The sequence below is a fragment of the uncultured Rothia sp. genome (assembly GCF_916715725.1).
In the GTDB taxonomy this organism is placed as follows: Bacteria; Actinomycetota; Actinomycetes; order Actinomycetales; family Micrococcaceae; genus Rothia.
Genome location: NZ_CAKAPD010000013.1, coordinates 1 through 57,671, shown reverse-complemented (window position 1 = coordinate 57,671; position 57,671 = coordinate 1). Strand labels below are relative to the sequence as shown.

Annotated in this window: 53 protein-coding genes, 3 tRNA genes and 3 rRNA genes (1 of these 59 running past the window's edge); 30 read left to right on the top strand and 29 right to left on the bottom strand. The window is 57.2% G+C overall.

Going from position 1 to position 57,671, the window contains the following annotated elements:
* Positions 1–176: the beginning of a response regulator transcription factor gene (locus QZ822_RS07710; RefSeq protein WP_005504149.1), read on the bottom strand. The gene continues 568 nt to the left of window position 1, outside the view; only the first 176 of its 744 coding nucleotides appear in the window; the start codon lies at positions 174–176; the stop codon falls past the left edge of the window.
* 259 nt (positions 177–435) lie between these two features.
* Between QZ822_RS07710 and QZ822_RS07705 the strand changes: the two genes are divergently transcribed.
* From QZ822_RS07705 to QZ822_RS07680, 6 genes are all read left to right on the top strand, one after another.
* Positions 436–1,305: a PRD domain-containing protein gene (locus QZ822_RS07705; RefSeq protein WP_294643751.1), complete on the top strand. Its 870-nt coding sequence runs from the start codon at positions 436–438 to the stop codon at positions 1,303–1,305.
* Between the two features lie 735 nt (positions 1,306–2,040).
* Positions 2,041–3,021 carry a mannose/fructose/sorbose PTS transporter subunit IIA gene (locus QZ822_RS07700; RefSeq protein WP_294643750.1) on the top strand — a complete coding sequence of 327 codons (981 nt, stop codon included), beginning with the start codon at positions 2,041–2,043 and terminating at the stop codon, positions 3,019–3,021.
* Entirely contained in the window at positions 3,018–3,887 is an 870-nt protein-coding gene (locus QZ822_RS07695; protein ID WP_049326833.1) for a PTS mannose/fructose/sorbose transporter subunit IIC, read from the top strand. Before QZ822_RS07700 ends, QZ822_RS07695 begins: the two co-directional genes overlap by 4 nt.
* 11 nt (positions 3,888–3,898) lie before the next feature.
* Positions 3,899–4,753 carry a PTS system mannose/fructose/sorbose family transporter subunit IID gene (locus QZ822_RS07690; protein WP_070684746.1) on the top strand — a complete coding sequence of 285 codons (855 nt, stop codon included), beginning with the start codon at positions 3,899–3,901 and terminating at the stop codon, positions 4,751–4,753.
* Positions 4,754–4,938: 185 nt separating this feature from the next.
* Positions 4,939–5,712 (top strand): HAD hydrolase family protein, encoded by a 774-nt coding sequence (locus tag QZ822_RS07685; protein ID WP_294643747.1) that lies wholly within the window; start codon positions 4,939–4,941, stop codon positions 5,710–5,712.
* A 171-nt stretch (positions 5,713–5,883) separates the two neighbouring features.
* The gene (locus QZ822_RS07680; RefSeq protein WP_294643745.1) at positions 5,884–6,387 is read left to right on the top strand and encodes a hypothetical protein; all 504 of its coding nucleotides are present in this window, start codon (positions 5,884–5,886) and stop codon (positions 6,385–6,387) included.
* 182 nt (positions 6,388–6,569) lie between these two features.
* Here the strand turns inward: QZ822_RS07680 and QZ822_RS07675 are convergent, their stop codons facing one another.
* From QZ822_RS07675 to QZ822_RS07660, 4 genes are all read right to left on the bottom strand, one after another.
* Positions 6,570–6,917, bottom strand: a complete 348-nt coding sequence (locus tag QZ822_RS07675) for an ATPase (RefSeq protein WP_294643742.1) — start codon at positions 6,915–6,917, stop codon at positions 6,570–6,572.
* A gap of 11 nt (positions 6,918–6,928) precedes the next feature.
* The gene (locus QZ822_RS07670; protein ID WP_294643741.1) at positions 6,929–7,441 is read right to left on the bottom strand and encodes a hypothetical protein; all 513 of its coding nucleotides are present in this window, start codon (positions 7,439–7,441) and stop codon (positions 6,929–6,931) included.
* 198 nt (positions 7,442–7,639) lie between these two features.
* Positions 7,640–9,382 (bottom strand): sodium:proton antiporter, encoded by a 1,743-nt coding sequence (locus QZ822_RS07665; protein ID WP_294643739.1) that lies wholly within the window; start codon positions 9,380–9,382, stop codon positions 7,640–7,642.
* 248 nt (positions 9,383–9,630) lie between these two features.
* Entirely contained in the window at positions 9,631–10,581 is a 951-nt protein-coding gene (locus tag QZ822_RS07660; protein ID WP_294643737.1) for a biotin synthase, read from the bottom strand.
* 291 nt (positions 10,582–10,872) lie between these two features.
* Here QZ822_RS07660 and QZ822_RS07655 point away from each other — a divergent pair, with 291 nt between their 5' ends.
* From QZ822_RS07655 to QZ822_RS07635, 5 genes are all read left to right on the top strand, one after another.
* Positions 10,873–11,475: a TetR/AcrR family transcriptional regulator gene (locus QZ822_RS07655; RefSeq protein ID WP_012902649.1), complete on the top strand. Its 603-nt coding sequence runs from the start codon at positions 10,873–10,875 to the stop codon at positions 11,473–11,475.
* 279 nt (positions 11,476–11,754) lie between these two features.
* On the top strand, positions 11,755–13,152 hold the full coding sequence (locus QZ822_RS07650; protein ID WP_294643734.1) for a galactokinase family protein: 1,398 nt from the start codon (positions 11,755–11,757) through the stop codon (positions 13,150–13,152).
* 434 nt (positions 13,153–13,586) lie between these two features.
* Positions 13,587–13,751 (top strand): ribosome recycling factor, encoded by a 165-nt coding sequence (locus tag QZ822_RS07645; RefSeq protein WP_070542290.1) that lies wholly within the window; start codon positions 13,587–13,589, stop codon positions 13,749–13,751.
* A gap of 530 nt (positions 13,752–14,281) precedes the next feature.
* Positions 14,282–14,602, top strand: a complete 321-nt coding sequence (locus tag QZ822_RS07640; protein WP_005508005.1) for a glutaredoxin domain-containing protein — start codon at positions 14,282–14,284, stop codon at positions 14,600–14,602.
* A gap of 1 nt (position 14,603) precedes the next feature.
* Positions 14,604–15,422 (top strand): shikimate 5-dehydrogenase, encoded by an 819-nt coding sequence (locus tag QZ822_RS07635; protein WP_005504124.1) that lies wholly within the window; start codon positions 14,604–14,606, stop codon positions 15,420–15,422.
* Between the two features lie 337 nt (positions 15,423–15,759).
* Here QZ822_RS07635 and QZ822_RS07630 read toward each other — a convergent pair whose 3' ends face one another.
* The 3 genes from QZ822_RS07630 to QZ822_RS07620 form a co-directional block, all read right to left on the bottom strand.
* On the bottom strand, positions 15,760–16,572 hold the full coding sequence (locus QZ822_RS07630; RefSeq protein ID WP_294643732.1) for a rhomboid family intramembrane serine protease: 813 nt from the start codon (positions 16,570–16,572) through the stop codon (positions 15,760–15,762).
* Between the two features lie 57 nt (positions 16,573–16,629).
* Positions 16,630–17,460 carry a rhomboid family intramembrane serine protease gene (locus QZ822_RS07625; protein WP_294643730.1) on the bottom strand — a complete coding sequence of 277 codons (831 nt, stop codon included), beginning with the start codon at positions 17,458–17,460 and terminating at the stop codon, positions 16,630–16,632.
* Between the two features lie 155 nt (positions 17,461–17,615).
* Positions 17,616–18,143, bottom strand: coding sequence for a peptidylprolyl isomerase (locus QZ822_RS07620; protein ID WP_005508008.1), 528 nt, complete (start codon positions 18,141–18,143; stop codon positions 17,616–17,618).
* 107 nt (positions 18,144–18,250) lie between these two features.
* Between QZ822_RS07620 and QZ822_RS07615 the strand changes: the two genes are divergently transcribed.
* Positions 18,251–18,652 carry a hypothetical protein gene (locus tag QZ822_RS07615; RefSeq protein ID WP_239662462.1) on the top strand — a complete coding sequence of 134 codons (402 nt, stop codon included), beginning with the start codon at positions 18,251–18,253 and terminating at the stop codon, positions 18,650–18,652.
* Between the two features lie 283 nt (positions 18,653–18,935).
* Here the strand turns inward: QZ822_RS07615 and rrf (QZ822_RS07610) are convergent.
* The 16 genes from rrf (QZ822_RS07610) to dnaA all read right to left on the bottom strand — a co-directional run bounded on the left by rrf (QZ822_RS07610) (position 18,936) and on the right by dnaA (position 35,280).
* Positions 18,936–19,052 (bottom strand): 5S ribosomal RNA (rrf, locus tag QZ822_RS07610).
* A 3-nt stretch (positions 19,053–19,055) separates the two neighbouring features.
* Positions 19,056–19,128 (bottom strand) — tRNA-Ala (locus QZ822_RS07605).
* Between the two features lie 91 nt (positions 19,129–19,219).
* The gene (locus tag QZ822_RS07600; protein WP_294643727.1) at positions 19,220–20,413 is read right to left on the bottom strand and encodes an acetamidase; all 1,194 of its coding nucleotides are present in this window, start codon (positions 20,411–20,413) and stop codon (positions 19,220–19,222) included.
* 206 nt (positions 20,414–20,619) lie between these two features.
* Positions 20,620–21,072, bottom strand: coding sequence for a DUF3349 domain-containing protein (locus tag QZ822_RS07595; RefSeq protein ID WP_049337595.1), 453 nt, complete (start codon positions 21,070–21,072; stop codon positions 20,620–20,622).
* A 50-nt stretch (positions 21,073–21,122) separates the two neighbouring features.
* The gene (locus QZ822_RS07590; protein WP_044149971.1) at positions 21,123–21,416 is read right to left on the bottom strand and encodes a hypothetical protein; all 294 of its coding nucleotides are present in this window, start codon (positions 21,414–21,416) and stop codon (positions 21,123–21,125) included.
* Between the two features lie 14 nt (positions 21,417–21,430).
* Positions 21,431–22,660, bottom strand: coding sequence for an inorganic phosphate transporter (locus QZ822_RS07585; RefSeq protein WP_005504110.1), 1,230 nt, complete (start codon positions 22,658–22,660; stop codon positions 21,431–21,433).
* 590 nt (positions 22,661–23,250) lie between these two features.
* Positions 23,251–23,367, bottom strand: a 5S ribosomal RNA gene (rrf, locus tag QZ822_RS07580).
* Positions 23,368–23,370: 3 nt separating this feature from the next.
* Positions 23,371–23,443: transfer RNA gene (locus QZ822_RS07575), tRNA-Ala, on the bottom strand.
* A 144-nt stretch (positions 23,444–23,587) separates the two neighbouring features.
* A tRNA-Ile gene (locus QZ822_RS07570) sits at positions 23,588–23,661 on the bottom strand.
* Positions 23,662–23,862: 201 nt separating this feature from the next.
* Entirely contained in the window at positions 23,863–24,444 is a 582-nt protein-coding gene (locus tag QZ822_RS07565; RefSeq protein WP_294643725.1) for a DUF3566 domain-containing protein, read from the bottom strand.
* Positions 24,444–27,074: a DNA gyrase subunit A gene (gene gyrA, locus QZ822_RS07560; protein ID WP_294643723.1), complete on the bottom strand. Its 2,631-nt coding sequence runs from the start codon at positions 27,072–27,074 to the stop codon at positions 24,444–24,446. Before gyrA ends, QZ822_RS07565 begins: the two co-directional genes overlap by 1 nt.
* 79 nt (positions 27,075–27,153) lie before the next feature.
* The gene (gyrB, locus tag QZ822_RS07555) at positions 27,154–29,184 is read right to left on the bottom strand and encodes a DNA topoisomerase (ATP-hydrolyzing) subunit B (RefSeq protein ID WP_294643721.1); all 2,031 of its coding nucleotides are present in this window, start codon (positions 29,182–29,184) and stop codon (positions 27,154–27,156) included.
* Positions 29,185–29,627: 443 nt separating this feature from the next.
* Entirely contained in the window at positions 29,628–30,323 is a 696-nt protein-coding gene (locus QZ822_RS07550; RefSeq protein ID WP_294643719.1) for a DUF721 domain-containing protein, read from the bottom strand.
* Positions 30,316–31,545: a DNA replication/repair protein RecF gene (gene recF, locus QZ822_RS07545; protein ID WP_070832485.1), complete on the bottom strand. Its 1,230-nt coding sequence runs from the start codon at positions 31,543–31,545 to the stop codon at positions 30,316–30,318. Before recF ends, QZ822_RS07550 begins: the two co-directional genes overlap by 8 nt.
* Before the next feature lie 118 nt (positions 31,546–31,663).
* Positions 31,664–32,788 carry a DNA polymerase III subunit beta gene (gene dnaN / locus QZ822_RS07540; RefSeq protein ID WP_049327445.1) on the bottom strand — a complete coding sequence of 375 codons (1,125 nt, stop codon included), beginning with the start codon at positions 32,786–32,788 and terminating at the stop codon, positions 31,664–31,666.
* A 785-nt stretch (positions 32,789–33,573) separates the two neighbouring features.
* On the bottom strand, positions 33,574–35,280 hold the full coding sequence (gene dnaA / locus QZ822_RS07535; RefSeq protein WP_294643717.1) for a chromosomal replication initiator protein DnaA: 1,707 nt from the start codon (positions 35,278–35,280) through the stop codon (positions 33,574–33,576).
* 570 nt (positions 35,281–35,850) lie between these two features.
* Between dnaA and rpmH the strand changes: the two genes are divergently transcribed.
* From rpmH to QZ822_RS07495, 8 genes are all read left to right on the top strand, one after another.
* On the top strand, positions 35,851–35,988 hold the full coding sequence (gene rpmH, locus QZ822_RS07530) for a 50S ribosomal protein L34 (protein WP_049332235.1): 138 nt from the start codon (positions 35,851–35,853) through the stop codon (positions 35,986–35,988).
* A gap of 126 nt (positions 35,989–36,114) precedes the next feature.
* The gene (gene rnpA / locus QZ822_RS07525) at positions 36,115–36,492 is read left to right on the top strand and encodes a ribonuclease P protein component (RefSeq protein ID WP_294643715.1); all 378 of its coding nucleotides are present in this window, start codon (positions 36,115–36,117) and stop codon (positions 36,490–36,492) included.
* Complete coding sequence (yidD, locus tag QZ822_RS07520) at positions 36,489–36,947, top strand: membrane protein insertion efficiency factor YidD (protein WP_294643713.1); 459 nt, start codon at positions 36,489–36,491, stop codon at positions 36,945–36,947. The genes rnpA and yidD overlap by 4 nt, the downstream gene beginning before the upstream one ends.
* A gap of 67 nt (positions 36,948–37,014) precedes the next feature.
* Positions 37,015–38,004: a membrane protein insertase YidC gene (gene yidC, locus QZ822_RS07515; protein WP_294643711.1), complete on the top strand. Its 990-nt coding sequence runs from the start codon at positions 37,015–37,017 to the stop codon at positions 38,002–38,004.
* A 111-nt stretch (positions 38,005–38,115) separates the two neighbouring features.
* The gene (locus QZ822_RS07510; RefSeq protein ID WP_294629010.1) at positions 38,116–38,682 is read left to right on the top strand and encodes a R3H domain-containing nucleic acid-binding protein; all 567 of its coding nucleotides are present in this window, start codon (positions 38,116–38,118) and stop codon (positions 38,680–38,682) included.
* Positions 38,683–38,695: 13 nt separating this feature from the next.
* The gene (gene rsmG, locus QZ822_RS07505) at positions 38,696–39,325 is read left to right on the top strand and encodes a 16S rRNA (guanine(527)-N(7))-methyltransferase RsmG (RefSeq protein WP_180950409.1); all 630 of its coding nucleotides are present in this window, start codon (positions 38,696–38,698) and stop codon (positions 39,323–39,325) included.
* Positions 39,326–39,782: 457 nt separating this feature from the next.
* Positions 39,783–40,625, top strand: coding sequence for a ParA family protein (locus QZ822_RS07500; protein ID WP_005504078.1), 843 nt, complete (start codon positions 39,783–39,785; stop codon positions 40,623–40,625).
* Positions 40,626–40,861: 236 nt separating this feature from the next.
* Positions 40,862–42,160, top strand: coding sequence for a ParB/RepB/Spo0J family partition protein (locus tag QZ822_RS07495; RefSeq protein ID WP_294643709.1), 1,299 nt, complete (start codon positions 40,862–40,864; stop codon positions 42,158–42,160).
* A gap of 112 nt (positions 42,161–42,272) precedes the next feature.
* Here QZ822_RS07495 and trxA read toward each other — a convergent pair whose 3' ends face one another.
* The 5 genes from trxA to QZ822_RS07470 all read right to left on the bottom strand — a co-directional run bounded on the left by trxA (position 42,273) and on the right by QZ822_RS07470 (position 47,554).
* On the bottom strand, positions 42,273–42,599 hold the full coding sequence (gene trxA, locus QZ822_RS07490; RefSeq protein WP_294643707.1) for a thioredoxin: 327 nt from the start codon (positions 42,597–42,599) through the stop codon (positions 42,273–42,275).
* A gap of 54 nt (positions 42,600–42,653) precedes the next feature.
* On the bottom strand, positions 42,654–43,688 hold the full coding sequence (gene trxB / locus QZ822_RS07485; protein ID WP_049341938.1) for a thioredoxin-disulfide reductase: 1,035 nt from the start codon (positions 43,686–43,688) through the stop codon (positions 42,654–42,656).
* Positions 43,689–43,933: 245 nt separating this feature from the next.
* Positions 43,934–45,124: a serine/threonine protein kinase gene (locus tag QZ822_RS07480; protein ID WP_294643705.1), complete on the bottom strand. Its 1,191-nt coding sequence runs from the start codon at positions 45,122–45,124 to the stop codon at positions 43,934–43,936.
* Positions 45,125–45,319: 195 nt separating this feature from the next.
* On the bottom strand, positions 45,320–46,984 hold the full coding sequence (gene murJ / locus QZ822_RS07475; RefSeq protein ID WP_200963540.1) for a murein biosynthesis integral membrane protein MurJ: 1,665 nt from the start codon (positions 46,982–46,984) through the stop codon (positions 45,320–45,322).
* Between the two features lie 66 nt (positions 46,985–47,050).
* On the bottom strand, positions 47,051–47,554 hold the full coding sequence (locus QZ822_RS07470; protein WP_005504058.1) for an NUDIX hydrolase: 504 nt from the start codon (positions 47,552–47,554) through the stop codon (positions 47,051–47,053).
* 126 nt (positions 47,555–47,680) lie between these two features.
* On the opposite strand from QZ822_RS07470, the gene QZ822_RS07465 reads away from it, so the two are divergent.
* The 10 genes from QZ822_RS07465 to QZ822_RS07420 form a co-directional block, all read left to right on the top strand.
* Positions 47,681–49,105, top strand: a complete 1,425-nt coding sequence (locus QZ822_RS07465; RefSeq protein WP_294643701.1) for a CCA tRNA nucleotidyltransferase — start codon at positions 47,681–47,683, stop codon at positions 49,103–49,105.
* Positions 49,106–49,295: 190 nt separating this feature from the next.
* On the top strand, positions 49,296–49,601 hold the full coding sequence (gene rpsF / locus QZ822_RS07460) for a 30S ribosomal protein S6 (protein ID WP_005504056.1): 306 nt from the start codon (positions 49,296–49,298) through the stop codon (positions 49,599–49,601).
* A 95-nt stretch (positions 49,602–49,696) separates the two neighbouring features.
* Positions 49,697–50,329, top strand: coding sequence for a single-stranded DNA-binding protein (locus tag QZ822_RS07455; RefSeq protein WP_005504055.1), 633 nt, complete (start codon positions 49,697–49,699; stop codon positions 50,327–50,329).
* 83 nt (positions 50,330–50,412) lie between these two features.
* Complete coding sequence (rpsR, locus tag QZ822_RS07450) at positions 50,413–50,649, top strand: 30S ribosomal protein S18 (RefSeq protein WP_004005948.1); 237 nt, start codon at positions 50,413–50,415, stop codon at positions 50,647–50,649.
* Positions 50,650–50,669: 20 nt separating this feature from the next.
* A complete protein-coding gene (rplI, locus tag QZ822_RS07445) occupies positions 50,670–51,122 on the top strand; it encodes a 50S ribosomal protein L9 (RefSeq protein WP_005504050.1) in 453 nt (150 codons plus the stop codon).
* A 229-nt stretch (positions 51,123–51,351) separates the two neighbouring features.
* A complete protein-coding gene (locus QZ822_RS07440; RefSeq protein ID WP_044142258.1) occupies positions 51,352–51,657 on the top strand; it encodes a hypothetical protein in 306 nt (101 codons plus the stop codon).
* 644 nt (positions 51,658–52,301) lie between these two features.
* A complete protein-coding gene (locus QZ822_RS07435) occupies positions 52,302–53,108 on the top strand; it encodes a class I SAM-dependent methyltransferase (protein ID WP_294643699.1) in 807 nt (268 codons plus the stop codon).
* Positions 53,109–53,432: 324 nt separating this feature from the next.
* On the top strand, positions 53,433–54,449 hold the full coding sequence (locus QZ822_RS07430; RefSeq protein WP_294643697.1) for a glycosyltransferase: 1,017 nt from the start codon (positions 53,433–53,435) through the stop codon (positions 54,447–54,449).
* Positions 54,450–54,554: 105 nt separating this feature from the next.
* Positions 54,555–55,910, top strand: coding sequence for a replicative DNA helicase (gene dnaB / locus QZ822_RS07425; RefSeq protein WP_005504033.1), 1,356 nt, complete (start codon positions 54,555–54,557; stop codon positions 55,908–55,910).
* An 877-nt stretch (positions 55,911–56,787) separates the two neighbouring features.
* Positions 56,788–57,671 (top strand): 16S ribosomal RNA (locus QZ822_RS07420); the annotation flags it as partial.

Genomic DNA, 57,671 nt, shown 5'->3' with positions numbered 1-57,671 from the left:
AGTGCGGAGGGACCGTCACCTGCGGACTGCACATCCCAGCCGATCATTTTCAGACCCATGCTGACGAGTTCTTTGAGCATCTCCTCATCGTCAACGACGAGGGCGCGGATGGGACTACCGTCCGGGTGCTCTAGCGCGGGAAGGTTCTTTGCGATTTCGGTTGCTTTGCTGCTCATGTGATTAAGAGTATCGCGATTTAGGGTTCGCGGTGAGGCGGGAGCCGGTTTTCAGCCGCAAACTTATGGAATGCTTGCCCGCGTCACAGCTGGGGCACAGTTTCGTGCCGCCCATTATCCCAACCACGCGCGTTAACCCTTCAATACGGGTTCAATCTTTCGGTAAAATTTGTAGTAGCTTAGGTGATACTCAATCGCCTTTTATTGTTTCAGTGTGCCACCCCGACACAGGCGCCCCGACACCCGCAGAGGAGGACACATGCGCATTAGCCGTATTTATAACAATAATGTTGTCCTCACGGTGGATCATTTGGGCAAGGAGTCCGTGATGATTGGTCGCGGCATTGCTTTTGGTAAGCGTAAGGGTCAGCTGATTGACCCGTCTGCGGTGGAGCAGACGTTTGTGCCGGAGCAGGGCATGTCGGGTGAGCGTTTGAGCATGACTCTGTCTGAGATTCCGGCGGAGATTCTGTCGATTGCCACGCTTTTGGAGTCGAAGGTGCGCGCCGAGGGTGCGTTGGAGCTGTCGAACTCGTTTATTCTTCCGCTGGCTGATCACTTGCACTATGCGGTGGTTCGTGCGCGTGACGGGGTGCGGGTGCAGTATCCGCTCGCCCCGGAGGTGACTGTCCTCTACCCGCGCGAGGTGGAGTACGGCCGCGCAGTGTTGGCGATGGTTCGCGAGCGCCTGAATGTTGAGCTGGACCCGAACGAAGCTATTCCTTTGGCGTTGCACCTGGTCAACGCGCAATTTGCGACGGCGGATATGTCTCAGGCATTCCGCATGACCGAGGTTTTCGCGCAGGTTTTTGAAATTATTGAGGCAAGCTACGAGCGGAAGATCGACCCGGATTCGATGAGTGCGGCACGTTTTGTGACGCACCTGCGCTACCTGTTTGTGCGGGCGAGCCGCGCCTCCGCGAATCGTGCTGAGGATATTGATGAGGTGTCGCAGCCGAGTTTGTTGGCGGCTCTTCGTGCGGATGTACCGCGCGCCTACGCGTGTGCACAGAAGGTTTTGCTGGTGCTGCAGATGCAGTTGAAGCAGAGCCTGACTCGTGATGAGTTGACGTATTTGACGATTCATATTGCGCGTCTGGCGCGGGATATGTGGGGCATTAACGCGTAGCGCATGTTCGATAGAAAGCGACCGGGAGGGTTCCCGGTCGCGTTTTCTATACCTTAGCTTTTCTGTGCCCCGGAACCCCAGTGAGGGGCTCGGGTGGTGGAATTTGGGAGTGAAGAATCTGGGAGTGAGGATTCTTGAGGAGTGCTGCCGGGCGGAACGTGGCCGTTAAAGGTGGGTTGTTATTTATATATACAACCTGTCACTAAATTGTCATTTTCCCGGGTTTTCCTTCGCGCGTTAGCGCGTCGATTTAAATTTTGAAATGGCGGTTTATAACGGCGTATTCCAGAAATACCATTCTGTGGACAGACCTCAGGAAAATGTTGGTTTTTTATAAATCCCACATCTTTTGACTCGCGTACCCATTTTTTGTTCAATATTTTCTTTGTAAATCATTTTCTTGCACCATCGCAGTCCAAATATCCTGCAACAAGCACCTCGTCATCCCGCATACAAGATGCCGTCATTCCTGAAATTTCACAAAAATAACGCTTTACCCTCCACTTCGGCAACCTTTTTTCGGTGTTCTGTTTAAATTTTTTACACCCTGGCAATAAATACGTGTTTTGACATCAAAAACCCATATTCCAACACTTGAAAAAATGTCACAGGAACCTAAAGTATGCAAAGCCAGAAAAAACCCACAAAACACAAAAACAACGTGTTACTATCTGAGAATTATGAGGCTCCTCACGGGGCCACTACACACCATGTCACGAACACGAGAGGACCACTATGGTCACTATCATTGTGGCGGCACACGGCGAGTCGGCTCCGGCTCTGCTGAAGACCGCCGGCATGATCCTCGGTAACTTCGAAAACGTCCACCCGGTCACCTTCCTGCCGGGTCAGGGCCCCGAAGATCTCGTCGAAGAGTACACCCGCATCGTTGAGGCATCTGAAGCAGAAGAAACCCTGCTGCTGGTCGACCTCTTCGGCGGTAGCCCCTACAACGCCGGTGCGCAGTTCGCAGCCACCCGCGAGGGCGTCGACGTCGTCTCCGGTGTCAACGTACCGATGCTTATTGAGGTCATCTCCGGCGCAGGCCGTAAGAACGCAACCCTCAAGTCCCTGGTCGCTAAGGCGCACAAGGCAGGCACTAAGGGTATTCGCTCCTTCCAGGAGGCAAACCAGCCCGCAGCCGCCAAGCCCGCCGAGGCGAAGCCCGCAGAGACCAAGACGGTCGAGGTTCCGGCTGCTCAGCAGGTTCCCGGCGGCACCATGGACGCTATCTTCACCCGCATCGACTCCCGCCTGATTCACGGTCAAGTGGCAGGCACCTGGGTTCCGCATATCGCACCGCAGACCTTCATCGCGGCATCCGATAATGCGGCACACGATCAGCTGCGCAAATCCCTGCTACTGCAGGTCGCGCCGACTAGCGTGAAGACCAACGTCCTGGACATCGCTAAGGCTGGCCGCGTGTACAACAACCCCAAGTACACCGGCATGAAGACCATGTTCGTCGTGGAATCCCCCGTTGACGTGGTGCGACTGCTCGACGAAGGCGTCAAGATCAACGAAGTGAACGTTGGTGGCGTCACCTTCAAGACCGGCATGGTTCAGCTCTCGGACGCAGTGTACGCCTCCGAGGAGCACCTGGAAGCCTACCGCGAACTCATTAAGCGCGGTGTGAAGCTGACGGTGCAGCAGCTGCCCAACCACTCCCCGGTTGATTTGGAAAAGATTCTCAAGCAGAAAGGCCTGGACGCATGAGCGCCCTGACGTTTATTCTCGTTGTTCTCGTGGCGTTCATTGCGGGCGTCGCATCCGTGGTGGACGAGCGTCAGTTCCACCGCCCCCTGGTTGCTTGTACCCTGATGGGTTTTGCGCTGGGTGACCCGACTACCGGCATTATGCTCGGTGGCGCACTGGAGCTCATCGCCCTGGGCTGGATGAACGTCGGTGCCGCGATGGCTCCCGACTCGGCTCTGGCATCCACCATCTCCGCTGTTGTTGTGATTCAGGGTCACCAGGACATCACCACCGGTATTGCTATTGCTGTGCCGCTGGCTGCGGCAGGTCAGGTTCTGACCATTTTCGTCCGTACCATTACGGTGTTCTTCCAGCATCAGGCTGATAATTTCGCGAAAACCGCGAACTTCCGCGGTATTGAGTTGATGCACATTAGCGGTATGGCTCTGCAGGGTCTGCGTGTGGCTATCCCGACCGCTATTGTGGCGCTGATTAGCTCCGAAGAGCTGACCCGCCTGCTGAACATGATTCCCACCGAGGTAACCGTTGGCCTGCGTATCGCCGGTGGCATGATTACCGTGGTCGGTTTCGCAATGGTCATCAACATGATGCGTTCGAAGGCTCTCATGCCCTTCTTCTTCCTCGGCTTCATTGCCGCTGCCGCTATCCCGGCAACCCAGTCGATTTCGATTGCTGGCACCGAGGGCGCGAAGGACCTCGTCGCAACCCTGTCCGGTCAGGCACAGTTCAACCTGGTTGCTATCGGTATTGTGGGCGCCTGCCTGGGTCTGCTGTACACCCAGCTGAACCCGCTCTTCCATAAGAGCGAGGCACCCGCCGTAGCACCGGCAGCCGCAGCAAACGACCTCGATAACGAGCTCGAGTAAGGAGCATCATCATGACTGAGAACAAGAACGTCGAGCTCGTTGAAGTTCCCGAGCTCACCCAGCGCGATAAGGTCGAAACCTACATCCGCTCCACTTTCCTGCTTGGTTCGTTCAACTTTGAGCGTATGCAGTCCATCGGTTTCGCGGTTTCCATGATTCCGGCGATTAAGCGCTTCTACACCAAGAAGGAAGACCAGGCGGAGGCGCTAACCCGCCACCTGGAGTTCTTCAACACCCAGCCGTGGGTTGCATCCTCGATTATGGGTGTGACCGCTGCGATGGAGCGCGAGAAGGCAGCCGGTAAGGACATTGACGAGGCCGCTATCACCAACGTGAAGGTGGGTCTGATGGGCCCGCTGGCTGGTGTGGGCGACCCGATTTACTGGGGTACCGCACGTATTGTGCTGGCTGCTCTGGGTGCGTCCCTGGCGGTGACCGGTAATATTCTGGGCCCGCTGCTGTTCTTCTTCGGCCTGACCGCAATTCGCTGGGCGACCCGCTGGTACGGCTTCAAGTACGGTTACGAGAAGGGTACCCAGATTGTGACTGAGGCGGGCGGTAACACCCTGCAGAAGATCACTCAGGGCGCGTCCGTGATGGGTCTGTTCGTGATGGGTGCACTGGTGTACCGCTGGACGAGCGTGAACATTCCGTTGCCGCTAACCAGCTACAAGAACCAGGCTGGCGCGATGGTGGATGTGACCGTTCAGTCGGTGCTGAACGATCTGCTACCGGGCCTTGCGTCGCTGGGTCTGTGCTTCCTGTGCATGTGGCTGCTGAAGAAGAAGGTCAACGCTATCTGGTTGATTTTCGCTCTGTTTGCCGTGGGTATCCTCGGTTCGTACCTGGGCTTCCTGGCTCTCTAAAAATATGAGGGATGAGCCCTTTCACCCTTCAGTGAAGGCGTGAGATTCAGGGGCTATATCTCAAGTGGTGGGGGTGCGGTCGGTACACTTAAAAGTACCGGCGGCACCCCCGTTTTTCATGGGCGTTTTCTATCGGTTGCGGCGCACAATTCGCGGCAATGCAGCCCTCCCGCGAAGGAGTTTCTATGACCAAGTTGATGGCTTTCGACCTGGACGGCACGATCCTGTTTAACCGCGCCGTAGAGCCTGCCAATGAGCAGGCGATTGCCCGCTGGCAGGCGGAGGGTAACCTGGCGGTCTCGTGCACGGGCAAGAGCATTTTTGCTACTCAGCTGGCGTTGAACCCGACCGCCATCCGCTTTGACTACCACGTGCTGTACACGGGTGCGGTGATTACCGACCGGAAGTACCGGGTGATTTACCATCAGCCTCTTCCGGTGAGTGTTGTGCAGGCGTGCTACGAGCATTTCAGCACCGTGGACGGCGTGGCACTGTTCGCGACCACCCTGGATAACGATTACAGCCTCTGCGACCGGGTGGGTTCGTCGACGAATATTCTGCCGGAGTTCACTCCCCTGCCGGCTGATGACCTGCAGAACCACGAGTACGTGGGCGTACCCCTGTGGATTCCGGATGCGCAGGTCCGCGAGGCGGCGTACACCTGGATTCTAGAGCGTTTTGGTAATTCGGTGGACTGCCACAAGAACCAGGACTTCCTGGATATTGTGCCGCCCGCCTGCACGAAGGGCACCGGTCTGCAGCATCTGGTGGAGTACCTGCAGTCGGAGCATCCGGGTAGCTCCTATGAGGTGCATACGATTGGTGATTCGTGGAACGATATCGACATGCACCGCTACGCTGACCGTTCGGCGTCGTTCAGCTACTCCCCCGACGAGGTTAAGGCTGTCACCACCGATTGTGTGGATAAGGCGTACGAGTTTATTGAGGCTTCCCTGTAGAAGATTCCCTGTAGAAGCTGCCGAGGCGGCGTTCAGGCGCGGCGAGCGCTCAGCCTATCAGTCGCCTCCGCGGACTCGCCACGTCTCTCGCGCGTACTCGCTGCCTACTCCCCCGTTTCACGTGAAACACCCGCTTTCCCGTTACTCCCCGTGTATCCCCGTGAGGTTTCTATGTGCCCCGCTCAACCCCCAAAGAACCAGCCCGGCAAAAATCAGTCACAGAAGAGCCCGCAGGCCGATTCTGCCCAGTCGTACGACCCGTCCAGCTTCTCTGACACCTTCCGCGCTATGGCGCGTGAATCACTCGTGAAGAATCAGAAGAACCGCCCGGACTCCCCCATCGTCTCCATCTCCCCGGTGCTGATTGTTTTGGGCGCCATTGCGGCGGCACTGTACGGGCTGTGGCAGAGCTGGGCGTGCCTCATTCCGCTGGTGCTGATTCTGGTGCTCATGTGGGTCCGCTACACGATGCAGCGTCAGGCTCTCAACGATTTCGCGGAGCTGGAGGCGGCACGCACCGCGTGGAAGAAGACCCGCGACCGCCAGTACCTGGAGCTGATGGCGGCGCAGTCGGCGCGCATCCTGGAGGAGAATAAGGCGCTGACCAAGCAGGCTCGCGCGCATGTGCAGGAGTACGCGGATTTCGCGGCGCAGAAGCTGGGTACCCAACGCTAAAGACCCCGCTGCGCTCGCCCCTCCTCCCCAAAAGACAAAAGTATTCGACGAGTGTTAGTCGAGGTGAGCGTTCAGGCACCCAAAAGACCGTAACCACTCCCCTGTACGGGGGCGGTTACGGTCTTTTATTCACGTCAGATACCCTCTGCGGGGGGGGTCTTTTACGTCTTAGGGGTTACACCCTAGTTGGCCTTCTGTGCGAGTGCTTCAGCAGGCTCTTCTGCGGCTTCCTCGACGGACTCCGCAGATCCTTCGTCTGCACTGTCAGTAGCCGGAGCCTCGTCCAATCGCTGCACCACAGCGGGGCGGTCATCAAAGCCGCGGCGGGTACCTCGGGCAGCCTTCGCCTCCATGGTGTACAGCTGCTCACGATTCGTCAGCACCACCAGGGTCATGGCGTTCAAGCAGACACCCACAATGCACAGAATCCAGCCGATCAGCATGAACCGACCACCGGAAAGCACCGCACCGGAAAGCATCAGGGCAACAGAAACCAGGTACGCCGGGGAAAGCAAAAACTTCGTATTCACTACCGACCTACCTAGCGTGCGTTGGAGCGGGGCTTGGGGGCACGACCCGAACGGGGACGCGAGGGCAGAACGCTCATACGGCCGGGGGCACGATCAACAATCGGCTGAGATTCGGTGGGCTCTTCCTCGCGGACCTCTGCAGTTTCAGCAGGCTCGGTCGCCTCAACGGTTTCAGCAGCCTCAGCGGGAGCTACTTCCTGGTTAGCCTGCGCCGCAGCATCGTGCTCGACTGCCTCGTGTTCGGCGGCTTCACGCTCTTCACGGCGGTGCTCCGAGCGCTCGCGGATACGGTTCTCCACGGAGGACTCGATGCCGTCCAGGTTGGCAACCAGTGCGGGGGTCGGGTCGCCCTTCGCCTTGCCCACGGACAGCACAAAGGCAAGGACGTTCAGACCCAACGCAAGAATCAGAAGGATCCAGCCGAGCCACAGGAGCCAGGGGTTGGAGGTTCCGATCAAGAGCGCGCCGCAAAAAATCACGCCGAGGGAGGTCAGGTACGCAGGCGAGAGAGTCTTGAAATCCATGTCTACTTTCAATGTGTTCGTGAGTTTGAGAGAGCTAACGTACGGTCACTACGTTTCCTGTCTCATTTTAGGTGATAGTTGAGGCTTAATCTGCTTCTGCCCTTGTCTATCGCCTGTGAGCTAAAGACCAGCGGGCTTATCTCGGTGGCGTAGGCAGGGGCAGAAACGTAGCGTTCGTGCACGCGGTGCAAGTCCCGACTAGGACTTGGGGGTTACCTCGTTGGTGACCAGGGGCGAGGCGGGCGCGTTCTCAACCACAGGGATTGCGCGGGTGCTCAGGGTGCCCTGGTGTTTCTTCCAGAGGTTGTAGCGTTCCATAGCGACCGCGCCGGCTGTCATGGCGGGAAGAATGAACATGCCGGAGGAGCGGATGCTTTCTGCCTGCGCCAGGATGTCCAGCTTACGCACCACGCGGGTCACGTCGTGGGAGTCGTAGCGGTCCTGAGCAGAAATAACCTCGTTCTGCGCGGCGACGAGGGCGGCATCGCGCAGGCGCACGAAGTCGTTCCTCTTGCCCTTAAGCTTCTCCATGTGCTGCTTGTATTCTTCGGGCAGTGCCTCGCTGATTTCGTCGCGGCGGGTAATGGCGGAGCACATTTCCTTCACGCGGGCATAGGTCTCAGGGTCGGTGGTTGCCTTCGCTTCTGCCTGCAGCGCCTCGAGGGCTGCGACCTGCGCAATCTTGAGCAGTTCGGGTACGGCGGTTTCTTCTTCGTGGTTAGCCCGCACGCCAAGGACCTTCACGAGCATGGGCAGGGTCAGGCCGGGCAGCACGAGGGTGAAGAAGAGTACGGAGAGCATCATGACGATGGCGTCCTGGCGTACCTGTTCGGTGCCGTTGACCACGGGGATGGACAGGGCAAGAATCAGGGTCACGAGGCCGCGCATGCCGGACCAGGTCATGACGATAACTTCGGCGAAGCTTTCGGGGGCACCCTCGTGGATGGGGTTCTTGCGCCCTGCGAGCCAGACGATGGTGAACCAAATGAGGCGCACCAGGATGGCAACCAGTGCGACCATGGCGCCGTTGCCGAAGAGGCCGGCGATACGAGAGGGATCGGCGGTGGCGATGATGCTACTTGCCTGCAGGCCGATGAGGCCGAAGGCGACACCGGTCATGAGCAGCTCAATGATCTGCCAGAAGGAGGTGGAGGAGAGGCGTTCTTCCGCTTCGAGTGCCGCCATGTACTTGGTGCTGGTGAACTGGATAGCGCCGATGACCACGGCAATAACGCCGGAGGCGTGCACGCTTTCAGCAGCGAGGTATGCGCCGAAGGGAATCACGAGGGTCACGGCGTTGCTGGTGACCACGTCGTGGGCGCGCTGGCGTACGTAGCCGCCGAGCCAGCCGAAGATGTAACCAATAATGACCGCCAGGATCGAGCCGAGCACGAAGTCTTTGGCAACCGAGAGCGGCTCGATGTGGTGGCCGCTGGTCATGGAGTGGATTGCGGCGTGGAAGAGCACGATTGCGATAGCGTCGTTGAAGCTACCTTCGGTCTGCAGGGTGCCGATGAGTCGTCGGGGGATGCCGACGGGCTCAGCAACTGCCTCCACGGCGACGGGGTCGGGCGGGGAGACTGCGGCACCCACAGCGAGGGCGACGGCGATGGTCATGCCGGGCACCCACCACATGGCTGCGCCGGCAATCGCCAGGGCTGAGACGGTGGTGAGTAGGACCGAGTAGAGAAGTACGGATTTCCAGCGGCGACGCAGAGTACCCCAGGAGAATTTAACGCCGATGGCCCACAGTAGCGGCGGAAGGAAGATTGGCAGGATGATGTCGCTGTCGATGGTGATGTCCGGTCGGTTGGGGATGAAGAGCGCGGCAGCGCCGAGCAGGGTCATCATGACCGGCCAGGGCAGGTTGAGTCGATCACCGACGCTGACCATGAATACGGTCGCGAGCAGGATGATGACAATAACGGAGAGGTAAAGCATTGGTCCGGTGTTGTTCCTTTCGCGCGGCTAGGATTAGTCGGCTACGTCTTTCTACTCTACCGGAGGGGTTCATTCCGTTTTTCGGATATGGGGGTTCTGTAGCGTTTATTCTGGAATTGTTTACCTCTGAGCCTAATACCCTTTACGGAATATAGAGTTTCCCCTGAATATCCTTACTTTTCAGCAGGTTATTCAGGGGAAAATTCTATATTTGGAATATAAAGCTTGGGGCAAGAACCCCTAGCAGGTTACTTGGATCCGCAACCGCCAGCACCGCAGCCACAGCCACCAGCGGGGGCTTCTTCGACGACCGGCTCGGGCTCGTCGTGGCCACCGCAGCATCCACCCTTTTCTTCCTTCGGCTCATCGTGGCCACCGCAGCAGCCACCGCCGCCGTGAGAGTGACCGTGAGGCTCAGCGGGAGCTTCAGCGGAGGAACCGCATCCGCCCGAGCCGCAGCCACAACCACCAGCGGAAGGTGCCGGCTCCTCGTGGCTACCGCAGCCACCCGAACCGCAACCGCATCCGCCGCCGTCAACCGAGCCACAGGCGGAGCCGCGTGCATCGCGGTGACCCATGAGGTCCACGCCGAGGTCGGAGAGGTAGCGCAGGTAACCTGCGAGGGCGTCGCGTCCACCGGTACCGGAGATAACGATGCCACCGTGGCGCAGAGCCTTGAGCACCTCGTTGACCATGGGCCACTGCTCAATGTCGTCGGTGATGGTGATGGCGCTGACCACGTGCATTGCGAGGGAGGTCAGCGAGCGCAGGGACTGCTCGTAGCCTTCGGGCAGGTGAATGACCTTGGCGGGTGCCGCCAGGCGCAGGATGGACAGCACGCGCATCAGCATCATGGGTACTGCGTTTTCGGGTAGCAGTACGGTCACGCCGATGGCGGAGGATTCAGCAATACGTTCGATGGTTGCCGCGAGTTCTTCGGAGTCGATGTCGCGGGAGATGTCCAGCACGTCGTAGGAGTCTACTGCGATGGAGCGGGTGCCGAGTGCGTCGGCGAGTGCTTCATCTTCGGTGTGGATCGCAATCATGTTGCGGAATTCGTTGCGGCGCACGACGGAGGCTGCCTCGATGAGTGCGAAGTCCTGGCCTTCACCGTCTACGAGGAGGGTGTGGATTTCTTCGCGGTTGAGGCCTTCGCCTGCGGTGGCGCGCTCGATTAGTTCAGAAAATGCATTGCTCATACCGAATATTAAACACCCGTTTTTGGGGCGTGCGCCCGCGAGGTTTGCCTGTCTTGGCGGTTTTGAGCGGTTTATGACGTGATTTTATGCCGAGAGCGTGGGCGGCCGCCTATTTCTGCGTGTGCTGGAGTGTTTTGGTGGTAAATCTGCCCGTGAAACGCGAACCGTTCGCTCCGGGTGAGTGAGAATCAACATTGCTTTTTGGGCTTGTACCGCGTATTTGTGGGGTTTTTGTTTGCCGTGGGGTGCATCTTGCTCCCGCAACAGATTTGAACACCCTAAAATGAAAGGGTGGTACTTTCCCGTGAAAAGATTCTAGATACCGCCTACGAGGTCTTGGCGACCTACGGTTTGGCGGACCTTTCCATGCGCCGACTCGCTCAGGAGCTTCACGTGGCTCCCGGCGCCCTGTACTACCACGTGAAGAATAAGCAGCAGCTTCTGATTCTGTTGGCGGATTACATTCTGGCTCGTGCCCCGAAGTCGATGTCTGAGGAGGCTGAGCCGAATCCGGAGGCTATTCGTGCTTCGATGATTCGCCGCGGCGATACACTGTTCTCCCTGCTGTACCCGATTCGTGAGTGCCCTGAGGTGGTGCGTTTGAGTTTGACTCTGCACCCGCGTGAGTTGAAGCCTGTGGTGGCTATGGCTCATGAGTTCCAGGCTCTTGGTTTGGGTCATGCGGAGGCGCTACGTCGTGCTCGTTTGTTGACCCATATTGCATTGAGCCTGGTGGAGGAGTATCAGACTCTGCCGCTGATTTCGCCTCAGGAGGCTGTGGCGAGTGGCGATGTTCCTCTGATTGAGAATGCGTTTAACCGTTACCGTCAGGACCTGCTTTCTGCGATTGATTCGATGATGGTGGTGCAGGAGCCTTATACGCAGGATGCGTAAGTCACCTGTTCCTCTTTTGGTTTATTAGTTGTGTATGGTGCCCCGCGCCCCCTTGTGGGGGTGCGGGGCTTTTGCATGCGCCTCGACCCGTGCGCTTAGTGTGGTTCGCCCCTGCCGCGCTCTGATACTGGTGCGGTGTGGCGGTTGAGTCGATGTTCGCCGGTTGTCTGCTTTAGTCTAGAGGTGACACGTGCTTGCGCTGTTGCCCGTTGGGTATTTGGTGCGAGTGGGGTGTCGTTTATGTCTTAGTGCCCTGTTGGGCTTTATCAGAGGTGTTCCATGTCGATGACCGCTACCGCCCAGTGGGCGGCTCTTCCGGACCATAGCGCAGAGATTGCGCGTGTGCGTGAGGAGTTTATTACTGCGTATGGTTATGAGCCGGATGGTGTGTGGTCTGCGCCTGGGCGCCTGAATCTTTTGGGCGAGTACATTGATTTTTTGGGTGGCTCGTGTCTGCCGATGCCGTTGCCGTATCGCACGTATATTGCGGGTGCGTTGCGTCGTGATGGTGTGTTGCGTGCTTCGTCGTTGCAGATGCCGGGGGACGAGCGCACGGTTGTGATTCGCGATATTCAGCCGGGTCATTTGAAGGGCTGGTTCACTTATGTGGCGGGTGTTGCGTGGGCGATGAACCAGGAGGGCGGCAGGGATATTATGCTGCCCGATGAGTTTGGTGCTGATCTGCTGATTAATTCTCGTGTTCCGGTGGGTGGCGGTTTGTCGTCTTCGGCGGCTTTGGAGTGTTCGACGGCGTTGGCGTTGTTGGAACTCTCGTGTCCGGTGCGTGAGGAGTGCCCGCAGGCGGATGCTACCCCGGCTGATAGTGATGCGTTGCGTGCGCGTCTGGCTCAGGTGTGTATTACGGCTGAGAATAAGGTGGCTGGCGCGCATACGGGTGGCCTGGATCAGACGGCGTCGTTGCGTTCGTATCCGGAGCAGGCTCTGGTAGTTGATTTCCGTGATTTTTCGATTGAGCCGGTTGCGGTGGATATTGCTCAGCATGGCCTGAGTTTTTTAGTGATTGATACGAACACTCCGCATGAGCTGACGGATGGTGGTTTTGCGGCTCGTCGTGCAGCGTCTGAGGCGTGCGCTGATGCTTTGGGTCTGCGTTTTTTGCGTGATGCCCTACCGGAGGATTTGTCGTGTGCGGGTATGGATGCGCGTGCTGCGAAGGCGTGGCGTGCTGATTTGGTGGATTCTTCGGTGAATCGTGCCTTGGACGCGCTGGAGGACGCGGGTCGCCCGTGTTCGTTCCCGCGTGGTTGGGTGCGTCATGCGTTCCACGATATGACTCTGGTGGGTCGTGCGAGCTATTTGCTGCAGCATGCTGATGAGTTGGGTTGCGCGGCGTTTGAGGAGGCGGGCCGTATTTTCACGGAGTCGTTTGTGTCGATGCGTGATGAGTTGCGTGTTTCTCGCCCTGAAATTGATGATGCGGTGCAGGTGTGCCTGGATCGGGGCGCGTTGGGTGCCCGTATTGTGGGTGGCGGTTTTGGTGGCGCGGTGATGGCGCTGATTCCGACCTCTCAGCTGGAGGCTGCCGCGGATGCGGTGGCGACTGCGTATGCTGTGCGCGGCTATGCGGCACCTCGTTTTTTGCCAATGGTTGCTGGTTTTGCGGCGTCTCATGATTGGGCTGCGGGCGCTGCTCCTACGGATATTCCGGTGTTGTAGGGTTGGGTGCTGAGGTCTGTCATAAATCGGTGGGGTGTCATAGGGGTGTTTTTTCAGGGGTTTGAACAATATTCTTAGCTGGAAGTTTCCTGCGAGTTTCTGCAATTTCCCTCCGGTTATCCCCCGTAATAACGCGCTGATAAGCCATAATTTTTTGGTCATTGGTCAAAAGTGGCGCCACGTTTTCTGAGGGTGGTTTTTCTTGCCTTCGCGGGTATGTACACTTATCGACGGACGCAATCCGTGAGCTGTAAAGTTTCGATGCGCATAGTCCGGCATATGGATAGCATCTACACTGGGTTCGACCGTCACATACAAGCCCAGCTTGCAGGTTTCGTCCACCAAAGCATCACACTCCAGTTTTCTGCCCGCCCCGGGCAGGCCCCTCACCCAGGGTGAGGTTTTAGAGCGCGAAAGCGCAGAAAGGAGGCCCCGTGGGCTTCGATATCAAGGGCGCCGTTGAGCAGGGCCTCGACAAGGCTCAGGAAGTCATCAACGAGAAGGCTGGCAAGGAGGTCGTCACCGACGAGCACGTTGCCAAGGTTGAAGAGGTCGTGACCGACAACGTCTCCAAGCTGACCGAGAAGTTCGGCAAGTAAGGCGACAGCCTCCTTTGGATTGGCGCCCTGCCTCGCCTCCTCGTGGGGTAGGGCGCCTTTCCCTGGGTTTGCATTACAGGCTTTCACTCAACGGCTTTCACTCAACATCTCTCTCGAATAATGGGGCGTTCTGCCCCGCCTGGGTTCTTTCATTCACCGACTCACTCGGCATATTGCTCAGCTTCGGTTACCGCCTGGTAGCCTGTTTTCACTCTTCTTTTACTCTTACTCAGCACAAGTGCTCGCGCTTTCTCGCGAACTGTATACGCCCCGCATCATTGGTCCGGCAACCTTGGTGTGGGGCGTATGCCGTTAATGCGCAGGGGGAAGGCTTCTGGGGCGGGGTGGAGGCTTCTGCGGGAGTGCTGCACGGGTTGTGGGAGTGCGGCGCGGGCGTTCGCCCTATGAGGACCTCTCCCCCGCCCCTGCACGCTCAGCTATGCTTGATATGTCAACTTATTGAGCTGCGGCCCTCAGGCAGGTTTCAGTGCCTCCTGAAGACCGCGGAGCACCCCGTCTATGGAGGAACTATGTTTGAACGTCAGCAGTCCGATCAGCAGAAGGCACGCGAGGTCATGAAGGATGGCGGTGTCGTCATTTACTGGCGCCCCGGCTGCCCCTACTGCGAGGCTCTGGATTCTAAGCTGGGCGAGCTCGGCGACCACGCTACCTGGGTGAACATTTGGGAGGATCCGCAGGCTGAGGCGCACGTGAAGTCCCTGAACGACGGCAACGCGACCGTCCCCACCGTGGACACCGGCGACACCCACTTTGTGGTGGCTGACCTGGTGAGCCGTAACAAGGTGAAGAAGCTGATTGAGAACACCCTCAACGCCGGCGGCGAGGCTTAAGATGGCTCGCCCAGCGCTGAACCGCGATACGACGGTCTGCATTTCTCTGTCTGGTCGCCCGTCGAATCACGGTATTAAGTTCCACAATTACCTGTACGAGAAGCACGGTCTGGATTACCTGTACAAGGCGATGACCACCACCGATATTGAGGGTGCTATCGCCGGCGTGCGTGCTCTGGGTATTCGTGGCTGCTCGGTGTCTATGCCGTTTAAGCAGGCTGTTATCCCGCTGATGGACGATATGGACCACTCGGCTGCGGTTATTGGTGCGGTGAACACGATTGTGAACACTGACGGCTTCTTGAAGGCGTACAACACGGATGTGATTGCGGTGGCTTCCCTGCTGCGTTCGCATAATGTGGATCCGTCTCTGCCGTTCCTGCTGCGCGGTTCGGGCGGTATGGCTGCGGCTGTGGCTGGCGCGTTCTTTGATGCGGGCTTCTCGCAGGGCATGATTATTGCCCGTAACGAGGAGACCGGTCGCGCGCTGGCTGAGCGTTACGAGTACGCCTGGGCGCCGGAAGTGGGTAACCTGCGAGCGCCGATTCTGGTGAACGTGACCCCGATTGGCATGGCTGGCGGTGAGGAGAGCGAGGAGCTGTCCTACCCGCAGGAGGCTATTGCTGAGGCGCAGGTGGTCTTTGACGTGGTGGCGATGCCCGTTGAGACTCCGCTGGTTCGTGCGGCTCGTGCGGCGGGTAAGGAAGTTATTCACGGTGGCGAGGTGATTGCTCTGCAGGCCGCTGAGCAGTTCCGCCTGTACACCGGTGTGGAGCTCACCCCCGAGGAGGTTGAGGAGGCGGAGGCTCAGGCGAACTAGGTTCGCGCCCGCTGCTTCTTCGCCCCGTGAGGGGCTCGATACGTGAAAGTGCCCGGAAGGTTGATCCTTCCGGGCACTTTTTGTCGGTGCGTAGCACCGGAATTTTTTGTAATTACACACACCCTGGTATTTAAGGTTTTCCACATCTGTGGAGAAATCTGGGGAAAACTCTTACACCCGTGTAATTCACCCTGTGTAATTCGGTTGTTTTAGCCTGTATCCACAGGTTTTTAACATGTACTCACACTCGTGGAATTACACGAATGTAGTTATGCACAGTGTGGAAAACCTCTGTGGATAACCCTCGTCTGCGGCGGATTTCCGCAGTTTTTCAGGCTCAATACCTGCCGTTGAGCCATTGCTGCGGGCTTTGCTGCGTCGGCTGAGAGGACTCAGGCTTCTTCACGAACGGGATAATCAGCAGGGTTGCTAGTGCGCCGCTGACAAGACCGCCAAAGTGTCCCGCATGGGAAATATTCGGGTGGAAGAGGCTCTGCACCACACCAATGCTGATAAGCAGAATAAAGAGGCGCGCTGTGTCCTTCTGCCTCCTGAGAAGCAGGATCACGAAGAAGGCACCGTAGAGGCCGTACACACCGCCTGAGGCGCCCACAGCACCACGAGAGTAGTCGAAGAGGTACACGCTGATGCCGGCACCCAAGGTAGCAGCCATATATACGAAGAGGAACTTCCAACGCCCCATCATGCGTTCGAGAGATACACCAAAGATGAAGAGGTAAATCATGTTCCACACCATATGCATCGGGTCATTCTGCGAGTGCACAAACCCGTGCGTGATCAAGCGGTAGTACTCACCATGGTGAACACGGGGACCCGACATCATGCCGAGGTTGTACATCCAACGGAATGGGATGATTAGTTGCAGACCGTACACCACGACGTTAATCAGAATGAGTGTGTACGTAATATGCCAGTGACGGGCGATGAAGGAACGCTTCGGGCTCGAGGCGCCTCCATTGAGCTCGCGGTAGCAATCGGGGCAGACTACACCCGCATCCTGTGCTACCTGGCATTCACCGCAGACGGTGCGGTTGCAGCGCCCGCACTGGGCGTAGCTGACACGGTCGGGGTGGTTAACGCAGACCGTGGGGCTCTGCCCGTAGCCTGCGTAGTTGGGAAAGTTCTCCACTGACCCTCCAAAGATTTTGTGCCGGATTTTCCGAAGATTTTTCACGTATTTTCAGGCTTAGTACCTGCCGTTTTGCCACTGCTGCGGACTCTGTTGCGGCGGATTCGAGGACTCCGGCTTCTCCACGAACGGGACGAACAGCAGAGTCAGCAGCACACCACCCACAAAACCACCCGCGTGGCAGGCGTGGGAAATATTCGACGGGTTCATCAGGCTATAGATGACGTTCACTGCGGTAATCATGGCGAACACTCGTGCAGTGTCCTTCTGCTTCATGATGATCAGCAGGGTCATGAACGAGCCCATGAGGCCGAAAATACCTCCGGAGGCGCCCACCACGCCGGTCCCGGGAGTCAGCACGTACACGCCGAGGGCACCAAAGACGATAGAGCCCAGGTACACGAAGAGGAACTTCCAGCGCCCCATCATGCGCTCAAGGGACACACCGTAGATGAAGAGGTTAATCATGTTCCACACCAGGTGCATCGGGTCATTTTGCGCGTGCAGAAAACCGTAGCTGATGATGCGGTAGTACTCGCCATGCTGGACGTAGGGCCACCAGATCACTCCATGCCTCACCACCCATTCGTTGGGAATAAGCTGCTGCAACCCGTACATCGCGACGGTAATCAGAATGAGCGTGTAGCTAATATGCCAGTGGCGCGCCAGGAACGAGCCTTTTGCCTTCGAACCCTGTGCTTTCGAGCTACCGCCCGTGAGTTCGCGGTAGCAATCGGGGCAGACCATGCCCACATCCAGCGCCACCTGACATTCGCCGCAGATGGTGCGGTTGCAGCGCCCGCACTGGGCGTAGCTAACGCGGTTGGGGTGGTTGACGCAGACGGTGGGGCTCTGCCCGTAGCCTGCGTAGTTGGGAAAGTTCTCCACTGAACCTCCAGGGGTTGTGTGCCGGATCAGCCGGGGTGGTGTGGGGGCATATAAGCGCAGGGGCCCACCGGAAAAATCCTGGCGGGCCCCTGAACTATACGTGTTTTCTCAACACCTTCAGCAGAATGCTCGTATGAGCCTTCTGAGGGGGTTTATTAGAGCTTTTCGATGTCGATCGAGGAGATGACAACGTCCTTGACCGGGCGGTCCTGGAAGCCGGTCTCAACGCCCTCAATAGCGTCAACAACCTTCTTGGATGCCTCGTCGGTAACCTCACCGAAGATGGTGTGGCGGCCGTTCAGCCAAGGGGTCTCAACGGTGGTGATGAAGAACTGAGAACCGTTGGTGCCGGGGCCTGCGTTAGCCATTGCCAGCAGGTAGGGCTTGGAGAAGGAGAGCTCGGGGTGAATCTCGTCCTTGAACTGGTAGCCGGGGCCACCAACGCCCATGCCCAGGGGGTCGCCACCCTGAATCATGAAGTCCTTGATGATGCGGTGGAACACGACGTCCTTGTACAGGGGGGTGTTCATGATTTCACCGGTGCGGGGGTGCTTCCACTGACGGGAGCCGTCAGCGAGGCCGATGAAGTTCTCAACAGTCAGCGGTGCGTGGTTGCCGAAGAGCTCGACGACGATGTCACCGTAGTTAGTGTGGATAGTTGCCTTAGCAGTTGCATTAGTCATGGCTCTATTGTGGCACGGGGCGGCGCTCATTCGCCATCTAACATGTTTTTTCGCCCCGGGCGCACCGTTGGGCGGGCTTTTTGGGCAGGAATTGAATATCCTGAGAGATGAACACTACGCGCGCGGCGGCGTTTTCTGGCCGCTGGCGCATTTCAACCGATGGAGGTCACCCCATGTTCTGCTGCAAGAAGCGTAAGGCACGCAAGGCTGCTAAGGCTCAGGCTATTGTCTCTTCTCTGGCTGCTGTTGAGTCCGCGCTGGAAGGCAAGACCGCTGAGATGTTCGCTGAGAAGCTGACCGGCAACAAGAAGGCCCTGAAGAAGGCTCGTAAGGCTACCGCGAAGACCGTTCGTGCCGCTGAGAAGGAACTGGCTCGTATTGAGCGTAACGGCGGCAAGCGCCCCCGTAAGGGCCTGGCATTCCTGGGTCTGCTGGTTGCTCTGGGTGTTGCAGGCGCCGCAGCCTACAACGCAGCTCGTCCCGTGGAGGACCCCTGGAAGAACGCATAAGCGTTCCCACATCCTTCTTCTCTAAGGCATTCTGAGATAGCTTTCTGAGGCGCCGCTAGCGGCGTGAGGGAGCGCTTTATGAGAGATAGCCGCCCGCTAGAGTTTTACTCTGGCGGGCGGCTATTGTTTGTTCTTTTTTAGGGGAAAGGGAGATAGGAGGCGCTACAGATGCTACAGATAGAGCACTGGATCTCCCCGGATGCACCCTGCGGTATTTCCCTGACATACCCGGATATACAAAGAACCCCATGTCTTTCGACATGGGGTTCTCGGTTCAAAAATAAACCGGCGATGACCTACTCTCCCACACCCACAAAAGTGCAGTACCATCGGCGCGAAGAGTCTTAGCTTCTGGGTTCGGAATGGAACCAGGCGTTTCCCTCTTGCTATAATCACCGGAAAGTGGAGGCGAGGGGACTCGAACCCCTAACCCTCTGCTTGCAAAGCAGATGCGCTACCAATTGCGCCACGCCCCCGCGGTGCTTTACTAGTCTATAACACCTTTTGCGGCTTCACCAAATCCTCAGGCGCATTTTTTTAGTTAGACCCATCACACCCCTGAAGGGCTTAGGTAATCACCTCACCCGGCACTGTCGCCTCCCGCTTCGTTAGAGCCTGCAGGGGGCCACTCACTTCCTGCAGATATTTACGAACCGCAGTGCGTTGCGCCTCCTTCGCGGACTCCTCCTTCGACTCCGGTCCCTTGAAGCCCAGCTTGAAAGCATCCCACTGGCTCGCTGAGGGGTACTTTTCACGGGCATTCCACACCAGTGAGAACGATGCCAGGGTATTCAGCTCCTTCTTCGTAGCAGCTTTCGACAGCACATCAGCAACCGTTGCCACGCGCGAAGACTCCGCAACACTCACCGAAATCTTCGACTGAGCACCCGAGGGCAGGCTCAGCGCCTTCTCCGGAGCCAACTGAATATTCAGGTGAATTTGCTGCACCTGCTCATTCTTCAGATCCAGCTCAGCCAGGGAGCGGAAACGCTTCAGCAGGGATTCATAGTTCTCATCAATCACAACAGCATTCAGGCGCAGCTCATCCGCCAGCAGACCCACCTGCGCATAGCTCACATTAGTTCCCAACGCCGCGTTAGCGGTCAGCACCTTCAGCCACTGCTCTTCCTTCAGGGGCGCTGAATCATTGACACGCAGCGGGCTCACCGGAGCATCCGTAGCGGTGTTGGCAACGTTCTGCGGGTCATTCGCCGAGTCCACACCACCATAGGTAACGCTCAGCCGGTGCAAAGAACCGTAAACGGACAGGTTCGTCAGAGCCGTAGCGGCCGCCGCCAAATCGGCCTGCGCCGCCTCCGTGAGGGAGAAAGAACCCACCAGACGCAGGTCCTGTTCACTACGCCCCTTACCCACATAGATACGCCCCAGCGACTCAATCTTCAGGTAGCGGGTATCAATATTCTCGCGAACCAGACGCTCACGGCGTGCCAGCAGCTTCTCGTTTGAAACCACCACCGCAGCGTCCTCACCCAGCACACCGGTGGCGGCGATCTGCGGCATCGCTGCGAGCACCCCTGCGGCAGCAACCACGCCGCCAGTCAGAAGCAGGGAACGGCGAGGCACCACGAGGCGGCGCACCTGCCCAGCAATAGCCTCTTTAGCGGCATCGACGCGGGTAGAAGGGGTCTTAGCAACAGCATCCTCAGCGGCAACGGATGCCGCCTCAGAAAAGCCCTGAGAGGCTTCCCGGGTAGAAGCAAGGTGAGAGTTCTCGGGTTCCAAAGAAGGGGAAGAAGACACAGATTCTCCAGGATGCAGGGCGAGCACAAAGCCCACCAACGGTTTGAGGGGAGTGAAGTCCCTCTAGAATACCGCCCGCACCCATGCACATGCCGACAACCCGCTGCGCATCATTCGAAGGGCATAAAGAAAACCTATGGGGTGGACTCAGTCCACCCCATAGGTCACAAACTTCATGAGAGCTCTCAACTCTCACCGCAGGCTATTTAGTTATCCTGCGCAGCCGTAGCGTTCGGAGCCGGAATATTAGCCGACTCAGCAGCCAACTCAGCAATACGGATCTCGCCGGTCGTCGGATCATCGTAGGTCACGTACTCGGTACCGCCAGCCGTAGGCTCAGCGTCCTCGTTCACGTGGTTCTCCGCAATCAGGAAGCCGTGCGCACCCAGAATCTTAGCGACGCGGTCAATATCCTGCGGAGTCGGGGTATGATCCACCACTCGACGAATGTACTCGTTAATGCGCTGGTCGCTCACGTACGCCTCGCCACGAGCAGCACGAGACTGCATGAGCTGGCGAACAACTTCCTGCAGCTGCTCATCGGTCAGACGCATTTTCAAAATAGCCATCACTGCCGCGCGGTCCTGCACCGGAACATCCTTGGGATACCCGACGCTCAGCCAATCGATTACTCGAGAGATCATGCTCTTATCAGGCATCGAGCCCCTCCTTCGAAGCAGTCATTATATGCAATTTAGTGTTCACGGGATTAGTGGCCTCCACCGGTTACGCCGAAGATATTCCAGCCGAAAGTGTGGTCGATAAAGTCCTTAGCGACCCAGAGAATACCGATGATTACGATTGCTACGATAATAGCAAAAATGCAGAACGCAGCAATCTTCGCCGCCGTTCCCGGAGGCTCAATTTCAACGAGCTTACCGTCCGCGGTGTACTCGGTACGACCAGCCAGCATACGCAGACCCAGCGCATAGAGCGCCGGAAGGCCCGCACCAAAGAACAAACCGGCAATCAGCACCGGAATAACCTTGTTCACAATGTCCATCAGATATTCCACGACTACGAACCTGCCTTCTCAGTAGCAAGGGTCTGGGCTTCTGCGGATGCCTCAGCGCTGGTGACTGCAGCGCCTTCCTTTTCATCCCAGTCGCCAGTCACGTTCGAAGCGTCAATGTTGTCCTTCTGGGAATGACGCCACATCAGGAAGCAGAAGACTACCAGCAAAGCGAACACGGTCATTTCGCCAATGAACTGGGTACCGGTCAGAGCATTCAGGCCGTGACCAATCAGCCAGGTCAGAGCACCCACAATAGCGGCAGCCGGCAGAGTAATCAGCCAAGCAACCACCATGCGGCCAGCAACAGACCAGCGCACCTCAGCACCCTTACGGCCCAGGCCACTACCCAGAATCGAACCGGACGCCACGTGAGTGGTGGACAGAGCCATACCGAAGTGGGAAGAGGTCAGAATAATCGCAGCAGATGCACCGTCAGCGGCAACGCCTTGCGGGGTGTCCACCTCAACGATGCCCTTACCGAGGGTGCGGATAATACGCCAACCGCCCAGGTAAGTACCCAGCGCAATAGCAAGCGCGCAGGAAGCCTTCACCCAGAAGGGAATCGCGTCATCGTTGCTCAGAGTGCCCGAAGCAACCAGAGCCAGGAAGATCACACCCATGGTCTTCTGCGCATCGTTAGTGCCGTGCGCCAGAGACATCAGGGATGCGGTCGCAACCTGTCCCTTACGGAAGCCACCGTGCTTGCGGTCGTCAGCCACCGGGGCAGCAATACGGTAGACCAGCCAAGTGCCGGTTGCCGCCACAATAGCCGCAATGACGGGGGAGAGGACCGCGGGAACAATAATCTTGGACAGAACGCCCATCCACTGCACGCCGTCAAAGCCGATCGCGACAATAGCCGAACCAATCAGGCCACCAAACAGAGCGTGCGACGAGGAGGAGGGCAAACCCAGAAGCCAGGTCAAAACATTCCAGAGAATACCGCCAACCAGGCCGGTAAAGACGATAAGCATCAGCGCCGGACCGTCCGTTGTTACATCGATACGGTCCAGGTTCACGATGCCGCTACCAACCGAGCGTGCCACCTCAACAGAGAGGAACGCGCCAACGAGGTTCAGGGACGCAGACAGCGCCACGGCGGTCTTAGGCTTCAGCGCACCGGTGGCGATGGAGGTTGCCATCGCGTTGCCGGTGTCGTGGAAGCCATTCGTAAAGTCGAAGGCGAGCGCGGTCAGCACCACGATCACGAGAATAATGAGTTCTGTAGTCACAAGAAAATTATCTGTCGGTTTTCGCGAAATCTAAAGTATTCCGAATTAACACGAAATAACAGATAAACCCACAGTATTGAGCGGGTTTCCGTGAGGGTTTTACTATAGAGCCCATATTTCAGGGGAAACTCTCCTGATATTCCGCGGAAAAAAGGGTGCACCTATTGGAATGCTTAAGTTGGTTTATGTGGCTTATGCGAGAGTGCGGGGGAGAGGGGTGATTATATCCATCAAGAGGCTAAAGTGTGTTCACCAAGTGTTCACTTTCAGGAACCTCCCAGCTTTCTTTTTGTGACACACCTTTATTATTCAGACCTCATTTAGGTCGCCGAGCTACCCACACGGGACACCCCTGTGGGTTTTACGGCGCGGGGCTTTCTGCGGAGCACATTCTCCACAGTAGGGGTTTCCTACAGCCGTGCGCATTCGAATATCACGAAGAATTGAATCTATACCCGCGGCGCACGCAGCACATCAGCTTCGCGAGGTATTCGCACCTATTCCCCCGCATCACATCAGCAGATACAACAACTTTGGCGAATATAACAAAAGACCCCGCATCTTTCGATACGGGGCCTTTTTCAAAAATAAACCGGCGATGACCTACTCTCCCACACCCACAAAAGTGCAGTACCATCGGCGCGAAGAGTCTTAGCTTCTGGGTTCGGAATGGAACCAGGCGTTTCCCTCTTGCTATAATCACCGGAAAGTGGAGGCGAGGGGACTCGAACCCCTAACCCTCTGCTTGCAAAGCAGATGCGCTACCAATTGCGCCACGCCCCCGTCTCAGCGGAAACCACTGTTTAGTTATTTTTCCAAGCCTTCACGACTTCATTGCTCTGATACTTTTTCAAGACCATCACAGTGACACACGAAAGAACAGCAAGAATCAATAATTTCTTCATTATTGCCTTTCATAGTGTGGAGTGGGCGTACCAAGAATCGAACTTGGGACCTCTTCGTTATCAGCGAAGCGCTCTAACCGTCTGAGCTATACGCCCTCCCTCTGCGGAATTTCTTCCGTAGAACGAGATATAACTATACAGGTGTTTACAGGCAACACCAAATCGAAAAAGCATGTTCTGCATCACATTTTAATACCGTGGGTTCCCATGCACGCAAAACAGGCGGCATGCAGAACGGGCGGCACCACCTCCATCCAGAGGGGCACCGCCCGCACACAAAGCTCAAAAAGCTACAGACTAGGACTCATCGCTCAGAGTCAAGGTCACGCCACCAACCAGCTTCGCAGCCAGGTTGTACAGAATCGCGCCAATCATACCCAGCAGAGTAAAGACCACAGTGTTGACCACAGCAAAAATAGTAGTCACCAAAGCAACCTGACCCAGCGAAATCATCTGCGAAATATCCACAGTGGTCGAACCGGTACCCAGCGAGCTAATCAGCTGGTTCACACCGGTAAACGCACCAGAAGCCTGCAGGAACAGCCAGAGAATCACCGACGCCACGACGGTCACGATACCCAGGGCAATAGACAGCAGGAAGATCAGCTTAGCAACCGACCACGTATCAACCTTCTGAACCACCAGACGCGCACGACGAATCTTCGAACGCGGCGCCGGACGCACCAGCTGACGGCGCGAACCGGTCGGACGCTTAGCGTTTACAGGACGCTTAGCGGTACCGCCAGGACGAGCCTGGCCCGAACGCGACTGAGCCGGGCGACGCGCGCCAGCCTTAGCCGCACCCGAAGACTTAGATGCACCAGCCGACGCCGAACGCTGTGCCGACGCAGGAGAGGAGCTCGCGGGAGTGCTGCTCATTAGTTACCTCCAGTAGCGGTGAGATCGGCAGCTGCCGCTTCACCCTCGTTGTCCGTACCGGGCGCCTCAGAAGACTCCGAAGCCTCGGTGTTCTCAGTGGTTTCATCGTCGCTATCATCCAGCTGACGATCCTGGTTGCGCGCAACACCAATAATAGAATCGCCCTTACCGGGCTTTGCAAAGATAACACCCATAGTATCGCGTCCCTTCGCAGGAACCTCATTCACATTCGAACGAACGACCTTGCCGCTGGCCATAACCACCAGCACCTCGTCCTCTTCGTCCACAATGAGGCCACCCACCAGGGCGCCACGATCCTCAACTAGCTTAGCAACCTTAATGCCGAAACCGTTACGACCCTGCACGCGGTACTCATCCACGCTCGTACGCTTCGCGTAACCACCCTCAGTGACCACGAAGACGAAGGAGCCCTCAGTAACCACGTTCGCAGAAATCAGCTCATCGCCCTCACGGAACTTCATACCGGTCACACCCGAGGTCGAACGACCCATCGGGCGCAACGACGCATCATCAGCGTGGAAGCGCAACGACATACCGTTACGCGACACCAGCAGAATATCGTCCTTATCCGAAACGGTGAACGCCGAAACAACCTCATCGCCCTCACGCAGGTTAATCGCAATCAGGCCGGCAGTACGGTTCGTATCGTAATCGCTCAGGCGGCTCTTCTTCACCATACCGCCGCGAGTAGCAAGCACCAGGTACTCAGCATCGTCGTAGCTCTTCAGCTCCATGACCTGAGCAATATGCTCACCACCCTGGAATTCCAGCAGGTTCGCAATATGTTGGCCCTTCGCATCGCGGCCAGCTTCCTGCAGCTCATAACCCTTCGCGCGGTACACGCGACCCAGGTTCGTGAAGAACAGAATCCAGCTGTGCGTGGTCGTCACAAAGAAGTGCTCCACCACGTCATCACCGCGCAGCGAGGCACCCTTAATGCCCTTACCGCCGCGGTGCTGGCTACGGTACTGATCACTGCGGGTGCGCTTAATGTAGCCGCCGCGAGTAATCGTTACCACGACCTCCTCCTCAGGGATGAGGTCTTCCATCGACATATCGCCGTTGTAGCCGTACATAATCTGGGTGCGACGCTCATCGCCGTAGCGGTTCACGATCTCGCCCAGCTCCTCAGAGATAATCTCGCGCTGGCGAGTCTCCGAAGCAATAATCGCGTTGTACTCAGCGATCATGCGCATCAGCTCATCGTGGCGATCCTGAATCTTCTGACGCTCCAGAGCAGCCAGACGACGCAGCTGCATGTTCAGAATTGCCTGAGCCTGAGCCTCATCAATCTGCAGGAACTCCATCAGGCCGCTACGCGCCTCATCAGCGGTGGGGGAGCGGCGGATCAGGGCAATAACCTCGTCCAGAGCATCCAGAGCCTTCAGCAGGCCGCGCAGGATGTGCGCCTCTTCCTCCGCCTGACGCAGGCGGTAACGGGTACGACGAACGATAACGTCCATCTGGTGGTCCACCCAGTGACGCACAAAGGCATCCAGGGACAGGGTGCGCGGCACGCCATCAACAATGGCGAGCATATTCGCGGAGAAGTTCTCCTGCAGCTGGGTGTGCTTGTACAGGTTGTTCAGCACAACCTTCGGTGATGCATCACGCTTGAGCACAATCACCAGGCGCTGACCGGTACGACCCGAAGTCTCATCGCGCAGATCGGCAATGCCGGTGACCTTACCGTCCTTGATGAGCTCAGCAATCTTAATCGCCAGGTTATCCGGGTTCGCCTGGTACGGCAGCTCGGTGACCACCAGGCAGGTGCGACCGTGGATTTCCTCCACGTTGACCACCGCGCGCATAGTGATGGAGCCGCGGCCGGTGCGGTACGCATCCTCAATGCCCTTGGTGCCCAGAATCTGTGCACCGGTCGGGAAATCCGGGCCCTTAATACGAGCCATCAGAGCGTTCAGCAGCTCCTCATTGGTGGCGTGCGGGTTCTTCAGGAACCACTCCACACCCTCAGCAACCTCACGCAGGTTGTGCGGCGGGATATTGGTCGCCATACCCACAGCAATACCCGAAGAACCGTTGACCAGCAGGTTCGGGATGCGCGCGGGCAGAACGGTCGGCTCCAGGGACTTGCCATCGTAGTTGGGCTGGAAGTCAACGGTGTCCTCGTTGATGTCACGCACCATCTCCAGGGCGATGGGTGCCATCTTGGTCTCGGTGTATCGAGGCGCTGCAGCACCGTCGTTACCGGGAGATCCGAAGTTACCCTGACCCAGCGCCAGCGGGTAACGCATAATCCAGCTCTGAATCAGACGCACCAGAGTGTCGTAGATAGCGCTATCGCCGTGGGGATGGAACTGACCCATCACGTCACCGACCACACGGGCGCACTTGTTGAAGGCGCGGTCCGGGCGGTAGCCACCGTCGTACATCGCGTAAATCACGCGGCGGTGCACGGGCTTGAGGCCGTCACGCACATCCGGCAGGGCGCGGCCAATAATAACCGCCATTGCGTAGTCCAGGTAGGAGCGCTGCATCTCAGTCTGCAGGTCCACCTGTTCAATGTGACCGTGGTGGTCTACATTTTCAGCGCCACCGTTGCTGACTACGTCAACCTCAGTGGATTTATTCTGCTGTTCTTCGCTCATTACTTTCTCATTCCTCAATGACTCGCTCGGCTATATAGCTCACTTGACATATTCCCAATGGGGCATATGCCGTTTCGTGCTAGATATCGAGGAATCGAATGTCCTTTGCGTTCTGCTGGATAAACTCACGACGAGCCTCAACGTCCTCACCCATCAGAACAGAGAAGATCTGGTCAGCAGCAGCTGCATCCTCCATCTTCACCTGAAGCAGGGTACGACGAGCCGGATCCATAGTGGTATCCCACAGCTCGGTGTAGTCCATCTCGCCCAGACCCTTGTAACGCTGAATGCCGTTGTCCTTAGGCAGGCGCAGGTTCTTCGCTGCACCACGAGCCAGAGCCTCATCACGCTCAGCGTCCGAGTACACGTAGTCGTGCGGAGCGTTCGACCACTTGATGCGGTACAGCGGCGGCTGAGCCAGGTACACGTAGCCAGCCTCAATCAGCGGACGCATGAAGCGGAAGAGCAGAGTCAACAGCAGGGTCGTAATGTGCTGGCCATCGACGTCCGCATCCGCCATCAGAACAATCTTGTGGTAGCGTGCCTTCTCAATATCGAAGTCATCACCAATACCGGTACCGAAAGCGGTAATCATCGCCTGAATTTCAGCATTGGACAGGGCACGGTCCAGGCGAGCGCGCTCAACGTTCAGGATCTTACCGCGCAGCGGCAGAATAGCCTGAGTATTCGGGTCACGGCCCTGCACCGCCGAACCACCCGCAGAGTCACCCTCCACCAGGTAAATCTCAGAGATCGACGGATCCTTCGAGGAGCAGTCCTTGAGCTTACCGGGCATGGAGCTGGTCTCCAGCAGGCCCTTGCGGCGGGTGGTCTCGCGAGCCTTACGGGCTGCAATACGCGCCTGAGCGGCGGTGATTGCACGGCGAACAATGTCCTTTGCCACCGCGGGGTTACGGCCGAACCAGTCGCTGAGGTGATCGTTCACCTCACGCTGGGTGAAGGACTTAGCCTCCGAGTTACCCAGCTTAGTCTTGGTCTGACCCTCGAACTGCGGCTCAGAAATCTTAATCGAAATGACCGCAGTCAGGCCCTCACGCACATCTTCACCGGTGAGGTTATCGTCCTTATCGCGCAGCAGCTTGTTCTCACGCGCGTAACGGTTCACCAGAGAGGTCAGAGCGGCACGGAAACCCTCTTCGTGGGTACCACCCTCGTGGGTATTAATCGTGTTCGCGTACGAGTAGACGGACTCCTTGTAGGCACCAGTCCACTGCATCGCAACTTCCAGGCTCATGTTGCGGTCGGTGTCTTCGGACTCGAAGGAGACAATCTCCTCGTTCACGATGGTCTTCGCGCCAGCGTTGAGGAAGTGCACGTAGTCGAACAGGCCGTTGTCGTAACGGTAGGTGACGGTTGTGTAGCCGTCGGCGTTCGCACGTACGCGGTTGAGGGTGTTTTCCTTCTCCTCTTCGGCAACCTCGTCACCAACGAACTTCTCGCGCTCATCGGTGAGGGTGATGGTCAGGCCCTTATTCAGGAACGCCATCTGCTGGAAACGCGCACGCAGAGTCTCAAAGTCGAACTCGACGGTCTCAAAAATTTCCGGATCCGGGTAGAAAGTCTGGATAGTACCGGTCTTATCGGAGGGCTCACCGCGGCGCAGGGGGCCGTCCGGAACGCCACCGTTCGAGAAGGAAATATGCCACGCGTAGCCCTGACGGTGCACCTCGGTAATCACGCGGGTAGACAGCGCGTTCACCACGGAAATACCCACACCGTGCAGACCACCGGAGACCGAGTAGCCGCCGCCGCCGAACTTACCGCCAGCGTGCAGCACGGTCATGACAACCTCAACGGTGGACTTGTGCTCGGTGGGGTGCTCATCCACGGGGATACCGCGGCCGTCGTCCTTCACGCGGACGGAGCCGTCAGCCTGAATGGTCACGTCAATTTCGGAGGCGTAGCCGGCGAGCGCCTCATCGACCGAGTTATCTACAACCTCGTAGACCAGGTGGTGCAGACCGCGCTCAGTGGTCGAGCCAATGTACATGCCGGGGCGCTTACGAACCGCTTCCAGACCTTCCAGCACGGTAATATCGGATGCACCGTATTCATGCGGCTGTTCAGATGCATTCTGTTCAGATGCCACGAGGCAGAACTCCTTGAGTAGATGATGCAACCGGCGAAGAAGAACTGCGGGCAGCTCAGAGGGGAGCCTAGAACGCCTCACGAAGGGCACCAGATAGCGCCTGCACAACCCGCGTTGCCGGTGGTGCCCATAGGTGGGCACACTTTACGCATTGTCTCTTTTATTTTACCGAGCAAGAGAGCATAAAACCATCTACATACGTCACATATTGAGCTTTTTTGGGCGCCACCACCCGCTCAAAAGCCCGCAAAGGCGGTTTAGAGTGTTTCAACCCCCTTTTGAGATAGGGGGTACGGTTCACCACTTCGTGGAGGTTGCCGGCGATTCTAAAGCTTTCATAGCGTGCAGAAAATCATGAGGTGCAGAAAAGGGGCACGTTTCATACAACGCCCCCAATGTCTCAGTTTCCCGCCGTGGCAATGCGACGCAGCGACGCGATGCGCCTACCCGTAGGTATCGCGCACACCGCGCATGCCGGTGGCGCGCCGGTAGCCTCGCTGATTCCAGCGCCCATTATTCGGGCTCAGCACGCGAACCTGAGCTACGACACCTTCACCCAGTTCACGGCGGAATAGCTCGATGAGGTGCCCGTGCATCAGGCGCAGCTGAGTCGTCCAGGCGGTAGAGTCGCACTGGACTTCAACGATGGAGTTTTCGAAGCTGATCGGGCGGGTATGCGCGGCGATTTCGGGGCCCACAAGCTCAGCCCAACGCGCCAGCACGCTAGAGACCGCCACGGGCTCTTTCCAGCCGCGAGAGCGAATCAGGGCACTAACGATGCCACCGAGGGGTTTAGGGTCGCGAGAGCTCTCTCCGGGGCCACTATAACCACCCATCACGCGAGGGTCCCAGCCCTGCGCTCGCCGTGATTTCTTCTTCGAGGTGGTGCCGGACATGACTGCACCGAAATCGCGCATGATTTTATTCGCAGAGAAGGCGTTGAGAGGCGCTTCGCCACGTTCCTGAGCCGCCACGCGCATACGGGTCAGTAGGGCGGAGGGGGCGTCCACCTCGTCGCGATAGAACTCGCCCACGCTATCAACCTCGCGCGGGTTTTGAGGCTCTGTAAACTGCAGTTCCGCAAACTCGTCGTATGTTTCACGTGAAACATGGTTTTGAGGGCGGGCAGGGTTACTCATCGCCGTCACCCTCCGCGAGCGCAGACACAGTAGACCCCTCGCTATCCACAGTAGCAACGGCAGGCTGCACATACTCGGCATGACCAGCCGTCACCGACACCAGGCGGTAGTCACCCAGCTCCTCCGGAATATCGCTCAGCACCGCACAGGTAATCAGCACCTGCTCCGCATCAGCAACCATCGCACCCAGACGGTGGCGGCGCGCAGAATCCAGCTCCGCAAACACATCATCAAGAATCAGAATCGGCGAAGACCCCGCTGAGGAATCATCCTCAACATGCACAAACCAGGATGCCAACTTCAGCGCCAGCGCAAAAGACCAGCTCTCACCGTGCGAAGCGAAATGCTTCACCGGCATGCCACCAAGCAGCAGGGTAATATCCTCACGGTGCGGCCCCACCAGGGTCACACCGCGCTCAATCTCATCGCGCCGACGCTCCGCAAAACCGCGCATCAAAGCCTCTTTGAGGTCCTCAATGCGCATCAGCGCCGCGTGCTCGATTGAGCGCTCGCCCATGCTCGAAAAAACAGTCGACTCATAGTTGAAACCGACTTCCTTTGAGCCGTCCGTCAGCCCCGCGTAGGCGCGGCGAAGCTGCGGCAAAAAGCGCTGCAGCAGGCGAAAACGCGCAGAAAGCAGCTGGGCACCCAGGGTCGATAGCTGCTCATCCCAAACCGCCAGGGTACTCAAAGCGTTCTCGTCCCGTGCCTTACGCTGCATGGATTTCAGTAGCGAATTGCGCTGACGCAAAATCCGCTCATACTCGCTACGGTACCCAGCAACCACAGGACGCAAAGAGGTCGCCAGCTCATCCACAAAACGGCGACGACCCGCCGGATCGCCCTTCACCAATTGCAAATCCTCCGGGGAGAACAGCACCGTGCGGGCAATACCCAGCGCCTCCTTTGCACGCACCGGCGCGGCACGGTTAATGCGCACGCGGTTACTCTGCCCCGGAGCAATCTCAAACTCAGTCACCGTCTGCTGCGAACCGCGCACCGTACGGGTGCGAATATAGGCGCGCGAAGCACCCATCCGCACCAGCGGCCCGTCATGGCTCACACGGTGCGAAGACAGAGACGCCGCATAGTCAATCGCCTCAACAATATTGGTTTTACCCACACCGTTAGAGCCCAGAAAAACCGTGACCCCCGCCGAAAGAGGCAGGCTCAGCAGAGCGTAGGTGCGGTAATCCAACAACGAAATATGGTCGATATACACCGGAGCAGCTCCTTTCATGCGGTTCGGTTGGGGATGGGTACGGGAGGGCAGAAAGCACAGCCCCGCGGGCTTCCTTGGGCAGAACCTTGGGAGGCGCGCGGGGCGGCAAACACTGAAACTAGTTCGACGGCAGGCGAACCGGCATCAGCAGGTAACGGTAGTTGCGGTCATCCTCAGCCAGAGGCTCGTCCTGACCGGAAATCACGGCGGGCTTCGGCGCATCGGTAAAGGAGAAACGAACGAACTCAGTACCGAAAACCTTCAAACCATCCGAGAGGTAGGCGGGGTTGTACGCAACGGTGATGTCATCACCGGACAGGTGCGCCTGCAGAGTCTCGGAAGCCTGAGCCTCATCACCGCGGCCGGCATCAATAGCAACCGAACCCTGAGTGAACTTCAGACGCAGGGGAGTGTTGCGCTCGGCCACGAGGGAGATACGGCGAGCAGCCTCAGCCAGGTCGGAGGTGCGAACCACCGCGTGAATCGGGGTCTGCTCGGGGAACAGCGCACGGATGTTGGGGTAGTCGCCGTCCATCAGAACGCTGGTGGTGCGGCGGGTACCCGCTGCGAAGCCGATCAGCTCGCCCGCTGCGGGCAGGGCGATAGACAGATCGCCGGAACCGGAGAGGGTGCTACCGACCTCAGAGACGGTCTTAGCCTTCAGCAGCACAGCCGCCTGAACGTCAGGGTTGGTCGGGTTCCACTTGATTTCGCGCATTGCCAGGCGGTAGCGGTCGGTGGCGAGCAGAGTCATGGTGTCGCCATTGATTTCTACGCGGATACCGGTCAGCAGCGGCAGGGTCTCATCCTTGGATACCGCAATCTGAACCTGCTTGACGGCTTCAGCGAATTCGGCGCCGTCCACGGTACCGGAAATTTCGGGAAGCTCGGGAAGCTCGGGGTAGTCCACGACCGGCATGCCAGCCAGCTGAAAGTTAGCGGAACGGCAGTGAATACGAATCACGGACTCATCTGCGGTGAACTCGACGGGTGCATTCGGTAGGGATCGGCAAATTTCTGCCAGGATCTTGCCGGGAACCAGGCAAACGCCTTCTGCTTCGACATCGGCTGCAATGACCTGGCGGGCGCTGGTCTCGTGATCGAAGCTTGCGATGCTGACCTCACCTGCGGAGGCGGTAATCAGCAGACCGTTGAGTACGGGGGAGGTGGGACGCAGCGGAAGTGAGCGTGCCGTCCAGCCGACTGCTTCGGCAAGGACATCGCGTTCAACGGTGAATTTCATCGAGAAGGCGCCTTTCACGGAATTAGAGAGTAGTTTTTGGGCGCACGTAAAGCTTTGGGCGATAGAGCCGGAAATACCGCGTGCTCTGATGCGCAGTGAATCTTCCGCGCGCGCGTCTATCCATCCTACCGGATTTTGTAATTACACAGAGACTCGAAGGTCGATCCTGCAGCGAAAAATCGGGTGAGATGAGGCATGTAGTGCCGTTGTATTTTTGTAATTACAAAGATAGGCGGAAGGTGTAGCAAATCCAGTCGAAAACAGGTTCGAATTAGGTGATGGTTCGGTGTTGGTTCTTCTTCAAACCCAACCTCAGAGATAGCATGCAGCTATCGATCCAAATCCGCGAAAATCTACATTTTCAATAGGGGCACACAAAAAACCTGAACCAGCTCGGTTGGTCGAGCAGAACTACTTGTTATGGAGAGGATTTTTTCTTTAAGTACAGTAGTATTGTTAACGCTTGTGGAAACGGTGGAAAACCCCTTCCTTGCCTGCAATGACGCGGAAGTAGCCTGTGGACATTAAGTGGAAGAAACCACTTAGTCCTGAGGATGCATTGTGTATGGATATTTATGCATTTCCTCGATTCCACACCTTTTGAATATTCATGCACTTAACGTCCACAAAAACGCATGAGTTAAAGCACAGCTTATCCACACCCCAAAAATCTAGCTTTTTGAGTCGCTAAAACCCTTGAATCCAGCGTGAAGACCCTGCCCCGAAGCCTATAAAACACCTAGTCGAGGCACAAAATAAGCTACGGGACAGGGATAAAAGCGCATCTAGCAGGCGGCGCGCTGCTCCTGGCGGATCAAATTCGTCAGCTCAGTCACCTGATTGAAAATCGTCTGACGCTCCGCCATCTGCGCGCTCACCTTACGCACCGCGTGCATCACCGTCGTATGGTCGCGGCCACCCAGATCGTTGCCAATACGCGGCAGAGACATCTCGGTCAGCTCACGCAGAAGATACATTGCCACCTGGCGCGCATTCGTGAGCGTACGGGTGCGAGACTTCGACTGCATATCCTCAATGGACACATCAAAATATTTCGCCACCGTCGCCAAAACCAGCGCCGACGTAATCTCCGCACCACCGGTATCAGAGAGCAAATCCTTCAGATAAGTCTCAGCCTCAGCCAGGGTAATGGGCTCCGGCGGCTTCTTCATCGAGGCGGCAGCGCTCGCACGAATCAGAGCACCCTCCAACTCGCGAATATTGGCCGTGACATGGGAAGCAATGTACTCCATGACGTCATCGCGTACCGGCAAAATTTCGTTCTGAGCCTTCTTCCGCAGAATCGCGATACGGGTCTCCAGCTCCGGAGGCTGCACATCCACGTTCAGGCCCGAACCGAAACGCGAACGCATACGCTCAGCGAAACCGGTCAGCTGCTTCGGCGGCAAATCAGAGGTAATCACGATCTGCTTCTGGTGGTTGTACAGGGCGTTGAAGGTATGGAAGAACTCCTCCATCGTCGCCTCTTTACCCGCCAAGAACTGGATATCGTCAATCAGCAGAACGTCAACATTGCGGTAAATCTGCTTGAACGACGAACCCTCATCATCGCGAATCGAGTTAATGAAATCGTTCGTGAACTCCTCAGAATTCACGTAACGCACGCGCAGATTAGGGTACAGGTACTTGGTGTAGTGACCGATCGCGTGCAGTAGGTGGGTCTTACCCAGACCCGAACCACCGTAGATGAAGAGCGGGTTGTAGACAATGCCGGGCTGCTCCGCCACCGCGAAAGCACTCGCGTGCGCAAAACGGTTGGACTGACCAATCACGAAGGTGTCGAAGGTGTAGTTCGGGTTCAGTCGGGCAGAGCTATCCCAAGTCGGGGCGTTTTCCGGGTCTTCGTGCGGATGCACCTGTTGAGACTCCGGTACCGCCGGGGCATCCGGCACGAAAGCCGGCGCCGGGTATTCGCGAGGCACACCTGCGGCAGGAGCCGTCGGAGTCGTCACGGGAGCCGGCTGCTGAGCGGAAGGGAAGCCGGCACGCTCCGCCTCCAAAGCCTGCAGGGAGGGGCGGGTGACCTGCTCATCGGCGGGCACCTCGTAGTGATCAGGGCTCGGATGCGGCTCCGTGTAATACTCAAAAGCACGCGAGCCGGTGGGTACCTCGGGATGCGCGGGAACAGTCGGAGCGGCAGTAGGAGCCTGCTCAACGTGCACCTCACGCTCACCCTGGAAAACGTCCTGACTTGCAGGTTCAACCGGAATCATCGACTCATTCACATCGAAAAGCGCGGTGGTCGACGGGCCAAAAGCCTCGTGCAGAGCCGCACGGAACGAGGCGCTAATCTGCTCCTCAAAGACCGCACGAGTGAGCTTATTCGGCACCTCAATAATGAGGCGAGAAGAACCCATCAGTCCCTGAGGCTGCGCAAGATTCACGAAACCACGCTGACGTGCCGTCACCGCCGGATCGGCGGCAAGAATGGAGAGCAGATGCGCCCAGCGCGCCTGAAGAGACTCGGTCATGAAATTCTTTACTTTCACTCGATGTGAAGCGGTGGCGCAGTAAAGAAATAATGCCGGAAACCACCGCGAGGTCATTAAGATTCTACCCGGTTAATGCACGGGTGAAGAAAGTTATCCACAAGAGTTTTCCACACGGTGGAAAACTTGTAATTACAGAAGTGGATAAGCAGTGGATTTAAGTGCATAGCGGGGGTTCTTCCTTGATATTCTGCGGAACGTCTCAGGAATACTGGGTTGTGGATAACTCTCCTGTGGGCAAGTGTAAGAGACTGTTGTGCACCGCGGTGGATATCGTGCCACTGTAAATATCCCCAGGTTTGTAGCCTCTGTATCAGGGGCTTCTCCACAGCCCATAAATGCACCGCAATCACCACCTCCACGGCGCAAACGAGCCTGGAATCACGCGGAAAAACGCCCCAAGAACTTGATTTACGCCCTCCACTCTTCTAAAGTTGTGCTGTTGTGTGTGCACCGCCTACTGCGAATAGTCGCGGTACCTCCGTGCACCAAGAAGCGTACGGTTCTGATACCCCATGAGGGCACGAACCGCAAAAATCAAGGAGACAAAGTATGAGCAAGCGTACTTTCCAGCCGAACAACCGCCGTCGCGCTAAGAAGCACGGCTTCCGTCTGCGTATGCGTACCCGTGCAGGCCGCGCGATTCTGTCGAACCGCCGCGGTAAGGGCCGCGCAAAGCTCTCGGCCTAATCACGGCATATAGTTCGCCCGCCGATGCACACGCATCGGCGGGCGAACTATCATTAAGCGTGAAATACACGCGGAGGTCAGCTCAGCACACGAGCCGAATCTCCCACACTACGTAAAGGGGAACACGTGCTGCCTCAACGGCACCGTATGCGCACCAGCGCAGAATTCTCCCACGCCTTCCGTTCCGGCATCCGTACAGGACGTCGGAACATCGTTGTATCTACGGCGAAAAATCCTGGAAAAACAACCCAGGTAGGTTTCATTGTGTCGAAGGCGGTGGGCAACGCAGTCACACGCAATCTGGTGAAGCGCCGGTTGCGTGAGCTTGCCGCGCTCACCTGCGCCGCGCATCCGGAAGGCTACGCCATCGCTGTGCGAGCGCTTCCCGCCTCCGCGAACGCCAGCTGGGATCAGCTGCGCCGCGACTACGAATCGGCGCTCGAGACCGCGTTCGCTAAGGTCAACCGACCGCAGAATGTCCCGAGCGACGAGGGGACATCGTGAGTCACTCTCGCTGTTCCCACCGTGAAGAACGCTTCCACGCGCATCACAGCGGCACCTACAGCGCCTCGGCTGAGACTCTTGGCCCCGACGAGCTGCTGGCGCTCGCGCCTAACGAATTCGTCAGGCCCGAAACTTTCCTGCAGGCGCTCTACGTTCTACCGCAGAACCTGCTGATTGCGTGCATGAAGGCCTACCGCAAGGTCGTGTCCCCCCTCTACGGGGATGTGTGCCGCTACTACCCGACCTGCTCAGCCTACGCGCTGGAGGCGCTGACCACCCACGGTGCGATGGGTGGGCTTTCCCTGACGGTGCGCCGCATCCTGCGGTGTGTTCCCTGGGCGACCGGAGGTATCGACCCAGTCCCGGAGGGGAAGCGTACTTTCGCTCCCGGAGCAGAACCGAAAATTATTCTGCTCAACCACCCCCATCTTTACACCCCCTCACACCGGTGGTGACGCCCGCCCTGAGTAGGCGGCGCCTCCCACACAATGACTTAGCCGAGTCCTTAAGGAGTATTCCCGCGTGAATATTTTTGATTTGATTCTTTGGCCGTTTAAATGGATCGTCTCCGTGGTCCTGTGGCTGTTCCACACTCTTTTCACCTCGCTGGGTATGGACCCGGCGTCCGGTATGACCTGGGTTCTGTGCATTATCTTCCTGACTCTGGTGATGCGTACCCTGACCATTCCGCTGTTCGTCAAGCAGATTAAGGCTATGCGCGGTATGACCGCGATGCAGGGCGATATGGCGAAGCTGCAGGAGAAGTACAAGGGCAAGAAGGACCAGCTCTCCCGCCAGGCGATGGCTCAGGAGCAGATGGAAATGTACCGTAAGCACGGTACGAACCCCTTCGCGTCCTGCCTGCCGATTCTGGCTCAGATGCCGATTTTCTTCGGTCTGTACCAGGTGCTGATGGGCGTTCCCACCGCGGCGCAGAGCAACGAGAGCGTGCTCATGCTGCCGGCTGATCTGGTGCACCAGTTCAATGACTCGCAGATTTTTGGTGCTCAGCTGTTCGCGACCATGCTGCACCCGGGCGCCGGTGACACCACCGCGACCGTTGTTCAGGCGGTCATCATGATTGTTCTGATGAGTGCGACCCAGTTCTACATTCAGAAGCAGCTGAGCGTGAAGAACATGTCGGAGGCGGCTCTGAACTCCCCGATGTTCCGTCAGCAGCAGATGATCATGTACATCTTCCCGATCATCTTCGCTGTTTCCGGTATTAACTTCCCGCTGGGTGTTATGTACTACTGGACCGTGTCGAACCTCTGGTCGCTGGGTCAGCAGTGGTGGGTTATCCGCAATAACCCGACCCCCGGTTCTCAGGCGGAGCGTGAGCTGAATGCTCGCCGTGCGGCGAAGGGCCTGCCTCCGATTGGTAAGACCCGCGAGCAACACGAGAAGGATCTGCAGGAGGCTCGTGAGCGTGCCGCTGCGGGTCAGCGTCAGCAGCCGGTTGGTAAGAAGCGCCAGAAGCAGCAACGCAATAAGCAGAACGGAAAGAAGTAGTTTTCTTCCGTGATTCGGGCCGGGTTCTCGCCACGTGTGGCGCGGGCCCGGCGCCGTGTATGAGATACTTTTTACCCCTAGGACACCCCTCCGAACACCCTGAGGATTATTGTGACTGAAGCTATGGAATATGAGGACGAGCAGCTCGTTGAGGAGCAGCTGGTAGAGGAGCCCCTTGAGGGCGAAGAAGACGATTTTGAGGACATCGACGAGGAAGGCGATATCGCCGCTGATTACCTCGAGGAGCTCCTCGATATTGTCGATATGGACGGCGATATTGATATTGAGGTGCGCAATAACCGCATCTACCTTTCGGTCTTCAACGACGACGATGACAATGAGGAACTGCGCCACCTGGTCGGCCGCCACGGCGAGGTTCTGGAGGCACTGCAGGAGCTGGTGCGTCTCTCCGTCCTGGCTGGTAACGGCACCCGTTCCCGCCTGATTCTGGATGTTGCCGGTTACCGTGCTGAGCGTCGTGAGCAGCTGGAGAAGATCGCTGCTGACGCGATTGAGAAGGTGCGTGCTACCGGTCGTGATGAGCACCTGAAGCCGCTGAGCCCGTACGAGCGTAAGGTCGTGCACGATGTGGTCGCTGCCGCTGGTCTGTACAGTGAGTCTGAGGGTGAGGGCCCTCGCCGTCACGTGGTGATTTCTCTTCCCGAGGTAGGAGCCTAGTATGGAAACTTCAATGGTTACTCTCAGTGAGAGTGAGCGCGCCGCTGCGGAGGCTGTGTTCGGTGAGCGTCTGCCCCTGGCGGAACGCTACGTGCAGCACCTGGCGACGACCGGTATTGAGCGCGGTCTGATTGGTCCGCGTGAGGTGCCGCGCCTGTGGGCTCGCCACGTGCTGAACTGTGCCGTGGTGCAGGAGTACATTGCTCCGAACGCTTCGGTGGCTGATGTTGGTTCGGGTGCGGGCCTGCCCGGCCTGTGCCTGGCGATTGCTCGCCCGGATTTGAAGCTGACTCTGATTGAGCCTCTGGAACGCCGTGTCATCTGGCTGAATGAGGTTGTCGAGGATCTGGGTCTGGAGAACGTGACTGTGCTGCGTTCGCGTGCTGAGCAGGCTGTGGGCACTGTTGAGGCTGATGTGGTGACTGCGCGTGCTGTGTCCGCACTGGTGGGCCTGCTGGACATCACCCTGCCGATTCTGCGCGGCACCGGCGAGCTGCTGGCTCTGAAGGGTCGTAGCGCCGCTGAGGAAATCACTAAGGCGAAGAAGAAGCTGAACCGCTACGGTGCGCGTGAGACTGAGATTCTCACTGCCGGCGGCGATCTGCTGGAGGAGCCGACGACGGTGGTTCGAGTTCGTCTCTAAAGGTTTCGTCTCAAATGGGCGGTACCGCAATGAGCTAGTGAATATGCTGGCTTGTGCGGTACCGCCCATTTTTTGTGCGCAGGTTTGATGGGCATGTTGAGTGTGTGTATCCGCAGAGTACATAGAATGACCTCTCGCGTGGAGTATTGACCTGATGCCGGGTACCCTTAAGGAAGGATTGAAACCTTAGACTCTTCTGCATCAAAGCCTGATAGTTCAGTGAGGGCGCCGAGTCCTTCAGAGACCAGGCAGGCATCACCAATGTTTCACGTGAAACATTGCAGGCTTCAGCACCTTACGGAGTATGTTTCACGTGAAACATGCCGGGAATAGGTAGCGGCAGGGGAGCGGGGAAGTAGACCCTCCTCGCATGTGAATATTTCAGAACATCACGCCAGGCGAGGCACCAGAAGAAGCATCACCGTAGACACACCACCCGGAATATGGAAGGCACCCGATGACTCCTCAAGCTCAGAAATCTGTTGCAGATTTGCTCCCCAAGCCTGTGCATACGCGTGTCTTCACCGTGTCGAACCAGAAGGGCGGCGTGGGTAAAACCAGCACCGCCGTGAACCTCGCCGCTGCGCTCGCGGAGGCTGGACTCAATGTCCTGGTCATCGATAACGATCCGCAGGGTAACGCCTCGACCGCGCTGGGCATTGAGCATGGCGTGGATGTTCCCAGTGTCTACAACGTCCTGATTGAGGATAAGCCGCTTTCTGAAATTGTTCAGGAATGCCCCGATATGCCCGGCCTGTTCTGCGCCCCCGCCAATATCGACCTTGCGGGCGCGGAGATCGAACTGGTCTCCCTGGTGGCTCGCGAGACCCGCCTCAAGAACGCGCTGATGGACTACACCGAGTGGCGCGAGAAGCAGGGCATGGAACGCCTGGATTACGTTTTCATTGACTGCCCGCCGAGCCTCGGCCTGCTGACCGTCAACGCTTTCGTCGCGGCAGAAGAGATCCTGATTCCGATTCAGTGCGAGTACTATGCACTGGAAGGTCTGAGTCAGCTGCTGAAGAATATTCAGATGATTCAGAAGCATCTGAACTCTAAGCTGCGCATCAGCACGATTCTGCTGACCATGTACGATGCCCGCACCAACCTGGCGTTCCAGGTGGCGGAGGAGGTGCGTGAGCACTTCCCGGAGGAGACCCTGGGTGTGAAGATTCCTCGCTCGGTGCGTATCTCTGAGGCCCCCAGCTACCAGCAGACCGTCATCACCTACGACTCGTCGTCGACCGGCGCTCGCGCCTACCGTGAGGCGGCACAGGAACTCTCACGCCGATCTGCATAATCTAAATCTTTTGAAATGAGCCCTTTTGAATTGTCTTTTGATGATTCAAAAGGGCTCATTTTGTGCGGTATTTTCTGGGTAAAATCCTCAAAAACAGCCTCAAAACATTAATTTTTGAAAATAATGCGGATTGTGTGCCGCACAGTTTCCACTCCTGCTCTCGAGTGCTTATTTCGTTTACACTAGATGAAGAAGAAAAAATGAGCGGGCTCGTCCGGGAGTCCTAAGGAGTAACGATGGCTGAAAAGCGACGCGGCTTGGGTCGTGGCCTGGGGGCACTGATCCCTCAGAGTACGAAGAATTCTGGTAATGCTGAGGCGAAGGCGACCGAAAATACTGCTGCAGCAAAGACTGCACCCAAGAAGATCTCTGCTCCGATTGAAGAGCCGATAACTGACGGTCTCTTCGAAATGGCTCACGAGGCCAAGCCCGAGAAGCACCGCAAGAGCACTAAGACCGAGGCTGTAGAAGCTAAGCCTGCTGACTCTGCACCCGCTCAGGAAAAGCCTGCTCCCGCTGAGAAGGTAGAGGAAAAGGTGGAAGCCCCCGCCTCCTCGCAGGATGTTTCACGTGAAACATCGAAGAAGAAGTCCCGCGTGGATATGGGTGCGGCTCTGCGCAACACCACTCTGACTCGCCGCCCGGTGGACTTTTTCTTTGGTGAAGATGTCTCCACCCCGCAGTCTGCATCTGAAGAACAGAACGGCCTGGTTCCGGTTCCCGGTGCCCAGTTTGCCGAGTTGAATGTTCGCGATATCCACCCGAACCGTAAGCAGCCCCGAACCGATTTTGATGAGCAGGACATGGAGGAGCTCATCCACTCGGTGCGTGAGATTGGCGTTCTGCAGCCGATCGTTGTGCGTCCCTCGCGCGAAAACGGTGCCGAAAAGTATGAGCTGGTGATGGGTGAGCGCCGCTGGCGTGCGACCCAGGCGGCTGGTCTGAGCACCATCCCCGCGATCGTTCGTGAGACTGAAGACGGCGATCTGCTCCGTGATGCCCTGTTGGAGAACCTGCACCGTAGTCAGCTGAACCCCATTGAAGAGGCAGCGGCATACCAGCAGCTCATGGAGGAGTTCGATACTACTCAGGAGCAGCTGGCTAAGCGCATTGGTCGTTCTCGCCCCCAGATTTCGAACACGATTCGTCTGCTGAAGTTGCCGGCTCTGGTCCAGCGTCGCGTTGCGGCGGGTATTCTCTCGGCAGGCCACGCTCGTGCTCTGCTGGCTTTGACTGATCAGGCGCAGATTGAGACTCTCGCACAGAAGATTGTGAATGAGGGCCTGTCGGTTCGTGCAACCGAGGAGTTGGTGAACCACGCATCCGGCGCCACGGAGGTGAAGGAGCGTAAGGCTCCTCAGCCTCAGAAGCACCGTGAGCGCCTGGACTATATTGCGGAGGCTTTTGCTGACAAGCTCGATACTTCGGTGAAGATTTCGCTGGGTGCTCGCAAGGGTAAGATGACCATCGAATTTGCAAATGTTGAGGATCTGAACCGTATCATCCGCGTTTTGGATTCTGATTTCTCGGGCTAAATTTTCGCGTAAAACAATATTTAGCAACTGAAATCAGTTGTATATACAAAAAACCCTCGGTAATGTTTCACGTGAAACATCACCGAGGGTTTTTCTCTAGCTGCTCGAAAGATTAGCCCAGGTGCTCGGAGAACTCGGCCAGCAGAGCGGGCTTCGTCTTAGCGCCTACGGTCTTCTTGACGACCTCGCCACCCTTGAAAAGGTAGATGGCGGGAATAGAGGTAATGCCGTACTTCATGGCGGTATCGCCATTTGCCTCAACATCCACCTTGATCACGTCGACCTGGCCTGCGTACTCGCCAGCGATCTCGTCAATCACGGGACCAACCATGCGGCAGGGGCCGCACCATTCAGCCCAGAAGTCCACGATAACGGGCTTGTCGTTCTTCAGAACCAGTTCGTCAAAAGTGGCATCAGTTGCCTGCTGTGCACTGCTCACGGAGTGCTCCTTTCTGACACGGGGTGGATTCCCCTGTGAATAATACGAATAGTTTTAGAGGTTTTCGAGGTAGTGCTGCGCGTCCAGAGCGGCAACAGCACCGGAACCAGCGGCAATAATTGCCTGGCGGTAGGTCGGGTCAATCACGTCGCCGGCAGCGAAAACGCCGGGAACGGAAGTCTTCGAAGAACGACCCTGAACCGCGATGGTGTGGTTCTCGGTAATCTCCAGCTGGTCACGTACCAGTTCCACGCGAGGATCGGAGCCAATAGCGATGAACAGGCCCTGAACAGCCAGCTGACGCTCAGAACCGTCCTTGGTGTTGGTCAGGGTGATCGACTCGAGGTTGCTCTCGCCGTGAACGGCGGTGACAGCCGAATCCCATACAACCTCAATCTTCGGGTTGTTGAACACGCGGGTCTGCATGATTTCCGAAGCACGGAAAGAGTCGCGGCGGTGCACCAGGTACACCTTGGATGCGAAGGTCGTCAGGAACAGTGCCTCCTCCAGTGCGGAGTCGCCACCGCCGACCACTGCAATTTCCTTGTCCTTGAAGAAGAAGCCATCGCAGGTTGCGCACCAGGATACGCCGTAACCGGAGAGTCGGTCTTCGCCCTCGATGTTGAGCTTACGGACCTGAGAACCGGTGGTCATGATGACGGTCTTCGCCAGGTGAACGGCGCCGTCTGCGGTGTAGACCTTCTTCACGTCGCCGGTGAGTTCGACCTTTTCTACGTCCTGGTAGCGGATGTCCGTACCGAAACGCTCAGCCTGCTGGCCGATGTTTTCCATCAGCTCGGGGCCCTGGATGCCCTGAATGAAGCCGGGGAAGTTCTCCACCTCGGTGGTGTTCATGAGGGAGCCTCCGGGTGCCAGGGAGCTGGCGAAGAGGACGGGCTTCAGCTCGGCGCGTGCCGCGTAGATTGCGGCGGTGTAGCCGGCGGGACCGGAGCCCACAATAATGACGTTGTGGACGGTTGCGTCGGCCTCAACCTCGGCAGCCGGTGCGGCTTTGGTGGCGGGTGCGGACGCGAGGTTCAGGTTGCCCAGGGCGGAGCCTCCGAAGAGGCCTCCCAGATTCTCAGTCATCGGATATATCTTTCCGTTGTAGGTCTTTCGTTCTGCCCCTATAACAGGGCTTTATCCTCGATTATTCCATTTTTTGGGGACCCTTATCTAGATACTCCGCCCACTGTGAATCTTTGAGTAGCTACCCTGCCATAAAGAGTCATAAATAGACATCAAAAGGGCGGGGCTTCTGAACCGTTGAGTTCAGAAGCCCCGCCCTTATGTCTGGGGTGCGAGCGCACTGTCGGCGTCGCGTTATGGGTTGATTAGTCCACCTTGATTTCGTTGATGCGCAGACCGTAATTCCACGTTCCAATCGGCAGGGAGAGGCGGGGCAGCTCGTTGACCACGATGATCACGTAGGCGCCCTTTTCTGCGCTCTGCTTGGAGGTGTCCAGGGTGACGACTGCATCCTTGCCTTCGAAGGTGCCCTTGCCGACCTCAACCGCACCGTCCAGGGATGCAGAGCTGTTGGTGTAGACGGTGAAGGAGCCGCCGGTGCCGGTGTTCTGCTGGATGGTCAGCTTGGAGACGACGGTGGGGGTCTGCAACTTCAGTGCCAGGCCGAATTCCTTGATGGTGCCGGCGTAGTTGGCGGTGCCGAAGCCGTAGCTGATCCATGCGGTGTTGGCGTTACCGTCGGTCAGGTTCGGGATGAGGGTGTCCATGTCGTTCATGAACGTGGGGTTCGAGGGCACGAAGCGAGCCACGGACGCGATCTTCGCCGGTGCGTTCGATGCCTTAGCGGTCGGGGATGCCGATGCGCTGGCGTTTGCCGCAGCCGATTCGGAGGCGGACATAGAGGACTTGGGGGTGTGCGGTGCGGCTGCCTGGTTGGAGCCGATTGCGCCCAGGGAGGTGAGGATACCGCCTGCGACGATGACGAGCAGCAGGACTGCTGCCAGGGCGACGGCCCAGGTGCCGCGGCTGCCGTCTTCTTCGTCTTCGTCATCTTCGTAGATGCTGGTGGGTTCGGAGTACGCGGTGACGGCGGTGCCGTCGGATGCATTCCAGTTCTTGGCGGCGGTGATGCTCTCCTGGTTGGCGGTGGAGGTGGAGACCTTCTCGTAGGTGTTGGGGGAGCTGCCGCTTTCGGAGTCGCCGAAGATTTCGGTGCCCAGCGCGTCTTCTGCGTTGGAGAGTGCGTGGTTTTCGACCAGCAGGGTGTCCAGCAGGGTGTCGGGGCGGGTGTGGGAGGTGACGAGGTAGCGGCTGCCTTCGGGGGTGATGCCCAGGTCGAGGATCTGGATGTTGCCGCGTGCGTTGGTTGCGAGCGCGCGGGAGTTTGCTTCCAGCAGTGCGCTGCGGCTGGGCGATGCGACGACGACCGAGACCTTACGGTTGAGAATCTGGTCGGTGCCTTCAAGCACCATGTCGGATTCTGCCGTAATGATGATGTGTGCGGTGATCTCGTAGCGGCCTCCGAGGACCGATCCGACCGGAATCTGTTGCGACAACGTGTTCTCCCGAGGTGGTTTCATAGTGCCTGCCGTGTGGCGGGCCCTGACTATTAGATTCTACCCGGCATTGAAGGATGCTGGGGCTGAGTGATAGTTTGTGGCGTCCGGGTGGCTGCCTGTGTCCTCTGCGGGCCCGGTGTGGGGTGCGGTGGGTGCACGGGCAGCTACCCGGGTTGGGCGTTGTGTGCTGCTTTAGCGGCGGGCAAAACGCTCAAGTTTGGAGGTGAGGGGTGCCAGTAGTGCGTTGGCTTCCTTGACGCGGAAGATTTGTATACCGGCGAGGTATGCCAGTCCCATGACGGTGCCGCATACGGCGAGGGTGATGATTGCGGTGAGCTTAGATGCCCAGGCGAATCCGTCGAGCTGGTAGCCGCCGAGCAGCCAGAGTGCAATGGCAGCGATTCCGCCGGCGAAGAGGGATGCGAGGGTGGTGCGGGCGTAGGTGCTGACGATGCCGCGCTGGCCGTAGTAGCCGAGGCGGCGGCGGACCATGTGGTGGCTGATGAACAGGATCAGGATATTGTGCACCGGGTAGATGAACGCGAGCATGTACACGGTGTACTGGGCGTCGAGCAGGGATGCTGCGAAGCTCATGATGACCATGATGATGGCGGAGTACACCTGGATTCGGAAGGGGGTGCGTGCGTCTTCGCGGGCGTAGAGTACGCGGCTGTAGAGGTAGTTGATGGTGAGGGTGGGGGTGCCGAGCGCGGTGATGACGATGAGCTTGGCGATGATGGTTGCTGCGATGGGGTCGCCGCCGCTGAAGAGTACGGCGACGGGGCCTGCGAGTACCATGAGTGCGACCATGCAGAAGACGGTGGCTACGGCTGCGTTGCGCAGGCCGTGGGAGAGTGCGTAGATGACGCTGTCGCTGTCGTCGGCGATGGCGGAGGCGCTCATGCGGTTGAAGAGCACGGTGGCGATGGAGATGCCGATGACACCGTGCGGGAGCATGTACAGCATGGAGGCGTAGTTGAGTGCCTGCAGGCCGGGGATTTGGATGCCGAGGGCGGCGTAGTGTTCGCGCTGACCGACGATGCCTGCGGCGACCTTGGTCATGTAGAGGAATGCGAGGTTGGAGATGATGCCGGAGGCGAGGGTCCAGGCGGCGAGCTTGGAGGCTGCGCGCAGGCCGATGCCTCGCCATGCGAAGTCGGGCTTGAGGCGCAGGCCGAGTTTGCGTAGGGGGATGAACAGGACGAGTGCCTGCATGATGACGCCGAAGGTGGAGGAACCGGCGAGCACGAGGGTTTGTGCGTTGGTCCAGTTGTCTACGGTGTGAATCGGGTTGGGGTTGGGGGTTTGTGCGCCGAAGAGGAAGATGAACAGGATCAGCGACAGGATGGTGATGACGTTGTTGAGTACGGGCGACCACATATAGGCGCCGAATGCGTCTTTGGCGTTGAGGACCTGTCCGATGACGGTGTAGAGGCCGTAGAAGAAGATTTGGGGTAGGCACCAGAGGGCGAAGATGAAGCCGAGCTGTCGTTGTTCGGGACTCCATCCTGAGCCCATGATGCTGATGATGGGCCAGGCGCAGGCGACGGTGATAAGGGTGATGAGGCCGATTGCGGTGACGGTGAGGGTGACGAGTTTGGAGATATATCGTGCGCCGCCGTCTTGTGCTTTGGCTGCCTTGATGATTTGCGGTACGAGGACTGCGTTGAACACTCCGCCTGCTACGAGGACGTAGATGAGGTTGGGTAGGGTGTTGGCGGTTTCGAAGACGTCGCCGACGGTTGAGAGTGAGCCGATGGCTACGGTGAGCAGGATGGTCTTGACGAATCCGAGGATGCGCGAGACGAGGGTGCCTGCTGCCATGATTGCGCTTGAGCGGGCGTCGTTACGTGCCACGTATGTCTCTCCTGTTTCGGCGGGTGATTGCTTCTTTTAGTTTTTGGGGCTCTATTTAACGGGTGTTTAGAGCTGGGTGGTGATGTATTCGCGCGCACTGCGGGCGATGTGTTGTTCGTTGGCGAATGAGAGGCGGGTGGGGAGCTCTTCGAGGGGGACCCATGCGACGTCGATTGCTTCGTGGTCGGGGTCGTTGTCGATGCTCAGTTCGCCGCCGGTTGCTGCGAAGAGGTAGTGGTGCACGGTTTTGTGGATGCGCGTGCCGTTGGAGGTGAACCAGTAGGCGATGGTGCCGAGGGAGGCTACGGGGTAGCCGGTGATTCCGGTTTCTTCGCTGATTTCGCGTTGTGCGGCTTCGACGGTGGTTTCGCCGTGTTCGATGTGGCCTTTGGGTAGGCACCATTCGCGTTGTCCGTTGCGGTTGATGCGGGCGATGATGGCTACGGGTAGCTGTTCGGGTCGGTCGAAGTCGATGATGAGCCCGCCTGCGGAGACTTCTTCGGGGGCGGGTACCGCTCGCGCGGGCGCGGTGAAGCGCGTTTTGGGGGCGCGGGGTACGGGAATGCTCATGGTTCTACCTTAACCGATAGGCTGAGGTTTTTGTGCCTCGCTTTGGGGTGAGATAGCTGTCTTTGGTGGGGTGTTGTGGGTGTGGGGTGGGCGCGTGGGTGGTTTTTCTGGCACGATTAAAGGATTATGTCGCTGATTATTGATGTTGTGTCGAAGTACCCGGATGCCGCCGAGCTGGGAGAACTGTACCGTGCGGCGGGTTTTGAGCTGTACTTGGTGGGCGGTATTGTCCGCGACAATCTGCTGGATGATGGCGGCCATTTCACTGATTTTGATTTGACGACGGATGCTACTCCGGAGCAGAGCGAGCAGATTCTGCGTGGGTGGGGTGAGCATACGTGGGATATCGGTAAGGAGTACGGCACGATTAGTGCGCGTAAGAATGGCGTGGTGTATGAGGTGACCACGTACCGTGCTGAGGTGTATGTTTCGGATTCGCGTAAGCCGACGGTTGAGTTCGGCACGGATTTGAGCGCTGATTTGGTGCGTCGTGATTTCACGATTAATGCGATGGCGGCGGCTTTGCCTAGTGGTGAGGTTGTTGACTTGTTTGGTGGCGTTGAGGATTTGCGTGCGGGTGTTTTGCGTACTCCGCGCTCGCCGGAGGAGTCTTTTTCTGAGGATCCGCTGCGTATGATGCGTGCGGCTCGTTTTGCTGCGCGTTTTAATCTTGAGGTTGCCCCGGAGGTTTTCGAGGCGATGCGTGAGATGGCTGGCCGTATTGAGATTATTTCGGCTGAGCGTGTGCGTGATGAGCTGGTGAAGCTGATTGAGGCAGATTATCCGCGGGTGGGTTTGAACCTGCTGGTGGATACGGGTCTGGCGGATTATGTGTTGCCGGAGCTTCCTGCGTTGCGTATGGAGATGGATCCGGCGCATCACCATAAGGATGTGTATGCGCATTCGTTGAAGGTGATGGAGCAGGCGATGGAGAAGGAGACGGACGAGGATGGTCCGTGTCCGGCTCCTGATTTTATTCTGCGTTTTGCGGCGTTGATGCACGATATTGGTAAGCCGAAGACTCGTAAGTTTGAGAAGGACGGCTCTGTCTCGTTCCTGCACCATGAGGTGGTGGGCGCGAAGATGGTGAAGAAGCGTATGCGTGCGCTGCGTTTTGATAATGACACGATTAAGGCTGTGGCTCGTCTGGTGGAGCTGCATATGCGGTTCTATGGTTACCGTGAGTCGGGTTGGACTGATTCTGCGGTGCGCCGCTACGTGCGTGATGCGGGGGATCAGCTGGAGCGCCTGCACCGGGTTTCCCGCTCCGATGTGACGACTCGTAATCGTCGCTTGTCGCGCTCGCTGGCTGAGGCGTATGACGATTTGGAGCGTCGTATTGCTGAGTTGGCTGCTCAGGAGGAGCTGGATTCGATCCGTCCGGATCTGGATGGCGGTCAGATTATGCAGATTCTTGGTATTGCGCCGGGCCCGGTGGTGGGTGAGGCGTATAAGTTCTTGTTGAATTTGCGTCTGGATGAGGGTTCGCTTCCTGAGGAGGAGGCGAAGGCTCGTCTGGTGCAGTGGTGGGAGCAGCGTCGGGAGGTGTAGCTTCTGCGGTTTTCGGTACCGCATCGCATGGTTGAGGTCACGCGGTGCGGTACTGTTCTATCTGCTTTTTCTCGTGTATTGTTAAGAAATCTATGCGTGTTCCCCACCCGGTGTGCTTCACGTGTAGAGCACAATGAATCTCCTGCTATGGAAATCCCATAGCCGTTTAGCCCAAAGGAGGGGTTTAATCATGCGTGCATATGAACTGATGGTTATCCTCAGCCCCGAGGTTGAGGACCGTGCGGTTGAGCCGTCGCTGTCCAAGTTCCTCGAGATCGTGACCAACGAGGGTGGTTCCGTCGACAACGTCGACATCTGGGGCCGTCGTCGCCTGGCATACGAGATCCAGAAGAAGTCTGAGGGTATCTACGCAGTGGTGAACTTCACCTCTACCCCTGAGACCGCAGCTGAGCTCGATCGTGTTCTGAACCTGAACGAGTCCGTCATGCGTACCAAGATCATCCGCCCGGAGGATCAGAAGATCTCCAGCAAGTAGTTGTTTCTTTCCGGTCGGCTGACCCCCTAAAAATGTCAGGGGGTTGCGCTGTACTGGATTCAACATACTTGTAACTCTTATCGAGGAGGCATCAAATGGCAGGCGATACCGTTATTACCGTTATTGGTAATCTGACTGGCGATCCGGAGCTTCGTTACACCCCTGCGGGTGCGGCGGTTGCTAATTTCACGATCGCATCGACTCCGCGTACTTTTAACCGCCAGACGAACCAGTGGGAGGATGGGGAGACCCTGTTCCTGCGTGCGTCGGTGTGGCGTGGTTACGCTGAGAATGTTGCAGAGACTCTGAAGAAGGGTACTCAGGTTATCGCGCAGGGCCGTCTGAAGTCTCGCTCGTACGAGACCAAGGAAGGCGAGCGTCGTACTTCGTTTGAGCTTGAGGTCGAGGAGATCGGCCCGACTCTGCGTTTTGCTACTGCTCAGGTGACTCGCGCACAGCGTTCTGCCGGAGGTAATAACTTCGGTGGCGGTGCGCAGGGTGGCTTTGGCGGTGGCGCTGGGTACAACGCTGCTGCTCAGGGCGGTTTCTCCGCTCCTCAGCAGAACAATTTTGCTGCTGCTCAGGGTAATGGTTACTCTGGCCAGTCTGGCTACTCCGCTCCGGCTGCTCCGGCGGCCCCCGCAGCTCCTGCTGCTGATCCGTGGAGTTCTCAGTCTGGTGGTAACTATGACTGGGGTAGCGGCGCCGACGACGAACCTCCGTTCTAAGCCGGTTTCGTTTTCCGAATAGTAATTTATCAATCCATCCCGCGGTTATCCGCCGCGGGCTCCCAACTCTAAGGAGCACCACGATGGCTAAGGCTGAAATCCGTAAGCCCAAACCCAAGCAGAACCCCCTCAAGGCTGCTGACGTCACCGTTATCGACTACAAGGACGTCGCACTTCTGCGCAAGTTCATCTCCGACCGCGGCAAGATCCGCGCTCGCCGCGTGACTGGCGTGACCGTTCAGGAGCAGCGCAAGATCGCTCAGGCTATTAAGAACGCCCGCGAAGTTGCACTGCTGCCCTACTCCGGCGCTGGCCGCTAAAGAGAAGGAGAGACAGTAACATGGCTAAGATCATTCTGACTCAGGAAGTTTCCGGCCTCGGTGCAGCTGGCGATGTTGTCACCGTTAAGGACGGTTACGCACGTAACTACCTGCTGCCCCGCGGCTTCGCCGTGACCTGGACCCAGGGTGGCGAGAAGCAGGTTGAGTCCATCCGCGCCGCTCGTGCGGCTCGTGCTAAGGCTTCTCTGGAAGAGGCTCAGGCAATTGCTGCGTCCCTGGCTGCTAAGCCGGTTGTCGTTGCACACAAGGCTGGCGCTGACGGCCGCCTGTTCGGCACCGTCAAGGCTGAGGCTATTGCTGAGGCTATTGAGGCTGCTGGCATTGGCTCCGTTGACAAGCGCACCATCCACCTGGGTTCCGCTATCAAGCGCACCGGTGAGTACAAGGTGACTGTCCGCCTGCACGCTGACGTTGTTGCTAACGTTGTCCTGGACGTCGTTGCTGCTGCGTAAGTAGATTTTTAGATATTTGACGCTGGTGCTTTGATGCTGCGGCGTTGAGTGTCGGACGGGGTGTCCCTCTTCGTGAGGGGCACCCCGTTTGTTGTATTCGCTCCTGTACATGTTTCACGTGAAACATTGTTTTTGAGAGGTTGAGAATAGGGGTAGGGCAGTAGAAGGATTGGTGGCTAGAGCGGTTGCGACTGCGAAGTACGCCAATTGACCCCGTAGACTGGTAGACATGGCTCGATCTTTTTCACGTTTGTCTTCTAGCGCGCAGCTTCTGTCCACGGGCGTGGTGTTGGAGTGCGTCAATTTGCTGCTGTGCGCTCTAGCGGTTATCCCATTTGCGGACGCTAATGTCGCTACTGCTCTTCTGCTTCTTTTGCTGGTGGTTGGCGGCCTTGCATCCAGTGTTGCGCTGGTGTGCGCGCTGGTGGGTCTGGTGAAGTTCCGTCAGTACCGCGTGGCTAATATTTGCTTGGCGGTTATTTCTGTAGTGGCTAACCCGTTGGTGCTGCTGGGGCTGTATATGGCGGCTTATTAGCCCGGTTTAGAGTCCGCAAACTGCACAATATCAAAGCTCTCAGGGTTCTGTTGGTTTTCTCCCAGCTTGTTTCCAGCGAAATTCAATCCTCCCATAAGGTTGGGGGTGTTTACTATAAGTGTTGGTTCGAGAGGACTGCGATGTGAATGTGTGTGTTTCGTGTAGTGGGGTCGCCCGCTAGCGAAAGAAGGATGGCAAGGCAAAAGCGCCTTGCCTTTCTTCTTTTAACGCGACATGTAGTTTCCGCGTGAAATCCGGGGTACTGCACCCCGATTTTGAAGAAAAATCTATTCCCAGCTTTCTTACAGCTTTAACCTACAGGGAATAAAGGTTTACGCGTAATACTTTATATAGATGGTTCGAGAGGGCCATCAGAAAGTTGGACTTTCCTTGCGGAAGTGGCTCTGATTTTCGTATGTATGTGTGTGTGATGAGACTGGGGTTGGACCGAGAGGTCCAGCTCCAGTTTCTGTTTAATCTCTAGGATGTGCAGCAAGGGTGGCTGTAGTGGTGTTGCGGCATGCTGTAATAAAGGGCAACCACACTTCTATATAACGTCATATTTCCTTTCTTGGGGTGGCGGGTCTAGAATTAGGGAAGATAAATTTTGCATATTAAATACAAGTATTGAGGAGTTGTCTTCCGTGTCTAAGACCCCTTCCGTTCCCGGTACCGACCGCCCCGCCGAAAAGGCGGCAGGTCACTGGCTACTGGCTCAGCTGGGCAAGAAGGTTCTGCGCCCCGGCGGCCGCGAGACCACCAATTGGCTGCTGGCTCGTGCTCTGGGTGGCGACATTGACGTCGTGGAGTTTGCGCCGGGCCTGGGTATTACCGCCCTGGAGATTGTGAAGCGTTCCCCCAAGAGCTACACCGGTGTGGATCTTGATCCCAAGGCTGCTGAAATCGTGTCCGAGCGTATTGGTGCGTCGACTAAGCCGAACTACCGTGTAGTGAACGCTAGCGCCCAGGAGACCGGTCTGCCCTCGGAAAGCTACGACGCCGTGGTGGGCGAGGCGATGCTGACCATGCAGACCGATAAGCACAAGCTGGAGATTATGCGTGAGGCGGCTCGTCTGCTGCGTCCGGGCGGCTACTACGCTATTCACGAGATGTCGCTGGTTCCCGATTATCTGCGCCCCGAGCTGAAGGAAGAGATTCAGAAGGACCTGGCGCGCACGATCCGTGTGAATGCCCGCCCGCTGACTGTTGCCGAGTGGACTGCCCTGGCGGAAGAGGCTGGCTTTGAGGTGCTGGATGTGTACCAGACCGATATGGCTCTGCTGGAGCCGAAGCGTCTGCTGGCTGATGAGGGTCCCGCTGGCGTTGCGAAGATTGCGTTCAACCTGGCGCGTAAGCCGCAGATTCGTGAGCGTGTGCTGGGTATGCGTGGTGTGTTCCGCCGTCACGCTGACCATATTGGCGCTATCGGTCTGATTCTGCGTAAGAAGTAAGACAGAATCACACCGCAAAGCTTATACAGCGAAACGGAGCCCCAGTATTCCTCTCTATCCGAGGGAATACTGGGGCTCCGTTTTACACTGGTGAGGTTATGAGTCGCAGATTCGGCTCAGTCACGTGTGCGCCTACCGGAGTTTGTTATGAGCCGTATTCTTTTCTCTCCCGAAAGCTTCAATATGGGTGAAACCACGCGCTGCATTGAGATAGCGCGTGTGGCTCGGGAGCGAGGTCATACGGTCTTGTTCCATGTGTATTCCCCTAAGTACTTGGGACTGCTGGAAAATGCGGGGCTTCCTGTGCATCTTCGCGAGCCAATTATGAGCGATGCTGAGGCGGAGCAGATTATGGCGCTGGATCAGGGTAGGGGAGTGCGGCATCCTTTCACGACCGATATGGTGCGTCGGCGGGTCAACGCTGAGCTTGAGGCTATTCGTGACTTTAGCGCGGACGCTGTGGTGATTGGTTCTAACCTGACGATGCTGCTGTCTGCGCGTATTGCGGGTGTCCCTATTTTCTATGCGCGCCCGTACGCTTACTCGTCGACGTATTTTTCGAAGAAACCTGTAGGTGGCGAGCTTGCGGCACCGGGGTGGTTGCGGGCGGTGGCGCGGGTGTTGTCGTATAAGCCGGCTTCTTTTACCCGTGTGGCACGTGAGCATGGGCTTAGGCTTCCTCGCCGTACTGTGGATATGCTCAGCGCCGATGTGAATCTTATCTGTTCTCTGTTTACGCAGCTGCGTGGGGATTCTTTGGTAGAACCCGATGTTAGTGTGGGTCCTATTTATTACCGTGCGCCCGGTGAACTGCCGCAGATTGTTCGCGAGCCCAGGGAGCGGCCACGGATTTACGTGGGAATGGGCTCATCTGGCTCTGCAGATATTTTGGTGCAGGTGCTACAGCAACTGTCAGCCGCTCCGGTGGATGTGCTGGTCGGCGGCGGGGTGCTGCTCTCGGATACCAGTATGCTGGGCAGTAACATCCATTTCGCCGGGACTGTTCCGGCGCATCTGCTCGCCGGTCATATTGACGCCTCGATAACGCACGGCGGTGAGGGAACGGTACAGACGGCGTGCCTGGCGGGTGTGCCGTTTGCCGGTATTGCGATGCAGGCGGAGCAGAGCTGGAATATTGAGGAGTGCGTGCGCTACGGTAACGCCCTGCGCTTTACTAAGAATGATGTGCGCCGCGGCAATGTGCGCGATATTTTGGACCGTCTGCTCAGCGATGAGGGCATGCGCGCTAGGGCGCGGCAGCTGAGTGAGGCAATGCGCACTATGGATGGCGCGGCGCTCGCCGTTGAGAAGATTGAGGATTATCTCCGAGCTCCCCGTTAGGCGTGTATGGGTTTCGCATGTGCCTTCGTGAGAAACTAGCATAGGAGTTCTGCAGAAATTGTTTCTGGAACGTCGTAGATATCGGATTGAAACGCGAGGATAAGCATGTCTGAAACTGCCATTGATTATGGTTCCCGCACTATGCCCCATGATGATGTGGCTGAGCAGTCGGTGCTCGGTGGCATGCTGCTGTCGAAGGACGCTATTGCGGATGTGGTTGAGAGCCTGCGTGCGTCTGATTTCTATAAGCCGGCGCACGAGACGATTTATGAGGCGATTCTTTCTCTCTACGGTCACGGTAGCCCTGCGGATGCGATTACGGTTGCTGATGAGCTGAAGAAGCGCGGCGAGCTGACTCGTGTGGGCGGCGCGTCCTATATTCATACGCTGATTGCGTCGGTTCCGACTGCTGCTAACGCTCAGTATTACGCTGAGATTGTTAAGGAGCACGCGATTATGCGCCGCCTGATTGAGGCGGGTACGAAGATCGCTCAGCTGGGTTACGCCAATGAGACTGAGGTCGATACTTTGGTCGATCAGGCGCAGGCTGAGATTTATGCGGTGACTGATGGTAACGCGAAGGAAGATTATGTATCTTTCTCTGAGGCGTTGGAGGAGACCATCAATGAGATTGATGCGAACTCGAACCGCCCCGATGGCGTGTACGGTGTGCCGACTGACTTTATTGAGTTTGATGAGCTGACCGGTGGTCTGCACGGTGGCCAGATGATTGTTATTGCGGCTCGTCCGGGTGTTGGTAAGTCGACTTTGGCTCTTGATATTGCTCGTTCTGCGGCTATTCATCATCAGATGACGACTGTGTTTTTCTCGCTGGAGATGAGTCGTACTGAGTTGGCGATGCGTATTCTCTCTGCGGAGGGCAAGATTTCGATGGGTCGTCTGAAGAAGGGTGACCTGGATACTGAGGGCTGGACGAACCTGGCGACTCTGCAGGGTCGTATTGATTCTGCGCCTCTCTTTATTGATGATTCGCCGAATATGACTCTGATGGAGATTCGCGCGAAGTGCCGTCGCCTCAAGCAGCGTAATGATTTGAAGCTTGTGGTGCTGGACTACCTGCAGCTCATGAGTTCGGGTAAGAAGGTTGAGTCGCGTCAGCAGGAGGTTTCGGAGTTCTCTCGTAGCCTGAAGCTGTTGGCTAAGGAGCTGGATGTTCCGGTGATTGCGCTGTCTCAGTTGAACCGTGGTTCGGAGCAGCGTACTGATAAGCGTCCGATGGTTTCGGATCTGCGTGAGTCGGGTTCTATTGAGCAGGATGCGGATATGGTGATTCTGCTGCATCGTGAGGATATGTATAACCCGGATAGTGAACGCGTGGGTGAGGCGGACATGATTATTGCTAAGCACCGTGGTGGTCCGACTCGTACTATCCCGTTGGCGTTTAGCGGTAAGTACTCGCGCTTCAACAATATGGCGAATGAGGCGCCTCCCCAGTACTAACCAGTTCGGTACTATGCTTTAGCGCTCTATGTGCCCCTCTTCTTCTATTCCTTGCCGAACGGAAGGGGAGGGGCTTTTTGTACCTATAGGTATGGGCGCCCAGGCGCATGGTTAGGAATCAAGCGCAGGGCATGGGAATAGGGGCTGCAGAGGGGCTCTAGAGGGCATTCTGTGAGGGTTTGAGTGGTTTCTTCTGCGTTTATGAGGTTTTTTGGAAGTTTTTTGAAGATTTTTTGCTACCCTTAAAACACTCTGACTAGGCGATTTAGTGTCTGAGAGGGTGTTTGAGACCCTTTCAAGGCCCTTTTTGTGTGCTACTTCACCCTTTTTCGGGTTGCAGGGCTGTTTGGGCATCTGTATAGTTGTATGAGTCGCCGCGGCGAGGAGGAAAAAACGAAGAGCTTCTTCGGTGTTTCTCCTAGTCAGAAGCGGTTTGACAGGCTTTCAATTGTATAGTGTTTTGGTTTCTTGCTTGAAGGAATTTCGGGTTGCCAGTTGGTGATGTTGGAAGAGTTTAGGAAAGAAACATTGTGGTGCGAATCACGGAAAACGGATTTGCACGACACACAAAACGCTGGTATAGTTGATTGAGTTGCCGCGGGAACGCGGTAACACAACGAAATAACATGAATGACCGTTCAACGGTAAGACATCCTTCGATTGAAGGGGTCAAGGTGTTGAATCGGTGTGTTGCTTGAGAACTCAATAGTGTGCTTTGTTCAATAAAATCACCAAATATGGTGATGGAAACTGAAACTAATACCAAATATTTATTTATTTGATAATCATCAAATGGTTTCAAAAAAGTCAGCTTGAGTCACGCACCCCCGTGTGTGATTCGCTGTTTGAGATCAGGTTATCGAACTTTTCTATTTTTTCAACGGAGAGTTTGATTCTGGCTCAGGACGAACGCTGGCGGCGTGCTTAACACATGCAAGTCGAACGATGAAGCCTAGCTTGCTAGGTGGATTAGTGGCGAACGGGTGAGTAATACGTGAGTAACCTACCTTTAACTCTGGGATAAGCCTGGGAAACTGGGTCTAATACCGGATACGACCAATCTCCGCATGGGGTGTTGGTGGAAAGCGTTATGTAGTGGTTATAGATGGGCTCACGGCCTATCAGCTTGTTGGTGAGGTAACGGCTCACCAAGGCGACGACGGGTAGCCGGCCTGAGAGGGTGACCGGCCACACTGGGACTGAGACACGGCCCAGACTCCTACGGGAGGCAGCAGTGGGGAATATTGCACAATGGGCGCAAGCCTGATGCAGCGACGCCGCGTGAGGGATGACGGCCTTCGGGTTGTAAACCTCTGTTAGCAGGGAAGAAGAGAGATTGACGGTACCTGCAGAGAAAGCGCCGGCTAACTACGTGCCAGCAGCCGCGGTAATACGTAGGGCGCGAGCGTTGTCCGGAATTATTGGGCGTAAAGAGCTTGTAGGCGGTTTGTCGCGTCTGCTGTGAAAGGCCGGGGCTTAACCCCGTGTATTGCAGTGGGTACGGGCAGACTAGAGTGCAGTAGGGGAGACTGGAATTCCTGGTGTAGCGGTGGAATGCGCAGATATCAGGAGGAACACCGATGGCGAAGGCAGGTCTCTGGGCTGTAACTGACGCTGAGAAGCGAAAGCATGGGGAGCGAACAGGATTAGATACCCTGGTAGTCCATGCCGTAAACGTTGGGCACTAGGTGTGGGGGACATTCCACGTTTTCCGCGCCGTAGCTAACGCATTAAGTGCCCCGCCTGGGGAGTACGGCCGCA

Bases quoted from the DNA above. Each gene is read 5' to 3' on its own strand.
- QZ822_RS07705 (WP_294643751.1), top strand. From the start codon at position 436: ATGCGCATTAGCCGTATTTATAACAATAATGTTGTCCTCACGGTGGAT.
- QZ822_RS07550 (WP_294643719.1), bottom strand. From the start codon at position 30,323: ATGAGTAACCCTGCCCGCCCTCAAAACCATGTTTCACGTGAAACATAC.
- QZ822_RS07440 (WP_044142258.1), top strand. From the start codon at position 51,352: ATGGCTCGATCTTTTTCACGTTTGTCTTCTAGCGCGCAGCTTCTGTCC.
- QZ822_RS07660 (WP_294643737.1), bottom strand. From the start codon at position 10,581: ATGAGCAATGCATTTTCTGAACTAATCGAGCGCGCCACCGCAGGCGAA.
- QZ822_RS07590 (WP_044149971.1), bottom strand. From the start codon at position 21,416: ATGGACATTGTGAACAAGGTTATTCCGGTGCTGATTGCCGGTTTGTTC.
- QZ822_RS07465 (WP_294643701.1), top strand. From the start codon at position 47,681: ATGTCGCTGATTATTGATGTTGTGTCGAAGTACCCGGATGCCGCCGAG.
- QZ822_RS07595 (WP_049337595.1), bottom strand. From the start codon at position 21,072: ATGCCTGATAAGAGCATGATCTCTCGAGTAATCGATTGGCTGAGCGTC.
- QZ822_RS07665 (WP_294643739.1), bottom strand. From the start codon at position 9,382: ATGCTTTACCTCTCCGTTATTGTCATCATCCTGCTCGCGACCGTATTC.
- rsmG (WP_180950409.1), top strand. From the start codon at position 38,696: ATGGTTACTCTCAGTGAGAGTGAGCGCGCCGCTGCGGAGGCTGTGTTC.
- QZ822_RS07635 (WP_005504124.1), top strand. From the start codon at position 14,604: ATGGCTCGCCCAGCGCTGAACCGCGATACGACGGTCTGCATTTCTCTG.
- QZ822_RS07470 (WP_005504058.1), bottom strand. From the start codon at position 47,554: ATGAGCATTCCCGTACCCCGCGCCCCCAAAACGCGCTTCACCGCGCCC.
- gyrA (WP_294643723.1), bottom strand. From the start codon at position 27,074: ATGAGCGAAGAACAGCAGAATAAATCCACTGAGGTTGACGTAGTCAGC.
- QZ822_RS07695 (WP_049326833.1), top strand. From the start codon at position 3,018: ATGAGCGCCCTGACGTTTATTCTCGTTGTTCTCGTGGCGTTCATTGCG.
- dnaB (WP_005504033.1), top strand. From the start codon at position 54,555: ATGTCTGAAACTGCCATTGATTATGGTTCCCGCACTATGCCCCATGAT.
- QZ822_RS07495 (WP_294643709.1), top strand. From the start codon at position 40,862: ATGGCTGAAAAGCGACGCGGCTTGGGTCGTGGCCTGGGGGCACTGATC.
- dnaA (WP_294643717.1), bottom strand. From the start codon at position 35,280: ATGACCGAGTCTCTTCAGGCGCGCTGGGCGCATCTGCTCTCCATTCTT.
- QZ822_RS07430 (WP_294643697.1), top strand. From the start codon at position 53,433: ATGAGCGATGCTGAGGCGGAGCAGATTATGGCGCTGGATCAGGGTAGG.
- QZ822_RS07620 (WP_005508008.1), bottom strand. From the start codon at position 18,143: ATGACTAATGCAACTGCTAAGGCAACTATCCACACTAACTACGGTGAC.
- rplI (WP_005504050.1), top strand. From the start codon at position 50,670: ATGGCTAAGATCATTCTGACTCAGGAAGTTTCCGGCCTCGGTGCAGCT.
- QZ822_RS07690 (WP_070684746.1), top strand. From the start codon at position 3,899: ATGACTGAGAACAAGAACGTCGAGCTCGTTGAAGTTCCCGAGCTCACC.
- QZ822_RS07670 (WP_294643741.1), bottom strand. From the start codon at position 7,441: ATGGATTTCAAGACTCTCTCGCCTGCGTACCTGACCTCCCTCGGCGTG.
- QZ822_RS07615 (WP_239662462.1), top strand. From the start codon at position 18,251: ATGAACACTACGCGCGCGGCGGCGTTTTCTGGCCGCTGGCGCATTTCA.
- QZ822_RS07455 (WP_005504055.1), top strand. From the start codon at position 49,697: ATGGCAGGCGATACCGTTATTACCGTTATTGGTAATCTGACTGGCGAT.
- QZ822_RS07640 (WP_005508005.1), top strand. From the start codon at position 14,282: ATGTTTGAACGTCAGCAGTCCGATCAGCAGAAGGCACGCGAGGTCATG.
- rpmH (WP_049332235.1), top strand. From the start codon at position 35,851: ATGAGCAAGCGTACTTTCCAGCCGAACAACCGCCGTCGCGCTAAGAAG.
- QZ822_RS07685 (WP_294643747.1), top strand. From the start codon at position 4,939: ATGACCAAGTTGATGGCTTTCGACCTGGACGGCACGATCCTGTTTAAC.
- rpsF (WP_005504056.1), top strand. From the start codon at position 49,296: ATGCGTGCATATGAACTGATGGTTATCCTCAGCCCCGAGGTTGAGGAC.
- QZ822_RS07500 (WP_005504078.1), top strand. From the start codon at position 39,783: ATGACTCCTCAAGCTCAGAAATCTGTTGCAGATTTGCTCCCCAAGCCT.
- trxB (WP_049341938.1), bottom strand. From the start codon at position 43,688: ATGACTGAGAATCTGGGAGGCCTCTTCGGAGGCTCCGCCCTGGGCAAC.
- dnaN (WP_049327445.1), bottom strand. From the start codon at position 32,788: ATGAAATTCACCGTTGAACGCGATGTCCTTGCCGAAGCAGTCGGCTGG.
- QZ822_RS07700 (WP_294643750.1), top strand. From the start codon at position 2,041: ATGGTCACTATCATTGTGGCGGCACACGGCGAGTCGGCTCCGGCTCTG.
- rpsR (WP_004005948.1), top strand. From the start codon at position 50,413: ATGGCTAAGGCTGAAATCCGTAAGCCCAAACCCAAGCAGAACCCCCTC.
- QZ822_RS07565 (WP_294643725.1), bottom strand. From the start codon at position 24,444: ATGAGCAGCACTCCCGCGAGCTCCTCTCCTGCGTCGGCACAGCGTTCG.
- QZ822_RS07650 (WP_294643734.1), top strand. From the start codon at position 11,755: ATGTCGATGACCGCTACCGCCCAGTGGGCGGCTCTTCCGGACCATAGC.
- QZ822_RS07680 (WP_294643745.1), top strand. From the start codon at position 5,884: ATGTGCCCCGCTCAACCCCCAAAGAACCAGCCCGGCAAAAATCAGTCA.